The 55,500-nt window shown below is 70.4% G+C and carries 50 protein-coding genes (2 of these 50 cut by a window edge); 17 read left to right on the top strand and 33 right to left on the bottom strand.

What is annotated here, in order from left to right; genetic code table 11:
* On the top strand, positions 1–852 hold the 3' portion of the coding sequence (locus tag AB3X10_RS01245; RefSeq protein WP_369978360.1) for a heme biosynthesis HemY N-terminal domain-containing protein. 420 nt of this gene lie to the left of the window's left edge; the window shows 852 of its 1,272 coding nt (coding positions 421–1,272); the start codon falls outside the window, past its left edge; it ends in the stop codon at positions 850–852.
* 114 nt (positions 853–966) lie between these two features.
* On the opposite strand, the gene AB3X10_RS01240 is transcribed toward AB3X10_RS01245, so the two are convergent.
* Positions 967–1,539: a hypothetical protein gene (locus AB3X10_RS01240; protein ID WP_369978359.1), complete on the bottom strand. Its 573-nt coding sequence runs from the start codon at positions 1,537–1,539 to the stop codon at positions 967–969.
* 180 nt (positions 1,540–1,719) lie between these two features.
* Positions 1,720–3,000: an acetyl-CoA C-acetyltransferase gene (locus tag AB3X10_RS01235; protein WP_369978357.1), complete on the bottom strand. Its 1,281-nt coding sequence runs from the start codon at positions 2,998–3,000 to the stop codon at positions 1,720–1,722.
* Between the two features lie 103 nt (positions 3,001–3,103).
* On the opposite strand from AB3X10_RS01235, the gene AB3X10_RS01230 reads away from it, so the two are divergent.
* Positions 3,104–3,991, top strand: coding sequence for a hypothetical protein (locus tag AB3X10_RS01230; protein WP_369978356.1), 888 nt, complete (start codon positions 3,104–3,106; stop codon positions 3,989–3,991).
* Between the two features lie 600 nt (positions 3,992–4,591).
* Here the strand turns inward: AB3X10_RS01230 and AB3X10_RS01225 are convergent.
* From AB3X10_RS01225 to glnA, 7 genes are all read right to left on the bottom strand, one after another.
* Positions 4,592–5,236, bottom strand: a complete 645-nt coding sequence (locus AB3X10_RS01225) for a superoxide dismutase family protein (RefSeq protein WP_369978354.1) — start codon at positions 5,234–5,236, stop codon at positions 4,592–4,594.
* Between the two features lie 72 nt (positions 5,237–5,308).
* Positions 5,309–5,887: a superoxide dismutase family protein gene (locus AB3X10_RS01220; protein ID WP_369978352.1), complete on the bottom strand. Its 579-nt coding sequence runs from the start codon at positions 5,885–5,887 to the stop codon at positions 5,309–5,311.
* Positions 5,888–6,110: 223 nt separating this feature from the next.
* Entirely contained in the window at positions 6,111–7,535 is a 1,425-nt protein-coding gene (gene ntrC / locus AB3X10_RS01215; protein ID WP_369978350.1) for a nitrogen regulation protein NR(I), read from the bottom strand.
* A 10-nt stretch (positions 7,536–7,545) separates the two neighbouring features.
* Positions 7,546–8,583: a two-component system sensor histidine kinase NtrB gene (locus AB3X10_RS01210; protein ID WP_369978348.1), complete on the bottom strand. Its 1,038-nt coding sequence runs from the start codon at positions 8,581–8,583 to the stop codon at positions 7,546–7,548.
* Positions 8,584–8,920: 337 nt separating this feature from the next.
* Positions 8,921–10,360 (bottom strand): ammonium transporter, encoded by a 1,440-nt coding sequence (gene amt / locus AB3X10_RS01205; protein WP_369978347.1) that lies wholly within the window; start codon positions 10,358–10,360, stop codon positions 8,921–8,923.
* Between the two features lie 19 nt (positions 10,361–10,379).
* Positions 10,380–10,718, bottom strand: a complete 339-nt coding sequence (locus AB3X10_RS01200; protein ID WP_003470522.1) for a P-II family nitrogen regulator — start codon at positions 10,716–10,718, stop codon at positions 10,380–10,382.
* A 330-nt stretch (positions 10,719–11,048) separates the two neighbouring features.
* Positions 11,049–12,458 carry a type I glutamate--ammonia ligase gene (glnA, locus tag AB3X10_RS01195; RefSeq protein WP_003480122.1) on the bottom strand — a complete coding sequence of 470 codons (1,410 nt, stop codon included), beginning with the start codon at positions 12,456–12,458 and terminating at the stop codon, positions 11,049–11,051.
* 221 nt (positions 12,459–12,679) lie between these two features.
* Here glnA and AB3X10_RS01190 point away from each other — a divergent pair, with 221 nt between their 5' ends.
* On the top strand, positions 12,680–13,471 hold the full coding sequence (locus AB3X10_RS01190) for an undecaprenyl-diphosphate phosphatase (RefSeq protein WP_369978345.1): 792 nt from the start codon (positions 12,680–12,682) through the stop codon (positions 13,469–13,471).
* A gap of 343 nt (positions 13,472–13,814) precedes the next feature.
* Here AB3X10_RS01190 and AB3X10_RS01185 read toward each other — a convergent pair whose 3' ends face one another.
* From AB3X10_RS01185 to AB3X10_RS01145, 9 genes are all read right to left on the bottom strand, one after another.
* Positions 13,815–14,426: a YbhB/YbcL family Raf kinase inhibitor-like protein gene (locus tag AB3X10_RS01185; RefSeq protein ID WP_369978343.1), complete on the bottom strand. Its 612-nt coding sequence runs from the start codon at positions 14,424–14,426 to the stop codon at positions 13,815–13,817.
* Positions 14,427–14,447: 21 nt separating this feature from the next.
* Positions 14,448–16,520: a tetratricopeptide repeat protein gene (locus AB3X10_RS01180; RefSeq protein ID WP_369978341.1), complete on the bottom strand. Its 2,073-nt coding sequence runs from the start codon at positions 16,518–16,520 to the stop codon at positions 14,448–14,450.
* A gap of 252 nt (positions 16,521–16,772) precedes the next feature.
* Complete coding sequence (locus tag AB3X10_RS01175; RefSeq protein ID WP_369981594.1) at positions 16,773–17,762, bottom strand: YheT family hydrolase; 990 nt, start codon at positions 17,760–17,762, stop codon at positions 16,773–16,775.
* A gap of 71 nt (positions 17,763–17,833) precedes the next feature.
* On the bottom strand, positions 17,834–18,628 hold the full coding sequence (locus AB3X10_RS01170) for a lysophospholipid acyltransferase family protein (protein ID WP_369978339.1): 795 nt from the start codon (positions 18,626–18,628) through the stop codon (positions 17,834–17,836).
* 76 nt (positions 18,629–18,704) lie between these two features.
* Complete coding sequence (locus tag AB3X10_RS01165) at positions 18,705–19,124, bottom strand: hotdog fold thioesterase (protein WP_369978338.1); 420 nt, start codon at positions 19,122–19,124, stop codon at positions 18,705–18,707.
* Between the two features lie 121 nt (positions 19,125–19,245).
* A complete protein-coding gene (locus tag AB3X10_RS01160; RefSeq protein WP_369981592.1) occupies positions 19,246–21,192 on the bottom strand; it encodes a phospholipase D family protein in 1,947 nt (648 codons plus the stop codon).
* Between the two features lie 32 nt (positions 21,193–21,224).
* A complete protein-coding gene (locus AB3X10_RS01155; protein WP_369981590.1) occupies positions 21,225–21,779 on the bottom strand; it encodes a YceI family protein in 555 nt (184 codons plus the stop codon).
* 50 nt (positions 21,780–21,829) lie between these two features.
* Positions 21,830–22,306 carry a SixA phosphatase family protein gene (locus AB3X10_RS01150; RefSeq protein ID WP_145707365.1) on the bottom strand — a complete coding sequence of 159 codons (477 nt, stop codon included), beginning with the start codon at positions 22,304–22,306 and terminating at the stop codon, positions 21,830–21,832.
* Between the two features lie 15 nt (positions 22,307–22,321).
* Entirely contained in the window at positions 22,322–22,954 is a 633-nt protein-coding gene (locus AB3X10_RS01145) for a ParA family protein (RefSeq protein WP_145707239.1), read from the bottom strand.
* 123 nt (positions 22,955–23,077) lie between these two features.
* Between AB3X10_RS01145 and AB3X10_RS01140 the strand changes: the two genes are divergently transcribed.
* A complete protein-coding gene (locus tag AB3X10_RS01140; RefSeq protein ID WP_369978336.1) occupies positions 23,078–24,571 on the top strand; it encodes an AAA family ATPase in 1,494 nt (497 codons plus the stop codon).
* Between the two features lie 91 nt (positions 24,572–24,662).
* Here the strand turns inward: AB3X10_RS01140 and AB3X10_RS01135 are convergent, their stop codons facing one another.
* Both AB3X10_RS01135 and AB3X10_RS01130 read right to left on the bottom strand, forming a co-directional pair.
* Positions 24,663–25,577, bottom strand: coding sequence for an AEC family transporter (locus AB3X10_RS01135; RefSeq protein WP_369978335.1), 915 nt, complete (start codon positions 25,575–25,577; stop codon positions 24,663–24,665).
* A 521-nt stretch (positions 25,578–26,098) separates the two neighbouring features.
* Positions 26,099–26,707, bottom strand: coding sequence for a tetratricopeptide repeat protein (locus AB3X10_RS01130; RefSeq protein WP_369981587.1), 609 nt, complete (start codon positions 26,705–26,707; stop codon positions 26,099–26,101).
* 191 nt (positions 26,708–26,898) lie between these two features.
* On the opposite strand from AB3X10_RS01130, the gene AB3X10_RS01125 reads away from it, so the two are divergent.
* Positions 26,899–30,606: an indolepyruvate ferredoxin oxidoreductase family protein gene (locus tag AB3X10_RS01125; protein ID WP_369978333.1), complete on the top strand. Its 3,708-nt coding sequence runs from the start codon at positions 26,899–26,901 to the stop codon at positions 30,604–30,606.
* Positions 30,607–30,911: 305 nt separating this feature from the next.
* Here the strand turns inward: AB3X10_RS01125 and AB3X10_RS01120 are convergent, their stop codons facing one another.
* Positions 30,912–31,694 carry a hypothetical protein gene (locus tag AB3X10_RS01120; protein ID WP_369978331.1) on the bottom strand — a complete coding sequence of 261 codons (783 nt, stop codon included), beginning with the start codon at positions 31,692–31,694 and terminating at the stop codon, positions 30,912–30,914.
* Between the two features lie 378 nt (positions 31,695–32,072).
* Between AB3X10_RS01120 and AB3X10_RS01115 the strand changes: the two genes are divergently transcribed.
* On the top strand, positions 32,073–32,417 hold the full coding sequence (locus AB3X10_RS01115) for a hypothetical protein (RefSeq protein ID WP_369978329.1): 345 nt from the start codon (positions 32,073–32,075) through the stop codon (positions 32,415–32,417).
* A 206-nt stretch (positions 32,418–32,623) separates the two neighbouring features.
* Here AB3X10_RS01115 and AB3X10_RS01110 read toward each other — a convergent pair whose 3' ends face one another.
* From AB3X10_RS01110 to AB3X10_RS01095, 4 genes are all read right to left on the bottom strand, one after another.
* Positions 32,624–33,226, bottom strand: a complete 603-nt coding sequence (locus AB3X10_RS01110) for a DUF938 domain-containing protein (protein WP_369978327.1) — start codon at positions 33,224–33,226, stop codon at positions 32,624–32,626.
* A gap of 82 nt (positions 33,227–33,308) precedes the next feature.
* Positions 33,309–34,166 carry an NYN domain-containing protein gene (locus AB3X10_RS01105; protein ID WP_369978326.1) on the bottom strand — a complete coding sequence of 286 codons (858 nt, stop codon included), beginning with the start codon at positions 34,164–34,166 and terminating at the stop codon, positions 33,309–33,311.
* Positions 34,167–34,446: 280 nt separating this feature from the next.
* On the bottom strand, positions 34,447–35,541 hold the full coding sequence (locus tag AB3X10_RS01100; protein ID WP_369978324.1) for an alpha/beta hydrolase fold domain-containing protein: 1,095 nt from the start codon (positions 35,539–35,541) through the stop codon (positions 34,447–34,449).
* A gap of 170 nt (positions 35,542–35,711) precedes the next feature.
* Positions 35,712–36,542, bottom strand: a complete 831-nt coding sequence (locus tag AB3X10_RS01095; RefSeq protein WP_369978322.1) for an SDR family oxidoreductase — start codon at positions 36,540–36,542, stop codon at positions 35,712–35,714.
* 110 nt (positions 36,543–36,652) lie between these two features.
* On the opposite strand from AB3X10_RS01095, the gene AB3X10_RS01090 reads away from it, so the two are divergent.
* On the top strand, positions 36,653–37,546 hold the full coding sequence (locus AB3X10_RS01090) for a LysR family transcriptional regulator (protein WP_369978321.1): 894 nt from the start codon (positions 36,653–36,655) through the stop codon (positions 37,544–37,546).
* Positions 37,547–37,600: 54 nt separating this feature from the next.
* Here AB3X10_RS01090 and AB3X10_RS01085 read toward each other — a convergent pair whose 3' ends face one another.
* From AB3X10_RS01085 to AB3X10_RS01075, 3 genes are all read right to left on the bottom strand, one after another.
* Positions 37,601–38,389: an EcsC family protein gene (locus tag AB3X10_RS01085; RefSeq protein WP_369978319.1), complete on the bottom strand. Its 789-nt coding sequence runs from the start codon at positions 38,387–38,389 to the stop codon at positions 37,601–37,603.
* A gap of 129 nt (positions 38,390–38,518) precedes the next feature.
* On the bottom strand, positions 38,519–39,925 hold the full coding sequence (locus AB3X10_RS01080; protein ID WP_369978318.1) for an MFS transporter: 1,407 nt from the start codon (positions 39,923–39,925) through the stop codon (positions 38,519–38,521).
* A 202-nt stretch (positions 39,926–40,127) separates the two neighbouring features.
* Positions 40,128–41,027 carry a DUF4424 family protein gene (locus tag AB3X10_RS01075; protein ID WP_369978317.1) on the bottom strand — a complete coding sequence of 300 codons (900 nt, stop codon included), beginning with the start codon at positions 41,025–41,027 and terminating at the stop codon, positions 40,128–40,130.
* A gap of 144 nt (positions 41,028–41,171) precedes the next feature.
* On the opposite strand from AB3X10_RS01075, the gene AB3X10_RS01070 reads away from it, so the two are divergent.
* Positions 41,172–41,612, top strand: a complete 441-nt coding sequence (locus AB3X10_RS01070; RefSeq protein WP_369978316.1) for a lysozyme inhibitor LprI family protein — start codon at positions 41,172–41,174, stop codon at positions 41,610–41,612.
* Between the two features lie 31 nt (positions 41,613–41,643).
* Positions 41,644–43,500 carry a peptidoglycan-binding protein gene (locus AB3X10_RS01065; protein WP_369978314.1) on the top strand — a complete coding sequence of 619 codons (1,857 nt, stop codon included), beginning with the start codon at positions 41,644–41,646 and terminating at the stop codon, positions 43,498–43,500.
* Between the two features lie 119 nt (positions 43,501–43,619).
* Here the strand turns inward: AB3X10_RS01065 and AB3X10_RS01060 are convergent, their stop codons facing one another.
* Positions 43,620–44,315: a hypothetical protein gene (locus AB3X10_RS01060; protein ID WP_369978312.1), complete on the bottom strand. Its 696-nt coding sequence runs from the start codon at positions 44,313–44,315 to the stop codon at positions 43,620–43,622.
* A 300-nt stretch (positions 44,316–44,615) separates the two neighbouring features.
* On the opposite strand from AB3X10_RS01060, the gene AB3X10_RS01055 reads away from it, so the two are divergent.
* Entirely contained in the window at positions 44,616–45,161 is a 546-nt protein-coding gene (locus tag AB3X10_RS01055) for a lysozyme inhibitor LprI family protein (RefSeq protein WP_369978309.1), read from the top strand.
* Between the two features lie 199 nt (positions 45,162–45,360).
* Positions 45,361–46,272 (top strand): hypothetical protein, encoded by a 912-nt coding sequence (locus AB3X10_RS01050; protein ID WP_369978307.1) that lies wholly within the window; start codon positions 45,361–45,363, stop codon positions 46,270–46,272.
* A 36-nt stretch (positions 46,273–46,308) separates the two neighbouring features.
* Here the strand turns inward: AB3X10_RS01050 and AB3X10_RS01045 are convergent, their stop codons facing one another.
* On the bottom strand, positions 46,309–47,202 hold the full coding sequence (locus tag AB3X10_RS01045) for an SDR family oxidoreductase (RefSeq protein WP_369978305.1): 894 nt from the start codon (positions 47,200–47,202) through the stop codon (positions 46,309–46,311).
* A 106-nt stretch (positions 47,203–47,308) separates the two neighbouring features.
* On the opposite strand from AB3X10_RS01045, the gene AB3X10_RS01040 reads away from it, so the two are divergent.
* The 4 genes from AB3X10_RS01040 to AB3X10_RS01025 all read left to right on the top strand — a co-directional run bounded on the left by AB3X10_RS01040 (position 47,309) and on the right by AB3X10_RS01025 (position 49,768).
* On the top strand, positions 47,309–48,148 hold the full coding sequence (locus AB3X10_RS01040; protein WP_369978303.1) for a helix-turn-helix transcriptional regulator: 840 nt from the start codon (positions 47,309–47,311) through the stop codon (positions 48,146–48,148).
* Positions 48,149–48,414: 266 nt separating this feature from the next.
* Complete coding sequence (locus AB3X10_RS01035; RefSeq protein ID WP_369978301.1) at positions 48,415–48,606, top strand: hypothetical protein; 192 nt, start codon at positions 48,415–48,417, stop codon at positions 48,604–48,606.
* Positions 48,607–48,833: 227 nt separating this feature from the next.
* Positions 48,834–49,127: a DUF2388 domain-containing protein gene (locus tag AB3X10_RS01030; RefSeq protein ID WP_369978299.1), complete on the top strand. Its 294-nt coding sequence runs from the start codon at positions 48,834–48,836 to the stop codon at positions 49,125–49,127.
* 215 nt (positions 49,128–49,342) lie between these two features.
* A complete protein-coding gene (locus AB3X10_RS01025; RefSeq protein ID WP_369978297.1) occupies positions 49,343–49,768 on the top strand; it encodes a BA14K family protein in 426 nt (141 codons plus the stop codon).
* Positions 49,769–49,958: 190 nt separating this feature from the next.
* On the opposite strand, the gene AB3X10_RS01020 is transcribed toward AB3X10_RS01025, so the two are convergent.
* The 3 genes from AB3X10_RS01020 to AB3X10_RS01010 all read right to left on the bottom strand — a co-directional run bounded on the left by AB3X10_RS01020 (position 49,959) and on the right by AB3X10_RS01010 (position 51,638).
* A complete protein-coding gene (locus AB3X10_RS01020) occupies positions 49,959–50,411 on the bottom strand; it encodes a hypothetical protein (RefSeq protein ID WP_369978295.1) in 453 nt (150 codons plus the stop codon).
* 127 nt (positions 50,412–50,538) lie between these two features.
* Positions 50,539–51,201, bottom strand: a complete 663-nt coding sequence (gene trhA, locus AB3X10_RS01015; RefSeq protein ID WP_369978294.1) for a PAQR family membrane homeostasis protein TrhA — start codon at positions 51,199–51,201, stop codon at positions 50,539–50,541.
* A gap of 149 nt (positions 51,202–51,350) precedes the next feature.
* Positions 51,351–51,638 carry a HigA family addiction module antitoxin gene (locus AB3X10_RS01010; protein WP_369978292.1) on the bottom strand — a complete coding sequence of 96 codons (288 nt, stop codon included), beginning with the start codon at positions 51,636–51,638 and terminating at the stop codon, positions 51,351–51,353.
* A gap of 180 nt (positions 51,639–51,818) precedes the next feature.
* On the opposite strand from AB3X10_RS01010, the gene AB3X10_RS01005 reads away from it, so the two are divergent.
* Entirely contained in the window at positions 51,819–54,314 is a 2,496-nt protein-coding gene (locus AB3X10_RS01005; RefSeq protein ID WP_369978290.1) for a DEAD/DEAH box helicase, read from the top strand.
* A gap of 344 nt (positions 54,315–54,658) precedes the next feature.
* Positions 54,659–55,500, top strand: partial view of a ribonuclease H-like domain-containing protein gene (locus tag AB3X10_RS01000; protein ID WP_369978288.1) — the 5' portion only. Its footprint extends 274 nt past the window's final position; only the first 842 of its 1,116 coding nucleotides appear in the window; the start codon lies at positions 54,659–54,661; its stop codon lies beyond the right edge, outside the window.

Genomic DNA, 55,500 nt, shown 5'->3' with positions numbered 1-55,500 from the left:
CTGCAACGCCTCGCCGAGCGCGACGCGGGCGTGCACGCGCTGCTGCAGGGCGAACGCCACCTGGCCCAGCAGCGTCCGGTCGATGCGATCAATGCGCTGGACGTGGCAACGGCGCAGCCGTTGCCGCCACGCGGGCTGCTGTTGCGCACCGAGGCGCTGGCCAGCATCGGCCGCGCCGGCGAAGCCTACGGACAGCTCGGCGCGATCCGCCAGCAGCAGGCGCTGCCGCTGGACGCGATCGGCCCGCTGGAAGCGCGCCTGGCCGCGGCCTCGCTGCAACAGGCGACCGATGCCAACGCGCTGGCCGAGCGCTGGGAAAGCCTGCCCAAGTCGCTGCGCAGCGAACCGGCGGTGGTCGAGGCCTACGCGGTCCGCGCCGCCGCGCTGCACTGGGACGACGCGGCGCTGCGCAGCGTGGAGCAGGCGCTGGAGACGCGCTGGGACGAAGGCCTGGCGGCGCTGTATGGGCGCCTGCCGGTGGAGAAATACGATTCGCGCCGCGCCAGCGCGCAGCGCTGGCTGCAGAGCCATCCGGACAGCCCGGGCCTGCTGCTGACCCTGGCGCGGCTGGCGCGTCAGCAGCAACAGTGGCCGCAGTCGGAGGAGTTCCTGCACCGCGCGCTGGCGCTGGGCGCCGGCGCCGAGGCCTGGGAGGCGTTCGGCGATGGCTACGCCGACGCCGGCGACATGCTGATGGCGCAGCGCTGCTACGCCAACGCATTGCGCGTGCAGCGCGGCGAACCCGCGCAGCCGCTGCCCGAGGCCATCACCGCGCCGGTGGTCCCGCTCGATCCGGAGCCGGGCCTCGCCGAGCGCCGCGACGAACATGGATTCCCGCGCCTGCAGGAATGAGGCCGGCGGCGCCCGGGACGACGCGCCGTCGAGGGAGACAGGCGTCGGCTGCGGCCGGCGCCGGCTTCCCGGTTCGATGATCGCAAGGCCGGCGCCTGGCCGGCCGCACCGACCTCAGCGCCGCAACGCGGGCGGCAGCGTCGGCAGGCGCGCCAGGAACGCAGGCGCCACGCCCCTGTAGCGCGCATAGCGCTCGTCCATGCGCCGCGGCACCAGGATGCGCGCGCCGATCATGCCGGCGATCAGCATGCCCAGGAACACGATCACTCCCAGCCACAGCCCAAGGTCGCCGCCGACGCCGAATCCCAGCAGCGGACCGGCGAGGAATGCGCCGGCGGTGAGCAGCACGAAACGGTTGCGCCGGTGCCGGTGCTCCGCGCACATCCCGAGCACGTGGCTGCTGCGCTTGCGCGCGATCAACGCCGCAATCGCGTAGATCACGATGCTGACCAGGATCAGCACGTACCATCCCGGCGCATGCCAGTAGAACGTGCGCTTCTTCAGTTCGTCGTTGCGCAGCGCCACGCCGCACTTCACGCAATGCGCCGGGAACGGCGTATCGCGCAGGCACAGCAGATCCTTGCCGTCGCGCCACAGCGCCTCGCCGGGCAGCGGCGGCGGCAGCGTCGCGGGCTGGATGACGGCGTCGGGCGCCTGGTACGGATTGAAACTGTCCTGCTGGCTCATGGCATGCGCCCCCTGCGCACCGCGTGCCGCCTGCGTGGCGCAGGCGAATCGGCGCGCATGGTAACGCGGCGGATGCGCGGCGATAAGCGCCGATGGCGAGGACGGCGAATCGGATCGCGCCGCGGCGCGCCGGCACGGCCGGGCGCGCGGGAGACGCGCGCCCGTATCCCGGGTCTGCGTTCAGCGCTCGACGATCGCCACCACGCCCATGCCGCCGGCGGTGCAGATCGAGATCAGCGCGCGGCCGCCGCCGCGTTCCACCAGCTGCTTGGCCACGGTGGCGACGATGCGCGCGCCGGTCGCCGCGAACGGGTGGCCGGTGGCCAGCGAGGACCCCAGCGGGTTGATCTTGGCCGGATCGATCTGCCCCAGCGGCGCGTCCAGGCCCAGCCGGGTGCGGCAGTAGTCCTCGCTCTCCCAGGCGCGCAGCGTGCACAGCACCTGCGCGGCGAAGGCTTCGTGGATCTCGTAGATGTCGAAGTCCTGCAGGCGCAGGCCGTGGCGCTTGAGCATGTCCGGCACGGCGATGGTCGGCGCCATCAGCAGGCCTTCGCCGTGCACGAAGTCCACCGCCGCGACCTGCGCATCGCGCAGGTAGGCCAGCGGCACGTGGCCGTGCGCCTGCGCCCATTCCTCAGAGGCCAGCAGCACCGCCGCGGCGCCGTCGGTCAGCGGGGTGGAATTGGCCGCGGTCAGGGTGCCGCGGCCGCTGATCTTGTCGAACGCCGGCTTCAGCGTGGCGAGCTTCTCCAGCGAGGTGTCGGCGCGCAGGATGTTGTCGCGCTCCACGCCGCGGAACGGCGCGATCAGGTCGGCGAAGAAGCCGCGTTCGTAGGCGGCGGCCAGTTTGTGGTGCGAGGACACCGCCCAGGCGTCCTGCGAGTCGCGCGAGATGTTCCACTGCTTGGCCATGTCCTCGCAGTGGTCGCCCATGCTCTTGCCGGTGCGCGGCTCGGCCACGCCCGGGAACTCCGGCTTGAGTTCGGCGAACTTGAAGCTGCGGGTCAGCGCGCGGATCTTGTCGCCGGTGCTCTTGGCGCGGTTGGCGGCCAGCAGCCGCGCGCGCAGCTTCTTGCCGTACACGATCGGCACCTCGGAGGTGGTGTCCGAGCCGCCGCCGATGCCCGACTCGATCTGCCCCAGCGCGATCTTGTTGGCCACGGTAATGACGCTGTCCAGGCTGGTGCCGCAGGCGCGCTGCAGGGTGATGCCCGGGGTCAGCGGCGACAGCCCCGACGACAGCGCCGCCTCGCGGCCCAGGTTCCAGTCGCTGGAGTGCTTGATCACCGCCCCCATCGCCACCTCGCCCAGCTGCTGGCCGTGCAGGCCGTAGCGCTCGACCAGCGCGCCCAGCGTGCGCACCGACATGCCGAGGTTCCCGACATCCGCATACGCCGTGTTCTGGCGGCAAAACGGAATACGGACGCCGCCGAGAATGGCGACGGGACGGGCTACTGGCATGGGGTTACCTCGCGCGAGGGGGTCGGGGACATGGCCTGCACGTTAGCGCAGGCATAATGAAGCGAGTGTAGCTTTGCGCCCGCGACGGGCCAACCGCCAAGCCATGAGCCAAGCCATTGCCAGCATGAATGCCCACGGCGTGATCGCCCTGGAACTGTCCGCCGGGCTCGCCCCGGCCCACGCGGCGCTGCCGCATGCCCTGGCCGGGGAACTGGCCGAGAAGGTCGGCCGCGACCTGGCGCAACTGGTGCCGGCGGTGCGCGAGCTGGAGCTGAGCCTGGCCGGGGCGCATTTCGACCCGGCCGAGGTGCTGCGCCCCGGCTGGCCGATGCACCGGCGCCTGGACGAGCTGCGCGCGCGCGCGCCCGGCCGCGACGCCGGCCCGCGCCTGCTGGCGTTCGGCGCCGATGCCGATGGCGCCGTGCCGCTGCCGTTCCAGGCCGATGCCGCGCTGCTCGGCGGCGCGCTGCGGGTGGTGCCGTTCCTGCTCAGCGGGCCGGCCGACACGCTGCAGCCGGTCGCCGAGGCGCTGGAAGAGGTGCTGCTGGCGCAGGGCATGGCGCAGCCGGACACCGCGCTGCTGGCGCAGCAGGCGTTCGGCGCGCAGATCGAACACGCGCGCTACCTGACCGCGAACGACCTGGCCGCGATGATGTCGATGCAGTACGACAACCAGGGCCTGGCGCCGCTGTGGCCGCTGATCGAGACCGCGCTGCTGGCGCCGGAGCAGGAAGAGTGGCTGGCCAGCCCGCCCGAGCCGCTGCTGCGCTACCGCGGCGGCGAGGTGCGCATGGCCCTGTTCGACCCGGCCAGCTGGTGCGCGCACTACGCCCACGACCGGCAGGATTGCGAGCGCCTGCAGCGGGTCTACGAACAATACCTGGCGCGGCAGCGGCAACTGGCCGCGGTGCTGGAAGCGCACGGCATGCCGGTGCTGTACGTGCATTGCGAGGCCGGGCAGGACGCGAGGCAGGCGTTGCTGGCGGCGTGAATCGCGTTTGATCGCAGGGCGGCACGGGTGACTGAGGCGCGCAAGCGAACTTGCGGCGCTCTAGCCGCGTGGTCCTGCGATTAGCGCGTCGGCGCCGATGCTGTCCAACGCCACCGTCTATCGCGTCGTGCGTCGCGACCGAAGTCGCTCCCACAGGCGTTGCGGCTCGGCGCTGAGCGTTCTGTAGATGGGGTTTCGACCCGACCTGTGCCGAAGCAGGCAGCCTCCCCTGCAGATGCCGCCTCGAACCATCGACACAGATGGGCACCGAAGCCGGCCGACTTCCCGGCTTCGCTCGTCGCGACTGAAGTCGCTTCCACACGGGAGTTCGTCGCGCTGGCTGGGTGCACTGTGGGAGGGACTTCAGTCCCGACTGCTGCCGAAGCCGGCCAACGTCCCGACTCCGCTCGTCGCGGCTGAAGCCGCTCCTACACAAGCGGACGCATTTCCTTCTGGCGCCCTGCACAGGGGCCGTAGAAGCGGTTTCAATCCCGACCGGCGGCTCCGAAGCCGGCGGATTTGCCGACGTCAGACCCCGTCGCCGCCGATGGCCCGAAGCCACCGGCGTCGCGCTTGCACAGGCGTGCGACGACCTGCCGCTTACTGCGCGGAAGGGGCCGCCGCGCTCGCGTTGCCCTTGATCACGCCGCAGGCCAGGCGGCCGCCGGCGTTGCCGGTGGGCTGGGTCTTGTAGTCGTCCGGGTCGGCATGGACGATCACCGCGTGGTTGAGGATGTCGAAGCCGTCGCCCTTGCCGATGTTGACGTTGTTGGACACCGCCGCGTCGATCGTGGCCTTGCCCTCGGTGTCGGCCTTCAGGTTCGGCATGTCGCCGCCGTGGTGCGGATCGGCGCTGACCTGGCCGTGCTCGGACTTGGCCGGGTTGAAATGGCCGCCGGCGCTGCTGCCGTCCGGCGCGCTGCAGTCGCCGAATTCGTGGATATGGAAGCCGTGCTCGCTGTTGGGCTTGAGCCCGGTGATGGTGCCGGTGACGTGCACGACGCCATCGACCGTATTGAACTTGACCTCGCCGGCGACCTGGTTGCCCTGGGTCGGGCTCAGCGCGGCGTTGGCGGCGGCCTGGGTGTCCGCGGCGGCGGCAGGTGCCGGCTCGGCCGCCGGTGCCGGGGTGGCGGCCGGCGTCGTTGCCGCGGCGGGCGCATCGGCAGCCGGCGCTTCTTCGCGCTTGCAGGCGCCGAGCGCTAGGGTGGTGGCCAGGAACAGGACGGTGGGAAGCGTACGCATGGTGGTTCTCCTTGAAGGGGCCGCGGAATGCGGACGTTCGCCGCGGGGCAGGCCCCGGGGCGGATGAAGGGGTCAGCGCAGCACGCGGATCACGCCGCAGGCCACGCGCGCGCCGGCGTTGCCGGCCGGCTGGCTGCGGTAGTCGTCGGCGTCGGCATGCGCGACCAGCGCACGGCCGGCGATGTCGTTGGCCGCGCCGCCGCCGAGCACCACGCCGTGCAGCAGCACGTCGACCTGGGCGACGCCGTCGGCGTTGGCGCTGAGGTTGTCCATGTCGCCGGCATGGTGCGGGCCGCTGCCGGCGCGGCCGTGCGGCGCGCCGAGCGGGTTGAAGTGGCCGCCGGCGCTGCTGGCGTCGGCCGCGCTGCAATCGCCGCGCTCGTGCACGTGGAACGCGAAGCCGCGGTTCGGCTGCAGGCCGCCGAGGGTGCCGGTGATGCGCACGCCGCCGGGCGCCGTCACCAGGGACAGCTTGCCGCTGACCAGGCTGCCCGAGGCCGGGGCGAGCACCGCCTGCGCCTGCTGCGCGGTGCCGCTCACCGGCAACGGCGGCGCCTTTGGCGGCGGCGGCGGCGCGGCGGGCGGCGCACTGCTGCAGCCGGCCAGTATCAGCAACGCGCTTCCCACGATGGCATGCAACCCGTAACGCATCGGCATTGGCTCCTTGTGCAGCGAAAACTAGAGGGAGGGCCGTTCACAGCTCATGAAGGCGGCGCCGGCGCGCAAGTCTAACCGGCGCTGCGCGCCGGTTCGGGGTTCGGGGTTCGGGGTTCGGCAGAGCGTCGCAGCTGTTGGCTTACGGAGTCTGCGGAGCGATCAGAGCAAGCAAGCGTGCTTTCCGAGTCCCCGGTCCCGAGTCCCGAGTCCCGGCAACTCAGCGGCGGCGCCGTCCCGGACCCAGCTTGCGGGTGACCGTGTTGCGGCCCACGCCCAGGCGCGCGGCGGCTTCGGCGCGGCGGCCCTGGGTGAAGCGCAGCGCCACTTCCAGCAGCGCCTTGTCGAAGCGGTCGCGCGCTTCGGCGTGCAGGCCCTCGGCGCCGTCGGTCAGGCGCTGCTGCGCCCATGCCGACAGCTGCGCGTCCCATTCGCCGCCCTCGCCGCTGCGCTCGCGGCGGCTGCCGCGCAGCAGCGCGCCGTCCACGTCGTGCGCGTCGATGACCTCCGCCGGCGCCAGTGCGGCCAGCCGCCAGCACACGTTCTCCAGCTCGCGCACGTTGCCCGGCCAGGCGTAGCCGCGCAGCGCGTCCAGCGCCGCCGGCGACAGCCGCTTGGGCGGCGTGTCGAGCTTGCGCGCGGCCATCGCCAGGAAGTTCTCGGCCAGTTGCGGCACGTCGGCGCGGCGTTCGCGCAGCGGCGGCAGCTGCAGCCGCACCACGTCCAGCCGGTGCAGCAGGTCGGCGCGGAAGCGGCCCTGCTCGACCAGCGCTTCCAGGTCCTGGTGGGTGGCGGCGATCACCCGCACGTCGACCCGGATCAGTTCGCGGCCGCCGACGCGGAAGAATTCGTTCTCGGCCAGCACGCGCAGCAGCCGGGTCTGCAGCGGCAGCGGCATGTCGCCGATCTCGTCGAGGAACAGGGTGCCGCCGTCGGCCTGTTCGAAGCGGCCGATGTGGCGCCGCTGCGCGCCGGTGAAGGCGCCGGCCTCGTGGCCGAACAGTTCGCTTTCCAGCAGTTCGGCCGGGATCGCCGCGGTGTTGAGCGCGACGAACGGCTTGCGCGCGCGCGGCGACTCGGTGTGCAGCGCGTGCGCGACCAGTTCCTTGCCGGTGCCGGTCTCGCCGTTGATCAGCACCGACAGCGGCGCCTGCGCCAGGCGGCCGATGGCGCGGAACAGCGCGCGCATCGCCGGGGTGTCGCCGATCAGTTCGGCGCTGCCGTGGCTGGAGACCGGCAACGCGGCCTCGACGGCGGCGCCGGCCTCGGGCAGCGCGCGCGCGGCCAGCGCCACCGCGTCGTCCAGGTCGAACGGCTTGGACAGGAATTCGTGCGCGCCGCCGCGGAACGCGCCGGCGGTGCTAGCCACGTCGGTGTAGGCGGACATCACGATCACCGGCAGCTGCGGATGCGCGGCCTTGAGCTTGTCCAGCAGCACCAGTCCATCGTCGCCGGGCATGCGCACGTCGGTGAACAGCAGGTCCGGCAACGGCCGCTGCGCCAGCGCCTGCAGCGCCGCGGCGGCGCTGTCGAAGCCGTCCACGCTGTAGCCGGCGTCGCGCAAGGCGGTGGACAGCACGAAGCGGACCGAGCGGTCGTCGTCGACCACCCAGATGCGTTGCGATCCTTCCAGGGATTCGGTCATCGGAATGCTCCTATTCGGGGTCCGCTGCGGCCTGCGGCAGCAGCAGGGTGAAGACGGTATGCCCGGGGCGGGAGCGGAAGGTCAGCGAACCGGCGTGCTCGCGCGCCACCTGCTGCGCCAGCGCCAGGCCCAGGCCGCTGCCTTCGGCGCGGCCGCTGACCAGCGGCAGGAACAGGTGCTCGGCCAGCTCTTCCGGCACGCCGCGGCCGTCGTCGACGATCTCCAGGCGCACGCCGCGCGCATGCACGCGGTCGCGGATGCGCTGGGCGTGCTCGACGCGGGTGCGCAGGGTCACCTGCGCGGCGCCGGCCTGGATCGCGTTGCGGACCAGGTTCCACACCGCCTGGGTCAGGCGGTCGGCATCGCCGAGGAACTCGGGAATGCTCGGGTCGTAGTCGCGCTGCAGGCGCACCGACCAGCCGCCTTCGTTCTCGGCCAGGCGCAGCACCCGCTCCAGCACCGCGTGGATGTTGAGCATGGCGTGCGGCCGCGCCGGCGCCGGCGACAGCAACTGGTCGAGCAGGCTGTTGAGGCGTTCGATCTCCGCGCCGATCAGGTCGATCAGCTCGCGCTCGTCCTCGTCGCGGTGCTGCGCGCGCCGCGCCAGCAGCTGCGCGGCGCCCTTCAGCCCGGCCAGCGGGTTGCGCAGTTCGTGGGCCAGCCCCTTCAGCGCCGCGCCGAGCGCATTGGGCAGCGCCTGGGTCGGGTCCAGGGTGGGGAATTCGTCGACCGGATGCGCTTCGAGCAGCCAGCCGCCGGCGTCCAGCCGCGACAGCCAGCCCTCGGCGAAGCGCGGGGTCTCGCCGGGAATGGCCAGGGCCATGCGGTGCAGGCGCAGCACGTCGCGTTCGTCGTTGAGCAGGAACCGCGCCAGCGCGTCGCCCTGCACTTCCAGCGAGGCCAGCGGCTGGTCGAGCAGGCGCCGCACGCTGACCCCGAGCCAGCGCGCGAAGGCGGGATTGGCGCCGAGCAGGCGGCCATCGGCATCGGCCCAGACCACCGGGGTGCCGAGGGCGTCGAGCGGCGGCGGCGGCGAAGTCACGGGCATTGCACCAATGTAGTGCAAAGGCGGATGGAGAGCGCTGAACGCCCGGCAGCGCGGGACGCACGCCGGAACGTGCCGGCCACGCGGGCCGGCGCCGAGGCGCGGCCTGTCGCAGCCACCGCCGCCGTCGCGCACGAGGCGCCGCGGGCAACGGAGAAGAAAGGAATTGGGGGTCGGGCGAGGCTAGCGGCCACGCGGGAATACCTCGATCGCTGGGAAACTGCCGTCGTTCCGCCCCATGGAGCGCCGGCGATGGCCTCTGACCGCCAGGACCGGGCAGGCCGGTCGCAGGCGGGATTGCCGCAACGGCCCGCGACGCGCGGTCGCGGGCCGGTCTTGCTCAGGACTCGTACGCGGCTTCGCCGTGCGAGGTGATGTCCAGGCCCTCGCGCTCGGCTTCTTCCGACACCCGCAGGCCGAACACCAGCTTGGCGACCAGGAAGCCGACCACCGAGACCACGCCGATCCAGACCACGGTCACGCCCACGCCGGTGGCCTGCACCAGCACCTGGTGGCCCATGGTCACGCCTTCGGCATAGCCTTGACCGCCCAGCCCCTTGTCGGTGAACACGCCGGTCAGGATCGCGCCGACGATGCCGCCGACGCCGTGCACGCCGAACACGTCCAGGGTGTCGTCGGCATTGAGCAGCTTCTTCAGCCCGGTCACGCCCCACACGCAGATCGCGCCGGCGGCCACGCCGATGGCGATCGCGCCGAACGGGCCGACGGTGCCGGCGGCCGGGGTGATGCCGACCAGGCCGGCGACCATGCCCGAGGCCACGCCCAGCGCCGAGGACTTGCCCTTGACCAGCTTCTCGACCAGCGACCAGGCCAGCACCGCGGCGGCGGTGGCCAGCAGCGTGTTGAGGAAGGCCAGCGCCGCGGTGGCGTTGGCTTCCAGCGCCGAACCGGCGTTGAAGCCGAACCAGCCCACCCACAGCAGCGAGGCGCCGACGAAGGTCAGGGTCACGTTGTGCGGCTTGAGCGCGGTCTGGCCGAAGCCCAGGCGCTTGCCGACGAAGTAGGACCCGACCAGGCCGGCGATACCGGCGTTGATGTGCACCACGGTGCCGCCGGCGAAGTCCAGCGCGCCCTTGGTGAACAGGAAGCCCGGGGCCGCCCACACCATGTGCGCCAGCGGCAGGTAGCCGAAGGTGAACCAGATGACGATGAACAGCAGCACCGCGGCGAACTTCACGCGCTCGGCGAAGGCGCCGACGATCAGCGCGCCGGTGATGCCGGCGAAGGTCAGCTGGAAGGCGACGAACACGTACTCCGGCAGCTTGAAGCCCTTGGAGAAGGTGTCGGCCAGCGTGGTGGTGTCGACCCCGTGCAGCAGCGCCTTGTTGAGCGTGCCGATGTACGGGCCGCCGTCGGCGAAGGCCAGGCTGTAGCCGTACAGCACCCACAGGATCGCGATCAGCGAGAACACAACGCCGACCTGGATCAGCACCGACAGCACGTTCTTGGAGCGCACCATGCCGCCGTAGAACAGCGCCAGGCCCGGCACCACCATCAGCAGCACCAGCAGCGTGGAGGTCAGCATCCAGGCCACGTCGCCCTTGTCCACCACCGGCGCGGCGGCGGCGGGCGCGGCCGCGGCGGCCGGCGGTGCCGGCGGGGTCAGTTGTTCGGTGACCACGTCCGGCGTCGGCGCCGGGGTCACTTCGGCCTGGGCGAAGGCCGTGCCGGGCACGCCCGCCGCCATCGCGCTGACCAGCATCAGCATGCATACCGCGTAGAACCGGGCCTTCCACCCGGAGAAAAGACGTGTCTTCATGAAGGGCTCCAAGGTGGGGTTAGAGCGCATCTGCGCCGATCTCGCCGGTGCGGATCCGGATGACCTGTTCGATCGCGGTGACGAAGATCTTGCCGTCGCCGATCTTGCCGGTCCCGGCCGCGGTCTGGATCGCCTCGACCACGGCGTCCAGGCGTTCGTCGGTCACCACGGTCTCGATCTTGATCTTGGGCAGGAAGTCGACGACGTACTCGGCACCGCGGTACAGCTCGGTGTGTCCCTTCTGCCGGCCGAAGCCCTTGACCTCGGTGACGGTGATGCCGGACACGCCTGCCTGCGACAAGGCCTCGCGGACCTCGTCGAGCTTGAATGGCCGGATGATGGCGGTGATCAGTTTCATGCGCATACCCCGTTGGTGGAAGGAGCCGGCCGCCGAACGCCGGCCGGCGGTTTGCATGTCATCGGCGCCGCGAATGGCGCCGTCCTGCTGCGCGGTGCGTCCCGCGGATCACGCCGTGGCGCGGCGCACGCGAGGCGCGACGGCAACGGCGACGTGGGAGGGAGCGTGGCCCACGGCACGCAAGCGCTGTCTTTCGTGGTGCATCCCCTGGAAACAACCGGCTGTTGCGACTGATTCGGGCGCGGACCACCTGCACGGCTCCCCAGCCGAGTAAGTGGCGGCGATGACGAAGGAGGGAGGGGGAACCTTCGCCATCGCCGCGCGTGGAACTCAGTTGGCGTAGTACAGCTGGTATTCCAGCGGGTGCGTTGCGGCGCGGAACTTGGTCACTTCCTGCATCTTCAGCGCGATGTAGCCGTCGATGAAGTCGTCGCTGAACACGCCGCCGGCCTTGAGGAACTCGCGGTCGGCATCGAGCGCTTCCAGCGCCTGGTCGAGGCTGGAGCACACCTGCGGGATCTTCTTCTCTTCTTCCGGCGGCAGGTCGTACAGATCCTTGTCGCTGGGCGCGCCCGGGTCGATCTGGTTCTTGATGCCGTCCAGGCCGGCCATCATCAGCGCGGCGAAGGTCAGGTAGCCGGACTGCAGCGGATCCGGGAAACGGATCTCGATGCGGCGCGCCTTCGGGTTGGACACCCACGGAATGCGGCACGAGGCCGAGCGGTTGCGCGCCGAGTAGGCCAGCATCACCGGCGCCTCGAAGCCCGGGACCAGGCGCTTGTAGCTGTTGGTGCCGGAGTTGGTGAAGGCGTTGATCGCCTTGGCATGCTTGAAGATGCCGCCGATGTACCACAGCGCCATCTGCGACAGGCCGCCGTAGCCGTCGCCGGAGAACAGGTTGGTGCCGCCCTTGGCCAGCGACTGGTGCACGTGCATGCCCGAGCCGTTGTCGCCGACGATCGGCTTGGGCATGAAGGTCGCGGTCTTGCCGTTGCGGTAGGCGACGTTCTTGATGATGTACTTCATCATCATCAGCTCGTCGGCCTTCTTCACCAGCGAGTTGAACTTGGTGCCGATCTCGCACTGGCCGGCGGTGGCCACTTCGTGGTGGTGCACCTCGACCTCGATGCCGACCTGCTCCAGGGTCTTGCACATTTCCGCGCGCAGGTCCTGCAGCGAGTCGGTCGGCGGCACCGGGAAGTAGCCGCCCTTGACCGCCGGACGGTAGCCGCTGTTGCCGCCTTCGATCTTGCTGCCGCTGCTCCAGGCCGCTTCTTCCGAATCGATCTTGAAGAAGGTGTGGCCCATCTCGTTGCCGAAGCGCACGCCGTCGAAGATGAAGAATTCCGGCTCCGGGCCGAAGAACGCCTGGTCGGCGATGCCGCTGGACTTCAGGTAGGCCTCGGCGCGCTTGGCCACGCCGCGCGGGTCGCGGTCGTAGCTCTGCATGGTGGCCGGGTCGAGGATGTCGCAGGTCAGGACCAGGGTCGGGTCGGCCATGAACGGATCGATGAACGCGGTGTCGGCGTCGGGCAGCAGGACCATGTCCGACTCGTTGATGCCCTTCCAGCCCGAGATCGAGCTGCCGTCGAACATCTTGCCCTCTTCGAACAGCGCCGGCTCGATGATGCTCACGGGGAAGGTCACGTGCTGCTGCACGCCGCGCATATCGACGAACCGCAGGTCGACGAACTCGACCTTGTTGTCCTTGACGAGCTTCTCAATATTTTCCGCAGACATCGATGAAACCTCGGGTTGGTGAATGACTTGCCCAGTAACAGCAATCGCCGTGCCAACTGTGATGGATTCACAAGTCCTTGATTTTGGTGAAGGGAGCACGCCAACGGGGCGAAATCCGCGCACCAAATTGGTTCGATGGTTACTTGAAGCACCAAAGTGGTGCTCGAGGCAATGTTCTATCCTTGCCCGGTTTTTCCTCCCCCACGAGCCGACCCCTCCCCATGAGCGACATGTTCTCCGCCCTGCTGCTGGGCATCCTCGAAGGCCTGACCGAATTCCTGCCGGTCTCCAGCACCGGCCACCTGCTGATCGCCGAGCAATGGCTCGGGCGCCGGTCGGATTTCTTCAACATCGTGATCCAGGCCGGTGCGATCCTGGCCACCACCCTGGTGTTCCGGCAGAAGCTGTGGTCGCTGGCCACCGGGCTCGGCGACCGCGCCAACCGCGACTACGTGTTCAAGCTGGGCACCGCGTTCCTGGTCACCGCGGTGGTCGGCCTGGCGGTGCGCAAGGCCGGCTGGCAGCTGCCGGAGACGGTGCAGCCGGTGGCCTGGGCGCTGGTGATCGGCGGCGTGTGGATGCTGGTGGCCGAGCATTTCGCCGCGCGCATGCCCGAGCGCGACGTGGTGACCTGGAAGGTGGCCATCGCGGTGGGCCTGGCGCAGGTGGTGGCCGGCGTGTTCCCCGGCACCTCGCGCTCGGCGGCGACGATCTTCCTGGCCATGCTGCTGGGCCTGAGCAAGCGCTCGGCCGCGGCCGACTTCGCGTTCCTGGTCGGCATCCCGACCATGTTCGCGGCCAGCGGCTATTCGTTCCTGGAGCTGTACAAGGACGGCGCGGTGGGCAGCGAGGACTGGGGCGACGTGGCCATCGCCTTCGCCGCCGCGGTGGTGACCGGCTTCATCGTGGTGAAGTGGCTGCTGGGCTACATCAAGTCGCACCGCTTCACCGCGTTCGCGGTGTACCGCATCGTGCTGGGTGCGGCGCTGTTGCTGTGGTTGCCGGGGGCTTGAGGGCTGGCTGGCTGGCGGTCGTACCCTCACCCCAACCCCTCTCCCGAGGGGAGAGGGGCTAGCGGCTTTTCCTTCTCCCCTCGGGAGAAGGTGGCCCGCAGGGCCGGATGAGGGTACGGGCGCAGCCTCGCGCACCCAACTCCGCGAGTGCTTTCGCGCCGGACCCTCACCCCAACCCCTCTCCCGACGGGAGAGGGGCTAGCGGCTGTTCCCTTCTCCCGTCGGGAGAAGGTGGCCCGAAGGGCCGGATGAGGGTACGAGCGAAGCCTCGCGCACCCCAACTCCGCGAGACGCTTCGCGCCGGACCCTCACCCCCACCCCCTCTCCCGGGGGGGAGAGGGACTTAGGCGATGGCGGGATTCAGGGTGTAGGTGCCGTGCAGGCTGGCTTCGCCCAGCACGTGGCCCTGCATCGCGCGCAGCGCGTCGGCGGCGGTGAAGCGCGCCGGCAGGTCCAGCGTGGGCACATCCAGCGCGAACAGGCGGAAGAAGTAGCGGTGCACGCGCAGGTCGTTGGCCGGCGGGTACGGGCCGTCGTAGCCGTAGTAGTCGCCGCCCATCTGGGCATCGCCGGCGAACCAGTCGGTATAGCTGTTCAGGCCCTGCCGCGCGCCGGGCAGGCCGGGCGGTTGCCGCTTGCCGCCGGCGACGACGCCGTCGCTGGCGCTGCCTTCGGCGATCTCGCGCACGTCGGCCGGAATCTCAACGGCAGCCCAATGCACGAAATTGGTGCGTGGCTGTTCGACCGGGATCTGCACGTCGTCGCGGCCGACCATCTCGGCCACGGTCGGCACGTCCGGATCGATGCACAGCAGCACGAACGCCGCGGTGCCGGCCGGGACGTCGCCCCAGGCCAGGTGCGGATTGCGGTTGCCGGCGAAGCCGTCGGCCTGGCCCATCGCGTAGGTCGCCGCGATCGGCTGGCCGGGCTGGATACTGTCACTGCGAAGTCGCATGCGGAACCTCCTGTGGGGGAATCAGGTTTCGGTGTAGCCCAGGCGCACGGCCACCGGCGTGAGCAGCGCGAACGCGTCCGCCAGCGGCGCGGCGTAGGCGCGCCAGTGGCCGGAGGCCAGGCGCGGCGGCCCGAGCGTGGGCACGTTCGGGAACGGGATGCCGAAGGCCTGCTCCAGCGCCGCGGCCACGCCGGCCGGATCGGTCTCGATGCCGTCCAGGCGCAGCAACCGGTGCGGATACAGCTCCTGTTCGTGCAGGTCGGCGACCTGGCCCAGCACCGCCGCCAGCCAGCGCGCGCCGGCCTCCGGGCTGGCCATGCCCAGCGGCGCCGGGGCGCCGTTGGCCAGCCAGTCCAGCAGCATGTCGCGCGGATCGCGCAGCGCGATCAGCAGCCGCCCTTCCGGCAGCAGCGGGCGCAGCGCGCGCAGCAAGGTGTTGTCCCACCACAGCAGCCAGTCGACGATGTTGCCGTCGTCGATGCCGCGCGCCGGCAGCTGCGCGCGCCATTCGGCGAGCAGCGCGGCGCCGTCGAGTTCGCCGCTGTCGAGCTGGGGAATGGTGCGGTAGCGCTGGAAACCGTCGGTCGGCGGCTGCGCGCCGAAGCGGTCGCTGCGCAGCACCTGGCTGGCCGCGTCCATCACCGCGATCACTCGCTCCACTCCGCTGCCCGGCGCGCCCCAGACGAACAGCGGCCGCGCGCGCGCCTGCGGGTCGATCTCGGCCAGCGCCGGCCACGGCGCCGCGGCCGTGCCCAGCGGCGGCAGCGGCAGGCGCTGCGGCAGCTGTTCCTGCTGGAATGCCAGCCAGCTCGCCAGCGCCTCGGCCGGGCGCCCGGCGCCGTCCTGCACCGCCGCCAGCCACGGCCGCAGCGCGGTGCGCTCGTGCTCGGGCATGCGCTGCATCAAATGCTGCACGTGGGCGATGGCGGCGTCGTGCTCGCCGCGCTCCTGCAGCGCTTCGACCAGGCGTTCCTCGCCGCTGATGCGGCCCGGTTCCAGCGCCACGATGCGCTGCGCCACGGCCTCGCCCTGGTCGCGTTCGCCGGCCATGTCGTGCACCCGCAGCTGCGCCTCCAGCGCCGGCACGTGGCCCGGCATCGCCGCCTGCCAGCGCGCGATCAGCGCACGCGCCTCGGCGCCGCCGACCGGCTCCAGCGCCAGCCGCGCCAGCCACAGGTCGTGCGCATCGGTCGTGGTGGCCAGCGCCGCTTCCAACGTGGCGCGGGCATCGTCGACCGCCCCCAGCCGCTGCCAGGCGATCAGCGCGGCATGCAGGGTGCGGCGATCGGCCGGGGCGGCGCCCAGCGCGCGCCGCAGGTGCTCCAGCGCGTCGGCCGGGCGCCCGGCCTGCAGGGCGTATTCGCCGGCCAGCCGGCGCATGCCGGCGGTGTCGCTGACCGGATCGGCCAGCACCGCGTCCAGTGCGGCGATCGCGTCGTCCAGGCGGCCCTGGCGGTGCGCCAGCTGCGCCACCAGCGCCATCAGCGCGCTGGTGCCGCGGGTCAGCGCTGCGACGCGGCGGAACGCGGTCTCGGCGAAGGCCAGGTGCTGCTTGTCCAGGTAGGCGAAGCCGAGCGCGTACAGCAGGCGCGGATCGTCGGGCAGCGCGTTGCTGGCGCGCGACAGCAGCGCCAGCGCGCGATCGGCGTCGCCGCGGCGCAGCGCCAGCATGCCGTCCAGGCCCAGCAGCTGCGGGTGCTCCGGATCCAGCCGCGCGGCGGTGCGGCTGAGCCGCTCCACTTCGTCCAGGTCGCCGCGGGCCAGCGCCAGGTGGGCGCGCATCACGTAGGCCAGGAACTGGTTGGGATCCAGCGCGGCGGTGCGCGCCAGCGCGTCCTCGGCCTGGGCGATGTCGTTGGCGCTGAGCAGCATGCCGGCGCGCAGCAGGTGCAGGCCGGCGTCTTCCGGCGCCAGCGCGATGGCCTGGTCGATGCTGGCCAGCGCGGCGGCGGTGTCGCCGTTCTGCTGCTGCGCCAGCGCCAGCCAGCGGTGCGCCTGCGCGTCGGCGGCGGCGTCGGCCACCCAGGCCTGGGCGATGCGCAGCGCGTCGGCATTGGCCTGGCGGCGCAGGGCGTCGAGAATTTGCTCTTGCATGAGGGTCCGGCTCGGGGCAAACCGGCATTGTAACGGGACGACCCGGCCCGGCCGCGCCGGCATCGGCCGGGGCACGTCGCCAATCCCGGAATGGGCCGCGTGGGTCTGCACGCCCGTCGGTTGGCGCTGCGTGGCGCAGCGCCCGACGTGTGCCGCTCAGGTCGAGCTACGCGGTGCCGGCTGGCGGCCTGCCAGGCGCGACCCACAGGCCCCAGGCTCGGCGCGACCTGCCCAGGGCGGCACGCCCCAGGCTCAGGCCGGCAGACCCTCGGTCAGGCGCTCGGCCACCCAGCGCTCGGCGAAGCCGTCGCCGCGCGCGTTCTCGATGAAGCCGCAATGCCCGCCCCAGCGCGCGATCTCCAGCCGCGCCGGCGGCGGCAGGCGCAGGTTGCGGAAATCGTCCAGCGGGATCACCGGGTCGTCCTCGGCCATCAGGATGTCGGCCGGCACGCGCAGGCCCTGCAGGCGTTCGCCGGCGATCGAATAGCTGTCGAAATAGGCTTCCAGGCTGGCGAAGCCGGCGTGGCGCTGCGCCAGCCAGCCCATCAGCTCGCGCATGTCCAGCGCCAGCGTGGCGTCGTCGTAGCCGTGCCGATCGGGAAACAGCTCGCGCTTGCGCAGCAGCGATTCGCGCCACTTGCGGCGGAAATACCAGTCGTAGAACTGCGGGCCGTTCTCGATCCGCTGCATGGTGGTGGCCGGGTCCAGCAGCGGGCATACCGCGGCCACGTGCTGCAGCGGCAGGCCGGCGGCAGGCGCGCGCAGCGCCAGGCGCAGCGCGAAGTTGCCGCCCAGCGAATAGCCGGCGGCCAGCAGCGCCGGCGCCGGGAAGCGCCGCCACAGGTCGGCGGCGGCGTTGACCACTTCGTCCAGGCGCTCGGAATGGAACAGGTCCACGTTGAGGTGGTGGGTGCCGCCGTGGTCGCGGAAATTGAGCCGGAACACCTGGTAGCCGCGCGCCAGCAGCTGCGCGGCGGTCAGGCGCATGTAGCTGGAGTCGGCGCTGCCTTCCCAGCCGTGCAGCAGCAGCACGGTGCCGCGCGGCGCGGTGTCGGCCGGCACGCTGAGCCAGCCCTGCAGGCGCACCCCGTCGCCGCCGTCGAGGATGTGCGAGGTGGTGGTCGCGCCGCTGGCGGCGAGCAGCTGTTCGCCGCGGCGCACGCGCAGCGCGCTGGAGCCCAGCACCGATTGCAGATGCGGGTTGCGCAGCCAACGCGGGGGGAGGTAGTCGGCGGCATTCATCATCGGCAGCGAGCTTGCGCCGGGCGATTGGAGCAATACGTCAAATCGCCCGGGCCGCAGTGTTCCATGGTTCAGCGTTGCGCCATCGCCGCGACGATGCGCGCGCGCGAGATCTCGGCGATGCGCCGGCGCCCTTCCACGTCCTGCAGCCGGATCGGCTCCAGGAAATGCACCTCGGCCACGCGGCCCGGCTCGCCGAGCAGGCGCAGGAAATTGGCGAAGAAGCTCTCGTGCGGGCCGAACGCGATCACCGTCTGCGCCGAACCGCCGGCGCCGTAGCGCACCGCCACCGGCTGCACCGCCACCTCGGCTTCCACCGCGGCCTGGAAGATGCGCGCATGGAACGGGCCGACGTCGTGGCCGCCGCGGGTGCGCCCTTCCGGGAACACGCCGACCGAGCGCCCGGAGCGCAGCCGCTCCAGCATCGCCTGCAGCACCCCGCCCAGCGACTCGGTGTTGCCGCGCTGGTGGTAGATGGTCTGCCCGCGCGTGGCCAGCCAGCCGACCAGCGGCCAGCCGGCGATCTCGCGCTTGGCGACGAAGCCCATCATGCGCTGGCTGTGCAACATGACGATGTCGATCCAGCTGACGTGGTTGGCCACGAACAGCACCGGATTGGACAGCGGCGTGCCGACCCGGCGCACGCGCAGGCCGAAGATGCGCAGCAGCCAGGTCGACCACCAGCACACCACGCGGTCGCCGAAGGATTCGGTGCCGGCGCGGCCGGGCGACAGCGCCATGCACACCAGCAGGAACGGCAAGGACAGGAACACGTGCAGCGCCAGCAGCGGAATGCGGTAGCCGTAACGGACCCAGCGCAGCGCCCCACCGTGGTGGTGCGTGGCGGTTGAGGAGATCTCGCTCATTCTAGTCAGGGTACCGCAAGCCGGGAGGGAAGCACCCTATTGTGTCAGCATGAAGACGGTTACGGCTGAGTGCGCGCTAATCGCGTGCGATCACCGCCAGGGTCAGCCGCGACACGCACACCGGCTTGCCGGCCGCGTCCTCGATGCGGATCTCCCAGACCTGGGTGGCGCGGCCCAGGTGCAGCGGCCGCGCGGTGCCGGTGACCGTGCCGGCGCGGGCCGCGCGCAGGTGGTTGGCGTTGATCTCCAGGCCCACGCAGATCCGGTCCGGCGCCGCGCACAGGTTGCCGGCGCTGCTGCCCAGGGTCTCGGCCAGCACCACCGAGGCGCCGCCGTGCAGCAGCCCGTACGGCTGCACGGTGCGCGCATCGACCGGCATCGTCGCGCGCAGCCAGTCCGGCCCGGCCTCGGTGAAGACGATGCCCAGGTGCGCGATCAGGGTGTCGCGGGCGGCGGCGTTGAGGGCATCGAGATCGACGGGGTCGCGGAAGGTCATTTTGGGCCCGGGATTAGGGATTAGGGATTAGGGATTCGGGATTCGGGATTGGCAAAAGCGATTGTCGGCGCGAGGGGCGCCGCTTGGCGAATCCCCAATCCCGAATCCCCAATCCCGGCCGTCAGAGTATCGGCACCAGCCCAGAGCCGAACGCCGTCAGCATCCGCACCAGCAGCCATTTCGGGCCGACGTTGACCTCGGGGAAGTCGCCGACCGCGCTGTAGCAGCGGTGGAAGCCGGGATCGCGCCGGGTCAGCGGCGCCGGGCAGTCCGGACCGGGCTGGAATTCGTAGTTGGTGGCGTAGCGCCACGGCCAGAAATCCAGCACCGGCAACGCTTCGGAGGCCTTGCCCATGCTGTAGTTCAGGCCCGACAGCACCGGCGGCTTGATCCGCGGCGCCACCGTCCACGAGTTCTCCGGCTCGATGTCGCGGCCGATGCTGGCGGCCAGCGCCTGGGCGAAGGCCGGATCGTCGATGATCACCGCGCCCTCGGTGTTGTAGGTCTCGCTGCGCGGATCGAAGTTGTGGGTGCCGATCACGCCGATGCGCCGGTCCACCACCAGCGACTTGGCATGCAGGCCCATGCGCGCGCCCTCGCGGGTCACCGGCAGCGGCCGGTTGGCGGCACGGCGGCTGAGGAAGGACGGGCGGGTTTCGGTGCGCAGCACGCGGCGATCGACCTGGCTGCCGTCGGCGCGACGGCGGCTGCCGGAGGGTCCACCGCTGCCGCTGCCGAGCACCGAACTGCGGCCGGCGGCACTGCCGCCGATCAGCGCATTGCGGCCGCCGGCCTCGCCGGCGTCCGGCAGCTGCAGCGGCGACGGCAGCAGGTTGGCGTAGTCCACCGGCGCGTCCAGCGGGAACGGCTTGTACTCGTAGATGTCGAAGCCCATCTCGCGCAGGTTGCGGCGCTTGTACTTGTACGACAGCGCATACACCACCGGGTTGTCGGTGCTGGCCAGGCTGTTGGTGGCCACGACCACCTTGGGTGGCTGCGCGCGCTTGCGCAGGTCGCGGAAGATCTCCTGCGCCGGATCCGACAGCACCAGGTACGGCGTCTGCAGGATGATCTCCTGCCTGGCCTCGGCGATCAGCTTGTCCAGCCTGGGCGCGGTCGAGATGGCCTTGGGGCCGTGCTCGCGGCGATGTTTCTGCGGCAGGTCGGCGACGTAGTCCACGTGCCTGACCGGCAGCGCCGGCAGCACGAAGGCGTCTTCGACGAAGGCCGCATCGGCCGCCTCCTCGCTGACGCGCTGCACCCGCTCCGGGCGCAGGAACTGCGCCGGCGGCATCGGCGGCACGCCGTCGCGCAGCAGCAGCTTGCCGACATCGTTGAGCCGCGCCACCGGCACGCTGCGCCGCGCCGCCCAGTAGGCGTCGAAGTTGGCGGCCATGGTCCGCGCCACCGGCCCGGCCACCAGCACGTCGCGGTCGCGGAAGTTGTACTCGCTGTCCCAGTCGTAATAGTCGTCCTGGTAGTTGCGCCCGCCGACCACGCCGATCGCGTCGTCCACCACCAGCAGCTTGTTGTGCATGCGCTGGTTGAAGCGGCGGAAGCAGCACAGCACGCTGGCGGCGTAGTGCATGTAGTTGGGCTTGGCCAGGCCGAAGGTGGGGTTGTAGATGCGCAGCGAGAAGTTCTGGTGCGCGCCGGCCAGCGCGCCGAGGATCTGCAGGTCGGAGATCGCCGAGAGCTGGTCGATCAGCACCCGCACCTGCACGCCGCGCCGCGCCGCGGCCAGCAGTTCGTCCATCACCAGCCGCGCGCTGTCGTCCTTGTCGAAGATGTAGGTCTGCAGGTCGATGCTGCGGCTGGCGCTGCGGATCAGGTTGACCCGCGCCACCAGCGCTTCCTCGCCGTGGTCCAGGATGGTGGCGTAGTGGCGCGGGGCGGCGTCGGCGGACGCGGCGAAGGCCTTGCCGGCCAGCGCGCGCAGCGGCGAGGCCAGCGCGCAGTGGTCGCCCTGCGTGCAGTCGACGCGGCTGTCGCGCGCCGCCTCGGCGATCGCCACCGCGCGGCCGTGCTGGGCCTGCGACAGGCTCGCGCAGCCGCTGCCGAGCAGCATCGCCGCCAGCACCAGGACCCTCAGCCAGGCTGTCACCGAGCGTCCGCTCCGGTCAGCCGCGCGCGCAGCACGAAGGTGACCCGATCGCTCAAGGCCAGATCCCACTTGTCCATTCCATAACGTCCACGCAAAACCGTACCGCGGCTGATCACGTCGCAATCATAGCCCGGGCGGCTGCATCCCGCCGGCATCATGGTCAGCGTCTCGGTATGGCCGACCCCGCGAATGCTCAGCGTACCGACCAGCGCGCCGCCGGTGGTCAGCAGCTCCGGCGAGAACGGCTGCGAGTCGAAGGACACGGTCGGAAAGCGCGCCGCGTCGAAGAAGTCCTCGCCGCGCATCCAGCCGGTGTAGCGCGGCTTGCCGGGGATCTGCACGTAGGCGGTGAACAGGCGCAGGCGCACCTGGTGGCGGCCGTCGGGCAGCATTTCCACGGTGCCCTCGAAGCGCGGGAAGAAGCCCTCGATGCGCTGCCCGAAGCGGGTGCGGATCTCGAAGCCGAAACGCGACTGGGCCGGATCGAAGGCATGCTCCCCCGGCGACAGCTGCGGCGCCTGCGCCAGGCCCCAGCCCGGCAGCAGGCACAGCGACAGCAGCGCGGCGCGCAGCGCCGGGCACAGGCGCCGGCGCGGTGCGTTCAGGGCCACCAGAAGGCGGTCAAGCGGGCCACGCCCGGCTCGATCGCCGCGTCCTGCGGCACCGTCAGCACCACCACGCTGGCGGTGGGCATGCCGCGGTAGTCGCCGGACTGGCCGCTGTGCATCAGCGCCGCCAGCTGCTCCAGGCCCGGGTTGTGGCCGACCAGCAGCAGGCGCTCGACGTCGCGATGCTCGTCCATCAGCGCGGCCAGGGTGCCGGAGGTGGCCTCGTAGACCCGCGGCTCCAGGCGCTGCTCGACATAGCCGGTCAGGCCCAGCACCGCCTCCAGGGTCTCGCGCGCGCGCCGCGCCGGCGAACACAGCACGCGGTCGGGCACCAGCCGCTGCTCCAGCAGCCAGCGCCCGGCGGCCTCGGCCTCGGCCAGGCCGTGCGGCGACAGCGGCCGGTCGAAATCGGCCTGGCCGGTATCGGCCGGTTCGGCATGGGCATGGCGCAGCAGGATCACTTCACGCAGGACGATGGTCATCGGTCAGGCCTTCTTGAGCCACTTGAGCAAGGGTTCCCAGTCCTGCTGGTGATCGCGCACCTGAGCGGAACGGTAGTCGAACAGGCTGCGGCCGAGGCCGACCAGCACCACGTAGGCCTGGCTGTCGCGCAGCTGCGCCAGCACCGGATACGGCCAGCCGCCGAGCATCTCCAGCGCCTGCTGCGCGGCGTGGGTCCACGGCTTGCTGCGGTTGATCACCAGCCCCACCGGCAACTTGCGCTGGTGCACCCGCGGCACCTTGGCCAGGGTGTTGAGGAAGCCGACGGTGGCCTCGATGTCCAGCGCCGACGGCATCACCGGCACCACCACCGCATCGGCCTCGTCCAGGAACTGGGCCAGGTCCTCGGCCATGGCGCCGGCCGCGCCGTCGATGATCACCCGCTGCGTGTCGTCCGGCAGCGCCGCGCGCCAGGCGCGTTTGCGGCTGGCGTCGATCGGCAGCACGGCGCTGTCCAGGCCGGCGCGGCGCTCGGCCCAGCGGGTCGAGGAGCCCTGCGGATCGGCATCGGCCAGCACCGTACGCTTGCCGGCCAGCGCGTAGTACGCGGCCAGGTGCGTGGCAATCGTGGTCTTGCCCACGCCGCCCTTGGAGCCGGCCACCAGGATCGTCTTCATGCGCGCCTCGCTTCCGGAAGAAGAGGCCGCAGCGTACACCGGCCCCATGTTGGCCGGTAGTCAACGCGTAGCGGGCGGGCCGGCGCGTTGCTATCGTGGCGGCCCCACGGCAACGGATCGCCCATGAGCGAGCTGCAGGACCTGACCGCGCTGATCCGCGCCAACACCCCCCTGATCGTCATCGAGACCCAGGAGGAGGCGCGCATCGTGGCGCTGTTCCGGCAGGCGCTGATGCAGGTCTGGCGCGCGCTGCACCGCTGGTCGATCACCGAGGGCCTGCGCCGCATCGACCTGGACCGCGAGGACGAGCCGAGCGGCCCGCCCGACGCCAGCGCGGTGCTGCAGGCGATCAAGCAGGCCGACCAGCGCGGCATCTACCTGTTGCTGGACGTGGTGCCGTACCTGGGCTACGCCAGCCACCAGCGCCTGCTGCGCGACATCGTCGAGCGCCGCCACTGCCAGCCGCACGTGCTGGTGCTGATCGGCGCCAGGATCGAGCTGCCGGCCGAACTGGAAGCGCTGGCCACTCGCTTCAACCCGCGCCTGCCCGACGCCAATGCGCTGCTGAAGATGGTGCAGGAGGAGGCCGCCGGCTACGCGCGCGAGTTCGGCGGGCGCCGGGTCGAGGTGGACGGCGAGGCGATCAAGCAGATCCTGCGCAACCTGCAGGGGCTGAGCCTGATCGACGCGCGCCGCATCGCCCGCCAGCTGATCTACGCCGACGGCGCGCTCAACGCCGCCGACCTGCCGCAGCTGGCCCGGCTCAAGTTCGAGCTGCTCAACCGCAGCGGCCACCTGCACTACGAATACGACGCCACCCGCTTCGCCGACGTGGCCGGCGCGCGCCGGCTCAAGCGCTGGATCGAGCAGCGCCGCGCGGTGTTCGCCGGCACCGCCCCGCCCGGGCTGGACCCGCCCAAGGGCGTGCTGCTGCTGGGCGTGCAGGGCTGCGGCAAGTCGATGCTGGCCAAGGCCACCGCCGCCGGCTTCGGCGTGCCGCTGCTGCGCCTGGACTTCGGCTCGCTGTACGACAAGTACCACGGCGAGACCGAGAAGAACCTGCGCGGCGCATTGGCCGCGGCCGAGCAGCTGGCGCCGTGCGTGCTGTGGATCGACGAGATCGAGAAGGGCCTGGCCAGCGGCGGCGAGGACGGCGGCGTGTCGCGGCGCGTGCTCGGCTACCTGCTGACCTGGATGGCCGAGCGCGGCACCCAGGCCGGCGCCGGCGGCGTGTTCATCGTCGCCACCGCCAACCAGGTGCACGAACTGCCGGCGGAACTGCTGCGCAAGGGCCGCTTCGACGAGATCTTCTTCGTCGACCTGCCCGATGCGGACACGCGGGTGGAACTGCTGCGCCTGCACCTGGCGCGGCGCAAGCTGCGCGAGGAGGACTTCGCCCTGCCGGCGCTGGCGGCCGCGGCGAACGGCTTTTCCGGCGCCGAGATCGAGCAGGCCATCGTCTCCGGCCTGTACGCCGCGCATGCCGAGAGCCGGCCGCTGGACACCGAGCTGCTGATGCAGGAAATCCGCGGCACGCGACCGCTGTCGGTGGTGATGGCCGAGCAGGTGCAGGCGCTGCGCGAGTGGGCGCGCGAGCGCACGGTGCCGGCGGACTGAGCGGGGTGCTTTCCTGCAGGAGGCCTGCAGGAGAGGGTTCAAGCCCGAGCGGGCATTGCCGGTAACGCCCCGGTCGGGGCCGAAGCCCCTCCTACAGAAGCGTCCGCAGCAGCCATGCCCAGGCCGGCAGCGTGGCCAGCGACAGCACGATGCCGTAGCCGACCAGTGCCGCCGCCAGCCGCGGCGCCAGCCGGTGCGAGATCGCCAGCATCGCCGCGGTGATCATCGTCGGCATCGCCGATTCGAGCACGTTGGCCTGCAGCGCCTGGCCGCGCAGGCCCAGCGCCCACGACAGCGGCCAGGCCAGCGCCGGCAACAGCAGCAGCTTCAGCAGCAGGCCGGCGGCGAGCGGTTGCAGTTCCTCGCGCGGCAGCCGCAGCTGGATCGAGAGGCCCACCGCCAGCATCACCAGCGGCAGCATCGCATCGGCCAGGTGCTGCAGGCCCGAGGCGATCCACGCCGGCGGCTGCACCGGCATCAGCGTCAGTGCGAACGCCAGCGCCCACAGCGGCGGGAAGCGGAGCATGCGCAGCAGCGTCTGCCGCGGCGACGGCGGGGTTTCGCCACTGTAGCGGGCCAGCACGTACAGGCCGAAGCTGGACAGCAACAGGAAGGTGCCGAACTGGTCGTAGACCACCGCATACGGCAGCGCCGCCTCGCCGAGCAGCGCGCGCACCATCGGATAGCCGATGAAGCTGGAATTGCTCAGCGCCACGCACAGCAGCAGCACCGCGTACTGGTCGCGGCGCAGGCGCAGCGGCCGGCGCAAGGCCAGCGCCGCGAGCACGGTCGCGCCGGCCAGCAGCCAAGGGGTCAGCATCACGCCGAGCAGGGACAGGTCCAACTGCAGGCGCGGCACGTAGATCAGCACCGAGGCCGGCAGGCACAGGTACAGCACCACGCCGTTGAGCACTTCTGGGGTGGTGGGCGGCAGCGCGCGCAACTGCGCGAACAGCTTGCCGAGCACCAACATGGCCAGCATCAGGGCGAACGCGTCGAAAGCCATCGGCACAACACTAAAGTCCAGCGGGACGCGGCATCATCGCATGGGTGCGCGGGCCGCGATTTGGTGGCCGGATGCGCCGGTGCGCTGCATAACTGCGCTGGCGCATGCAACTTCAATGCGTCGCGACTGAAGTCGCTCCCACAATGCACCCGGCATGCCTGCCACAGGCCCTGTAGGAGCAACTCCGAGTAGTCTCGGGCCATCAGCCGCCATCGGCGAAGCGATGGTCTTTCTGACGCATTGCGCGGCGCATCTGGAGCCCCTCACAGTGCGTCAGGGACGCTCGCTGCAGCCTCTGTGGGAGCGACTTCAGTCGCGACAAACGAAGCGACGGACCCAACGGTTGCGGATGGCGGCGGCGCCGAAGCCCCCGCAGTTGCGCTCTACAGCGCGCCCGGCCGATCGGCGTGCGCAGCCCATGCGGCGGCTCCAGCCATGACTGGCACGATGACACGATGTCCAGCGCCCCACATGATCGTCACCGATCGCGCGAACCTCACCGTACCTCCAAGCCCGGCAGCTCAGGGCCAGGCAGGCGGCTTGGCCTGCCAGGCGGCCTGCACCTCGGCCAGGGTGGCGCGTTCGTCGTCGCGCCAGGCCGGCAGCAGCTTGGCGAAATCGGCGCCGGGGCCCCACTGGTCCGGCCAGGTGCGCACGGCGGCGGCGTACCACTTCACCGCCTCGTCCTTGCGGTCCAGCCGCCACAGCACCAGCGCCAGCGTCGGCGGCACCCAGTCCGGCGCCGCCGGGCGGCCGTTGACCAGGCCGCTCCATTGCGCCAGCGCACGCGCCGGATCGCCGGCGCGCAACAGGTCCCAGCCGTAGTTCCACTCGATCTGGCGGCGCTGCGCGCCGGCGCTCAGCGTGCGCAGCGCGGCCTGGTACAGCTCTTCGCCCAGTTCGCGGCGGCCGCCGGCCATGGCGATCGCCGCCAGCTGCGCGCGCGCCTCGGCCGCGTTCGGATCGCGCTGCACGATGCTGGCGAGACGATCGACCAGCGCATCGCCGCTGCCGGCGACCGCGGTGATCGGACGCGCGGTGCTGCGGTCCTGGTCGAAGTAGAACTCCTTCGGCGCCGGCAAGGCCTGCGCGCGCGCATCGACCGCGGCCATGCCCACCCAGGCCAGCATCGCGGCCAGTGCGTATTTATGTGCATTCACTGCTGACAACCCCTTGGAGGTGGTCCCCTCCCCCATCCGCATCCTAACCGCGTCCGCCGCCCGGGGCGAGGGGCAGGCCCACAAAAATGGCGCTGATACAATCGGGGGATCGTGCCTGGCCTGCGCCGCGCACGCGCCAGCCTTCCATCTCCAGGCAAGCCATGAACCGCATCGCCGATCCGCGTCCGCCGTCTTCCCTCGCCGTACCGGCCGCCGACAGCGTGGACACCGGCTACACCCTGGAGCACAAGTACACCCGCACCGACGGCCGCATCTACCTGTCCGGGGTGCAGGCGCTGGTGCGCCTGCCGCTGATGCAGCAGCTGCGCGACCGCGCCGCCGGGCTGAACACCGGCGGCTTCGTCAGCGGCTACCGCGGCAGCCCGCTGGGCGGCTTCGACCTGGAGCTGTGGCGCGCGCGCAAGCACCTGGACGCGGCCAACGTGAAGTTCCAGCCCGGCCTCAACGAGGACCTGGGCGCGACCATGGTGTGGGGCACGCAGCAGACCAACCTGTTCCCCGGCGCGCGCGTGGATGGCGTGTACGCGATGTGGTACGGCAAGGGCCCCGGCGTGGACCGCTGCGGCGACGTGTTCAAGCACGGCAACGCCGCCGGCACCTCGCGCCACGGCGGCGTGCTGGCGCTGGCCGCCGACGACCACGCCTGCCGCAGTTCGACCCTGCCGCACGGCTCGGAAGAGGAATTCGTCAGCGCGATGATGCCGGTGCTCAATCCGGCCGGAGTGCAGGACATCCTCGACCTGGGCCTGGTCGGCTGGGCGATGAGCCGCTACACCGGGCGCTGGATCGGCTTCAAGACCATCGCCGAGACGGTGGAATCCTCGGCCTCGGTGGAGGTGGACCCGTTCGCGCGGCAGATCGTGCTGCCGGAGGATTTCGAACTGCCGCCGGGCGGGCTCAACATCCGCTGGCCGGACCCGCCGCTGGACCAGGAGATGCGCCTGCACCGCTATGCGGTGCGCGCCGCGCAGGCCTTCGCCCGCGCCAACGGCGTGGACCGCACGGTGCTGGATTCGCCGCATGCGCGGCTGGGCATCGTCACCACCGGCAAGAGCTACCTGGACGTGCTGCAGGCGCTGGAATACCTGGGCCTGGACGAGCGCGCCTGCCGCGACATCGGCATCCGCGTGTACAAGGTCGGCATGACTTGGCCGCTGGAGCCGATCGGCATCGCCGCGTTCGCGCAGGGCCTGGACGACATCGTGGTGGTGGAGGAGAAGAAGGCCTTCATCGAGCGGCAGATGAAGGAGCAGTTCTACAACTGGCCGGCCAGCGCCGGGCCGCGCCCGAGCATCGTCGGCAAGTACGACGAGGCCGGCGAATGGATCCTGCCGTCCACCGGCGAACTGACCCCGGCGACCATCGCCGCGGTGATCGGCAAGCGCATCCAACGGTTCTTCAACACCGAGTCGATCGAGCAGCGGCTGCGCTGGATGGAAGCCAAGGAAGCGGAAATGGCCTTGCCGCGCGCCAATTTCCCGCGCGTGCCGCACTACTGCTCCGGCTGCCCGCACAACACCTCCACCGTGGTGCCGGAAGGCTCGCGCGCGCTGGGCGGGATCGGCTGCCACTACATGGTGACGTGGATGGACCGCTCCACCGACACCTTCACCCACATGGGCGGCGAAGGCGTCACCTGGGCCGGGCAGGCGCCGTTCACCGACACCCCGCACGTGTTCCAGAACCTCGGCGACGGCACCTACTTCCACAGCGGCTCGCTGGCGATCCGCCAGTCGATCGCCGCCGGCGTCAACATCACCTACAAGATCCTCTACAACGACGCGGTGGCGATGACCGGCGGGCAGCCGGTGGACGGCAGCCTGAGCGTGCCCGACATCGCCCGGCAGATGCGCGCCGAAGGCGTGCACACCATCGCCCTGGTCAGCGACGACATCGGCAAGTGGACGCGGCGCCGCGAGCAGTTCCCCAGCGAGGTGGAGTTCCACGACCGCAGCGAGCTGGACGCGGTGCAGAAGCGCCTGCGCGAGGTCAAGGGCACCAGCATCCTGATCTACGACCAGACCTGCGCCACCGAGAAGCGGCGCCGGCGCAAGCGCGGCAAGCTGCCCGACCCGGCCAAGCGCGTGCTGGTCAATTCGCTGGTCTGCGAGGGCTGCGGCGACTGCGGCGAGAAGAGCTTCTGCGTGTCGGTGCTGCCGAAGGAGACCGAGTTCGGGCGCAAGCGCCAGATCGACCAGTCCGGCTGCAACAAGGACTACTCCTGCGTCTCGGGCTTCTGCCCCAGCTTCGTCACCGTGCACGGCGGGCAGCTGCGCAAGGGCGGCAAGGCCGACGCGGCCACGCTGCTGCAGGACCTGCCGCTCCCCAGCTTCCGCAGCGACCTGAGCCAGCCCTGGAACATCCTCATCACCGGCGTCGGCGGCACCGGCGTGGTCACCATCGGCGCGCTGCTGGGCATGGCCGGGCACCTGGAAGGCAAGGGCGCCAGCGTGCTCGACCAGACCGGCCTGGCGCAGAAGGGCGGCGCGGTCACCACCCATATCCGCCTGGCGCGCCAGCCCGAGGACCTGCACGCGGTGCGCATCGCCGCCGGCGAGGCCGACCTGGTGCTGGGCTGCGACATGGTCGTGGTCAACGACTACTGGGCGCTGTCCAAGGTGCGCGGCGACCGCTCGCAGGTGGTGCTCAACACCTACGAAGCGATGCCCGGCACCTTCACCACGCATCCGGACATGCAGTTCCCCGCCGCCGACATCGTCGCCGGCGTGCGCCTGGCCCTGGGCGGGCGCGAGCCGCTGCTGCTCGACGCCACGCAACTGGCCACCGCGCTGCTCGGCGATGCCATCGCCAGCAACCTGTTCATGCTCGGCTATGCCTGGCAGCAGGGGCTGGTGCCGCTGTCGCATGCCGCGCTGATGCGTGCGATCGAGCTCAACGGCGCGGCGGTGGCGATGAACCAGCAGGCCTTCGCCTGGGGCCGCCTGGCGGCGCTGGACCTGGCCGCGGTGCGGCAGGCGGCGGGCACGGCCGGCAGCGTCGTGGCCGAGGCCGACCCCGGCGCGCAGCGGCTGCAGCAATTGCCGCCGGGCGAATGGGAAGGACACGAGGCCGGCGCCAGCGCCGCGCCGCGCAACCCGCACAACGCGCGCCAGGCGCGCGACCTGCCCGCGGCCGGCGATGCCGCCGACAGCGGCCATGCGCCGCTGGACGACACCCGCCTGTCGCGCTCGCTGCACGAACTGGTCGCGCGCCGCCGCGCGTTCCTGGTCGATTACCAGGACTCCGCGTACGCCGCGCGCTACGCCACGCTGGTGGAGCGCGTGCGCGAGGCCGAGCAGCGCGTCGCCGCCGGTTCCACCGCACTGACCGAGGCGGTGGCGCGCTACGCGTTCAAGCTGATGGCCTACAAGGACGAATACGAAGTGGCGCGGCTGTACACCAGCAGCGATTTCCAGCGCCAGCTGCAGCAGCAGTTCGACGGCGCCTATTCGCTGCGCTTCCACCTGGCGCCGCCGCTGCTGGCCAGGAAGGATGCGCAGGGCCGCGCGCTCAAGCGCGAGTACGGGCCGTGGATGTTCACCGCGTTCAAGTGGCTGGCCAAGCTGCGCGTGCTGCGCGGCGGCAGGTTCGACCTCTTCGGCTACAGCGCCGAACGCCGCGGCGAGCGGCAGCTGATCGCCGACTACGAACGCACCGTGGGCGAACTGCTGGAGCGCCTGGCGGCGGACAACCTGGCGCTGGCGGTGGAGATCGCCAGCGTGCCGGAGCACATCCGCGGCTACGGCCACGTCAAGGAAGCGCACCTGCACGAAGCCAAGCAGCGCGAGGCGCGGCTGCTGGCGACCTGGCGCAATCCGAAGGCGCTGCATATCGTGCAGGCGGCTTGAATGGCTGCGTCGTTCACGCGACGCGTCAAAAACGCGCCCGGCCAGCACGCCCCTGCAGGAGCGGTTTCAACCGCGACAGGCAGTGTGGGAGCTGATCGGCAACGTCGCAGCCAGGACAGAACGGTCGCGGCTGAAGCCGCTCCTACAGGGCATTAGGCCAACGATCCGCTTCGCCCACGAAAAACGCCGCCGGCATGCGTGCCGGCGGCGTTGTGGAGAACGGAGCGAGGATCGTCGATCGAAGCGAGCGCGCGATTCTGGCTGCGCCCGCTCGAGTGGGATGCTCGGCTCGACTCACCGCGCTGTCAGACCCGCGGATCCGGCTTCGTGCCGCGGCCCGAGGCGTCGTAGCGATCCGAGTGGAACGCCTCGCGCACCGCCGCCTTGGCCTGCGCCCAGGTCAGCCGCGAGCGGTCCTTGGCGCGCTCCCAACCGCTTTCCAGATCCGTTTCCAGGCGGTCGTCCCAATCGCGGTCCTGGTAGCGGCTGCGCGCCTGCACGCCGTAGCGGTAGGCCGGGCGGTAATCGTCGTAGCCGGCATCGGCATCGCGGTAGTCCACGCTGTCGAAGCGCTCGGCGTAATAGCGGTCGGTGTCTTCGTAGGTGCGGTAGGTGGTGTCGGCACGCTGCCAGGAGTCGCGCGCCGCCAGGCGGGCATCATCCCACTCCAGGCGCGATTCGCCGCGGCGTGTGCCCCAGTCGCGCGACAGCTCGGTCTCGGTTTCGTCCCAGCTCCGGTTCGGATGCGCTTCGCGCGCCTGCAGGCCGAGGCCGTAGGCGGCCGCGTAGTCGCGCTCGTAGTCGTAGTCGGACTTCACGTAGTCGCGGTTGCGGTATTCCTCGCGCCAGTATTCGCTTTCGCCGGTGGGGTCGATGCGTTCGGCCACGCCCTTGCCCGCGGCGGCGCCGGCGACCACGCCGACCGCGGCGCCGATCAGGGTGCCGAGCGGACCGAACACGGTACCGGCCAGCGCGCCGGCGGCCACGCCGCCCGCCGTGCCGCCGAGGCCGACGCCGACCGGATGCGAACCCGGCGTGCCGGAGATGGGATCGCGATTGAGATCGCGTGCTTCGTTGCTGCTGCTCATGGGAACGCTCCGCAGTGATTGGGATCACCGGCCATGTGCATCGGCCCGTGGTGATCGCACAGTGGCGAACGTTCGGTTAATCCCCCGTGCCATCGGGGTGAGCGCGCGATGAGGCTGAGCGCCGTTGTCCTCACGTGCCCGCAACGTCGCTGTGGCCGGCGGCGACACGGCGCCGCATGCCGCGACGCGCAGGTTGTCGGCCCGCGCCATGCTGGCCTGGCCTTCGAGGTATCGCTGCGCCGAGAAATCAGTCCCAGATGCGGCACGTCCCGGCATGGCCACCTTCTGCGTTTTTGTGGACGGTGATGGACATCGCGTCTTCGCCGGGGCGATCTGGCAGCATCCCGGACGCAGGGGATCATCCACCAGGACATGTCCATGAACAAGGTCGTTTCGACCCTCGCCGCATTGCTGTTCGTTTCCGCCGCATCGCTGGGCGTCGCGCCATCGGCACGCGCGCAGAGCGTCACCCTCGACTGCACCGGCAGCAATCTCTGCTACGCGGACGTGACGCCGGCCGGCGCCTACAACTATGCCTGGTCGTTCAATTCCAACGGGCTCAGCGTCATCTATCCGGCGAATTGCACCAATCAGGTCTATTGCAGCTTCTACTGTCCCAGGACCAGCGGCTACATCACCGCCAATGTGCTGGTCACCGATGCCAACCGGCAGACCGTGGGCTCGGCCAGCATGCGCGCGTTGTGCACGGCGGAACCCCTGTAGGCGGCGCCTGCGGGGCGGCCCCGGTACTTGCATCGGCGCGTTGCATGCCTGCCACGCGCCGCACGGCATGCCTCGCGCCGATCATGCCGCGGGAGCGCGGCTGACCTCGCGTAGCGCCGTACCGTAGCCGCGATACGAATTGGCTGCAGGCAACTGCCCGTACGCAGGGCCCCAGCGCGCCACTGCCGCGAGGCGCGGCGCCGGGCTCAGCCGCGCCGCCAGACCAGGCAGCGGTTGTTCGCCGGCATCGCCACGTCCTCCTGCAGCAGCAGTCCTTGCGCCTGCGCCAGCGCGTCGACCGCCTCGAAGTCGCGGATACCGCTCGCTGCATCGCGCACCTTCAGCCAGGCATCGAACTCCCGGTTGCTGTCGCTGCTGAACGCGCCGCCATCGTTGAACGGCCCATACACTGCGAGCGTGCCGTCGGCGCGGTCGGCCAGCAGCGCGCCGACGCCGGCGAAGAACGCCTGCACCGCGGGCCAGCCCATGATGTGCAGCGTATTGGCGCTGAACACCGCGTCGTAGCCGGCGGCCGGCCACGGCCCTGCCTGCACGTCCAGCGCCAGGGCCGGCGGCGTGTTCGGCAAGGCGGCCGCGTCCAGCCATTGCGCGATGCCGGGCAGGTGCTCGGCGCGCTCGCTGCATTGCCAGGTCAGCTGCGGCAAGGCGGCGGCGAAATGCACCGCATGCTGGCCGGTGCCGCTGCCGATCTCCAGCACATGGCGGCGGTCGGCGAAATGCCGCCGCAGCACCTGCAGGATCGGGTCGCGATTGCGGTCGCAGGAGGGGGCGTACGGTTTGTCGGTCATCGCCGTTGCTCCGGCATGCGCGCTGCAGCGCCGCGGCGTGCCAGGGCGACACACGATGGCGCGACCGGCAGCAGCATGCCGCTCAACTGCGCGAACGCACGAAGATGCGCTTGCCGCCGCCCTCGTTGCCGCGTTCCTCGATCTCGAACTGCGCCGACAGCCGGCGCAGCAGGTCGCTGAGCTTCTTGTGCCCGTACAGGCGCGGATCGAAATCCGGGCGCACCTTGTTGAGGTAGCTGCCGACGCTGCCGAGCCCGGCCCAGCCCTGGTCGTCGGAGGCTTCCTCGATCGCCTGGCGCAGCAGCTTCAGCGGCGCCGACAGCGGTTGCGCCTTGGCCTCGGCGGCTGCGGGCGGCGCTGGCGTGGCCGCCGCCGCTTCGGGCTTGGCCGCCTGCGCGGGCTGCGGCGTCTTGCTCGCCTTGCGCGCAGGCTTGGCCGCGGCCGTGGACGGCTTGGACGGTTCGGCGCTGGCCGCCTCGCTGCGCAGCACTTCGGTGTAGATGAACTTGTCGCAGGCCTGCACGAACGCGTCCGGGGTCTTGCGCTCGCCGAAGCCGTACACGGTCGGCCCTTCCTCGCGCAGGCGCTGCGCCAGGCGGGTGAAGTCGCTGTCGCTGGAGACCAGGCAGAAGCCGTCGAAGCGGCCGGTGTACAGCAGGTCCATCGCGTCGATGATCAGCGAGCTGTCGGTGGCGTTCTTGCCGCTGGTGTAGGCGAACTGCTGCACCGGGCTGATCGAGTGCTTCAGCAGCGCCTGCTTCCACTGGGTCATGCGCGTGCTGGTGAAGTCGCCGTAGATGCGCTTGACGCTGGCCACGCCGTACTTGGCCACTTCGGCCAGCAGGCCTTCGATCACCGAGGGCTGCGCGTTGTCGGCATCGATCAGCACCGCCAGGCGCGGCTGGTCGTCGTCGGTCTCGGATCTGGAACGGGTTTTCATGGCGGGGACCTGCATGGCAACGTAAGGCGGCGATGGTGCGCGCAGCGGCGTGACGCCGGCATGCCTCGGCGCCGGGCACCACTTTGCCACTCCGGCGCAGCGGCGGCCAGTCTCGCCGCATCACCGCGATCGCTTCGCCGGCTGCAGCGGGGCGCGATCGACCGCGCATTCGCGCCATCGATCGCCGCATGCCATGCAACTCATCGCGACGCGATCGCGCCGGATGGCGACGCAGCGGCCGTCTCGGCCGTAGCGTGCCTGCCGCCGCGCCCGCAACGGCTCAAGGCGTTGCGGCAGGGAGTTCCGGCAACCCCAGGTGCTTGCGGAAGAAGCGCGCGATCACCCGCAAGGCCTGCTGGCTTTCGGGCAGCGCATCGTTGAGATGGAACGCATGGCCCATGCCGTCCCACACGTGCAGGTCCGCGTCGCGGCCCAGGTCGACCAGGCGCGAATGGGTGTAGACGACATTGCTCAGTTCGGCCGCGCGCGTGCCGGTGACGAACAGCAGCGGCGGAAACTGCGCCAGCAGCGCATCGGAGAACACCGGCGACACCAGCGGGTCGTGGAAATCCACGCCGTCGCCGTAGTACAGGTCCTCCATGATCGGCAGCGCGCCCTGCGCATCGGGCAGCGGCGCATCGTTCACCGCCGCCACCACGTAGCGCGAATCGCCGCGGTAGCGCGCGTCGCCGCCGGCGCAGAACATGCCCGCCGCCGCCGGCATCGGCAGCTTTTCCTTGGCGAACCAGGCCAGCGACTCGCCGGTCAGCACGCCGCCGGCCGAGCAACCGAACAGGCCGATGTGCTGCGGCGCGTAGCGCTTGAGCGCTTCGCGGTACACCGTGGCCACGTCCTCGCTGGTGGCGGGGAACTTGTGCTCCGGCCCCATCCGGTAATCGACGCTGACCACGGTGACGCCGGTCAGCGCCGCGACCGGAATGGCTTCCATCATGCCGAACGAGGCCGCGCTGCCCATCACGAAGGAGCCGCCATGCAGCTCGATCAGCAGCCGCTGCCGTTGCGCCGGCGACGCATCGCGCGGCTGCACCAGCGTCACCGGCACGCCGTTCCAGGTCGCGGTCGTGATCTTCACGCCGTAGCGTTCGCGCAGCGGTTCCACCACGCCTTTGGCCCACGCTTCGGTCTCGGCGCGGATGCGCGGCAGCTCGCGCGCCAGCGTGGCGTTGTCCATCTTCGCCAGGGGGTCGCCATGGGCCATGCCGTCGCGCGCCGCCGCCCGCGCCTGCGGGCTGAGGAACGGCGACAGCGGCAGGTCGAAGGCGGGCATGTGGCGGATGCCGTCGTGCGCCGCATCGGCCGCGATCGCCACCGGCGCCGCCAGGCATACGGCCAGCCCGAGCAATCCCGCTTTCATCCGCTGCAAGTGTCCGGTCACGTCCCTGTTCTCCCGCGTGGCGATCTGGACGCAGAGGATACCGGCGCTGCGCGGAGCCGGCTTTGCACGATTCCGCCACTCGAGCGAAGCCGCATCGGGCCGCGGCACGATCGCAAGGCTGCGCATCGCCCGTCGGCGCAGGCCGCGCCTCAGCCCGCCTCCATCTCCGTGGACAGCGCGATCGCCTGCTGCGCCTCCAGCTCGGCCAGCCGTTGCTGCAGCGCCGTGCGCACATGCACATACGCCTGCGCGCCGAGCAGCAGGCGCCGCGGGGCCGGCGACACCTCCAGCGCGGCGAGCATCTCGCGCACCATCTTGCGCGCATCGCCGAACACGAAACGGCCTTGCTCCAGCGCCTGGCGCAGCGCATCCACCGGCGTGTCCGCATAGGCCGGGGCGGGCGCGGTGCGGTCCAGGCCGCGGCCGAAGTCGGTCGCCGCCGGGCCGGGCTCGACCAGGGTGAAGTCGATGCCGAACGGCGCCACTTCCTGCGCCACCGCCTCGACGAAGCCTTCGATGCCCCACTTGCTGGCGTGGTACAGGCTGAAGCCCGGGTAGGCCATCTGTCCGCCTTCCGACGACACCTGCACGATGCGTCCGCCGCCCTGCGCGCGCAGATGCGGCAGCACCGCACGGATCAGCTGGATCGAGCCGACCAGGTTGGTGTCCAGCTGTCGGCGCAGTTGCGCGTCGCTGGCTTCCTCGGCGGCGCCGAACACCGCATAGCCGGCATTGCTGACCACCACGTCGATGCGCCCCAGCTCGGCGAAGGCGCGGCCGACCACGGCGCGCAGCGCGTCGGCGTCGGTCACGTCCAGCGCCGCAACCCACAGGCGCTGGCCGTATTCGGCCTTCAGGTCGTCCAGCGCCCCGGGCCGGCGCAGCGTGGCGGCGACGCGGTCGCCGCGCGCCAGCAGTTGCTCGGTCAGCAGGCGGCCGAAGCCGGACGAGGTCCCGGTAATGAAATGCGTGCGGTTCATGGGCTTGTCTTCTCGCAAAGCCACGGAAACGTGGCGGTCGGGATCAGGCTAGCCCTCGCGTACCGCTGTTACTATCCGTCCAATCTCGCATGCGTCAGTGAAAATCGCCCATGAATCAGCGACCCGCCCTGACCGACCTCAGCGCCTTCGCCGCGATCGTGGCGCATCGCAGCTTCCGCAAGGCCGCCGACGAACTGGGGCTGTCGCCGTCCACGCTCAGCCACATGATGCGCACGCTGGAGACGCGCATGGGCGTGCGCCTGCTGCACCGGACCACGCGCAGCGTCGCCCCCACCGAGGCCGGCGAGCGGCTGGTCGCGCGGCTGCAGCCGCTGCTGCGCGAACTGGACCAGGCGCTGGACGACGTCGGCAGCTTCGCGCACGGCCCCAGCGGCACGCTGCGCATCAACGCCAACGAGACCGCCGTGCGCCTGCTGCTGCAGCGCGTGGTGCCGCGCTTCCTGCAGCGCTACCCGGCGATGGCGCTGGACCTGGTCAGCGAAGGCCGGCTGGTCGACATCGTCGCCGCCGGCTTCGACGCCGGCATGCGCCTGGGCGAAACGCTGCCGCAGGACATGATCGCGGTCCCGTTCGGCGGCCCGCAGCGCTTCATCGCCGCGGCATCGCCCGCCTACCTCGCGCAGCACCCGCCGCCACGCACGCCGGACGAACTCGCCCAGCACACCTGCATCGGTTTCCGCCTGCCCAGCGGCAAACCCTATCGCTGGGAATTCGCGCGCCACGGCCAGGAGCTGGCGGTGGAGGTCGGCGGCCCGCTCACGCTCGATCATCTCGGCCTGATGGCCGACGCCGCGGTGGCCGGCATGGGCATCGCCTACCTATCCGAAGTGGCGGTGCAGGCGCAGCTGGACAGCGGCGCGCTGGTCCGCGTGCTCGACGACTGGTGCCCGCCGCTGCCGGGACTGTTCCTGTACTACTCCGGCCACCGCCATGTGCCGGCGGGGCTGCAGGCGTTCATCGAGGTGATGCGCGAACCGGGCTAGGCACGGGCGCGATGCGGACCATGGCGGGTCCGCATCGAACCGCACGGCCATGCGTCAGCGCGACGCCGGCAACGCCTCGTAGGCCTGCCGCACCGCCGCCTCGCCGTAGCGCCGCTCCAGCCGGCGCACGATGAAATGGCCGCGCGCCATCGCCTGGAAGTGGGCGATGAACACGGTGTTGAGCAGCGCGCCGCTGGCCGCGCCGACCAAGGGCACCGCCTGCGCCGCCAGTTTCTCGCTGACCGTGATCGAGAATTTCGCCGCGATCCGCGACATCAGCGACACCAGCGCCGGCGCGCCCTTGCTGCCCAGCCCGTGCGCGGCGATGTACTGCGCGGCGGCGCTGAGCTGCTGCGCCATCGCCGTCCGCACCGCGAAATAGCCCGACTCGCTGCCGTCGTCGCGCGCGCTGCGCCCGCCATGCGCCAACACTTCCAGGCACGCCAGGGTGGTGGCCGGATCGTCCAGGCGCTCGCCCTCGGCGCGGGCGATGTCGGCGATCGAGCGCAGCATCAGCGTGGTGGTCAGCGGCAGTTCCACCAGCAGGCCGGGCAGGCCGAAGAAACCGCCGGCCGCGCCGGTCGCGGCCACCGCCATGCCGTGCAGGCGCGGCCGCGCCGTGCCCGGCGCCTGCGTACGCAAGGTCAGCAGCGCCGAGCGCAGGGCGATGCGCAGCGCTCGGTGGCTGATCGTGTCGATGCGCGAGGACAGCGCCTTCGGCAGCCGCTTGCTGAGCAGGTCCTCGATCGGCGCGCCGACCGTGTTGGCGATCTTCGCGGCCAGGCCGGGATGCTCGAGCAACGCATGCGCCTGGGCCAGGTCGCGGTGATCGGCGGCATCCATGGCGGGAACGGGGAGATTGGAGGTCATGGCCGAAGGAGTGGCGTGGGAAGGCACAGCATGCACCGGCTGGCGGGGCGATGCTGTCGAGGGCAGATGACGAACGCGGGTAAGCGGCGGGCCGCCGGCGCCCTAGCCTGCGATCTGCTCCAGCGTGCGGTTGCGGGTGCGCGGGCCGAACACGCCGATGATGGCAGCCACCGCCAGCAGGCTGGCGACGATGAAGGCCAGCACGCCGCGGTTGCCGGCGCGCTCCAGCAGCAAACCGATCAGCAGGCTGCTGCCGGCGGTGGACAGGCGGCTGAAGGAATAGCAGAAGCCCACCGCGCGGGCGCGCAGCGCGGTCGGGAACAGTTCGGCCTGGTAGCCGTGGTAGGCGAAGCTCATCCAGGCATTGCAGAAGGTGATCGCCGCACCGCAGGCGATGATCGCCAGCGGCTGGGTCTGCCAGGCGAACAGCGTGCCGAACAGCACCGCACCCAGCGCCGACCACACCACCTGCCACTTGTTCTCCCAGCGCTGGGCGACGCGCAGCAACAGCAGCGGCGCCAGCGGATAGGCCAGCGAGATCGCGAACGCATAGCCCAGCCCATGTACGCTGTCTGCGCCCTGCGCCGACAGCAGCGCCGGCAACCAGTTGCCGAAGCCGAAGAAGCCGATCGCCTGGAACACGTGGAACGCCACCAGCATCGCCACGCGGCGCCGGTACGGTGCCTTCCACAGCGCGGCGAACCGCGCCCGGGTCGCGGCGGTGGCGAGCTGCGGCTCGATCCGCGGCGCCTCCAACGCGCGCCCCAGGTCGGCCGTGCAACGCGCTTCCAGATCGCGCAGCACCGCATCGGCCTCGGCGTGCCGGCCCTGCGCCGCCAGCCAGCGCGCCGATTCGGGCAAGCGCCGGCGCAGCCACCAGATCGCCACCGCGAACGTGCCGCTGAGCAGCACCACCCAGCGCCAGCCGCTGACCCCGAACGGCGCGTGCGGCACCAGCGCCCAGGCGCTGACCGCCACCGCCGGCACCGCCAGGAACTGCACGAAGAACGCGAACGCGAAGGCCGCCCCGCGCATGTGCCTGGGCATCAGCTCGGACAGGTAGGTATCGATGGTGACCAGCTCGATGCCCAGGCCGATGCCGACCACGAAGCGCAGCGCGATCACCCCCAGCGCCGTGCTCTGCAGGCCCATCGCCACGGTCGCGGCGGTGTACCAGAGCAGGGCGAAGGTGAACACCGGACGGCGCCCGAAGCGATCGGCGAACGGACTGAGCAGGCTGGCGCCGAGGAACAGCCCCAGGAAGGTGGCCGAGGCGAACGCGGCCTGGTCGGCGATGCCGAACACGCCCGCCGCGCCGCTGGCGAAGATGCCGTCGTGCAGCAGGCCCGGGCTGATGTAGGCGGTCTGGAACAGGTCGTACAGCTCGAAGAACCCGCCCAGCGCGAGCAAGGCGACCAGCCGCCACAGCGTGGCCGTCGCCGGCAGGCGATCGATGCGCGCCGCCACCAGCGCGGCGGGATCGGAAGGAGCGGCGGCGGGATCGAGCATGGGCATGCACCAGCGAAGAGGATCGCCGACGGCTGCAACCGCCGGCGCTGGCGCATGCTGACCGATTGCCCTGCGCAGCCGCTACCTTCGTTGTCGAAATTGCAGCGGCATTCCGGTTCGCGTTCAGCGGGACGTCGGCTTGCAGGCGGCTCGCACCGATACGTAGCGCCGCATGCGGCGACCGCCGATGGCCGCCCCTGCGCTAGCGCAGGAACAGCACGTTCACATCCTGCTTCGGCACGAAGTCCTTCTGCGCGAATTCGAAGGTCAGCGGATCGGTGCGCTTCAGCTCGCCGTCGAAGCACAGGCTGAGCATGTCGGTCGGCGCACGCTTCTTCAGGGTCAGGTGAAAGTCCTGGATCGGCCCCTTCCAGTTGTTGCCGGTCAACAGGATGTAGCGCAGGTTGCTCCATTGCAGGCCGTATTCGCCCTCACGGCGGCGTACGCTGCGCTGCGCGCCGTCATCCAGGCAGGTGTCCTTGGCGTAGTCGCGGATCAGCTCGCTGGCCGGCTGCGGCACGCCGGTCGCCAGGCTCGGCACATAGCTGTGGCGGATCGACACCGACTTGCCCGCGGCAAACCGCTGCTGCCAGGTGAAGTACTCGCTGAGCGTGAACAGCGGCTGCCCGTCCGGGTCGAACCAGTCCTTGGGCAGTGGCTTGCGGCCCTTGGGCGTCTTGCCGGATTCGATGTAGCTGGCCAGGTCGTCGGTGCTCCAGCCGCTGGCCGCCCACGCGCGCGACACGTCGGCGCCGTCCAGCTGCGCCACCAGCTTGCGCTCGGTGCGCACCGGCTTGCCGTCCACCCACAGCTTGAACTCGGTCAATGCGCTGTGGTCGGCCATGCCGAAGTACATCGGCGGCATCGGGAAGGCGATCGGCACCAGCAGATCGCGCGTGCTGGTGTTGGTGAACACGTAGTCCACCCGCACCAGCTCCTCGCTGATGAACAAGGCCTCCTTGCTCATGCGGATATCCGGCTGCTGGGTCAGCTGGATGCTGCCGTTGGCATCGCCGAAGCTGCTGTCGTTGGCATGGGCGGTGGCCGCGAACAGCGGCGCGAGGGCGAACAGGGTGCGGACCAGAAAGCCGTTGAGGGGCATGAGCGAGCGCTGTTGGGAGAGAAGAGGCAAACACACCAGCCAGACAGTCGTATGGCCACATCTGTATCCGTCAACAACATATTAACCGAGGCTTTGCGAATCTTCCTGCCTGGTTCCACCAGTCCAGTTCATAAGGAGAGACACGTGGCAAGCAAGGGAATCAAGAGCCGCCTGCTGGTGCTAGGGGTGTTGTCCGTCGGTTTCTCCACGTGGGCCTGTGCCACCGATCAGACGCATAGCGGCTCCTCTTCTCCAAAAGGCTTGTCCGCCGCCTACCTTACTTGTCAACAGCAAGCACGTGGCGCAGTCGAGCAAGCGACCTGCATCTCGCAGGAACAGAGCGTGCAAGACAAGCGATTGAACAAGATCTACAAACAACTGATCGCGGCTCTCAATGCCGATGGCAAGGCCAAGTTGGTCGATGCCCAGCGCGCCTGGCTGCAATCCAGGACCAAGGATGGCAACCTCGAAGCCGCGATCTACCGCAATACCCAAGCGGAAAACCTGGACGGCGGCGAAGCTGCGTTGTTCCGGCTCTGTGCGCGTGCCGATCAGCTCGAGAAGTATCTTCGCCTGATCAATTGAATCGACGTTCCATATAAGAAAAGGACATCTTATGGCTGACAACATCGATACCCGAAACCTCGACACTGTCTCGGGCGCTGTGTACTTTTCCGTCGGGCGAGGCACCGAAGGTGGTGCAGCGTCCTACCATCTCGCGATCGCCGGCGTTACCGTCGGCACATCCGAACCGAACTGGGGACAGGTCGGAAAGGTCGCGCAAAACAGCGGCTATAGCCTTGGCGCCATCCAGGTCGATTTCGGACAGCGCGGCACCTGGCCGCTGGGTTCGATAGAAAACCGAACCTTGCAACCTGGCGAGCAGACGTATGTGGATGCCGTTGTCCAACAGGCATCCGCTTATGCAAAGGCACACAATCTTCCCTTCACCGAGGATCAGTCCGCGCTGCGCAACGATTTGCTGAGCCATGGCAACGGCCTCAACGGGCGGACATCGCTGAATTTCATTGACACAGGAACCCGCGACAGCATCAATGCGTGGGCCGGCTCTGCCGAAGGCAAGCAGTGGATCCATAGCAATATCGACTATCCCCAGGTCAGAAACGCGACGCAGACCGCGATATCGATCGTGGATGCGAGCGGCAGCAACATAAGCGAGGACCGCCGCTTCGAAGCGATCAGCCTGTTGGCCAAGACCGCGAATCAGCTACCGAGCCAGTTACCAAAACTTGAGAAGGTGTTGAAGGACGGTGGCGACTACGACGCCTTGCGTGCCAAGGCAGACGAAATACGCGAAACCTACCGCTATTACGATGGCCCTAAAGCAGCCAATGTGGCTGAAAAATACGAGAACGGGTACGCAAACAATCAAGAGGCGCTGGACCGGGCGCATGCCAAGGTCAGCGGCAAGGATTTTGACCCTTCCTCCGAACGTAACGACCCAGATTTTCAAAAGGCTCTGGAGTTGGTAAACGCATCGCCAAGCCGACAAACCTCGGGCCTACTCAAGGAGGGTTCAAGCGGCAAAGAGGTGCGCAAGCTGGAATCCAACTTGAGCGTGCTTGGATATACCGACGCCAATGGCAATGCCTTGCAGGTAGATCAGCAGTTTGACGCATCGACCAAGCATGCAGTGGAGACGTTCCAACAGTCCAATGGCCTGACGTCAGTGGACGGCAAGGCCGGACCGGCGACGTTAGGTGCCATCGACCAGCAAGCGCGCGACTTGCAAACGCACTTGGCCAAGCTCGGTTTCACCGATGCTGCCGGCAAGTCCTTGAGCGTTGATGGCTATCTTGGCGACGGCACAAGGCACGCAGTCAAGTCGTTTCAGGAAGCCAACCAGCTGACGCCAACGGGGATCGCCGATTCCAGTACGTTGCAAACTATTGCGCAGAAGGCGCAGCTGGCTCAGACGAATACGCCAACCCTTGCGACCGATGCGGCAGCATCGCAATTGCAGCATTCTGGAATAGTACCCAGCACGAACTCCACCCAAAGCCAGCGCACTCCGACCGAGACTGCACCCGGGCCGGCACACGATGCTCCGCTGCTGTCTGATCCGAACCACAGCCGCCATTCCCTATTCCGGCAAATGCTGGAGAAGGTGCACGGTGTTGAAGCCGAGCGTGGCATCCAGCCCGGGATCCATAGCGAACGTCTGGCTGGCGCGCTCTCGGCGCAGGCAATTCACAATGGCCTGAACGGTGTCGACCGCGTCGAGTTGAACGGCGATGGCTCCATGGCCCGCGCAGTGCAGGTGAGCGGCGTACGCGACGAGACATCGCTGAATCGCATGACCGACCCCGTGAGTACCGCTCAAGCGGTGAATCAAACGCTGCAAGACAGCAGCGAGCGGGCACGGGAGGCGCTGTCCGCCGAACACGCTCGCGAACTGGAGCGCTCGCAGGAGCAAACCCAGGCCAGTGGCGCACGCACCATGGTGGCCTGAGCCGATACGCAGTTCGACTCCGTGCAAGTCGGCGCTGCTTGCGCGGAGTTCTTGCGATGCAACGCCTTGTAGCGCGGCTACACGCAGGCAATCCAGGAGATGTCGCGAAACCGTGGATGCTACTGGGAGCACTGCGCCAGGGTGACGTGGGCGCCGCCGCGCCTGAATTCGAAATCGGTGTAGCCCGGCCCGTTCTTGCCGCCGTCGACCGTCGACGCGGTGACCGCCAGCGGCCGCTCGGCGCCCTCCAGCGCCACCCAATACTCCATCGCCGCCGGGGCAGGCGATGGCGGGCTGTCGTCGCAGACGCCATCGCGGCGCACCACCCGGTCGCCGGCGCGCAACTGCGTGCGCAACACCTTGGCGTAGTCGGTGCCCGGATAGAACTTGCGCACCACCACCAGCAAGGCCGTCGCCGCATCGCCGGCGAAGGTCACGCTGGCCTCGCCCGCATTGCCCGTGCGCGTTCCGGCATCCGCTCCCACCTTGCCGTCCGGCAGCGGCGCCTCGCCGAATCCGGCCAGGGTGGTCTTGCCGCGTACGGCCACCGGATAGATTCGCACCCCGTCTGCCGGCGCCAGATCGCCCAGACCGGGAATCGCCTTCACCTGCGCCCAGGAAGGCGGCTGCGCGGCAGCCAGGACGGTCAGCGCGGCGCGCAGCGAGGATGCCGCGGCAGGCGTGACAGCAACCGACGCAGGCGCCGACGCGGCGATCGCCGGCGTTGCCGGCACGGGATCGGCGGTCGCTGCGGCAGGCGCCGATGCGGAGCCTTGTTCGGACTGGCAAGCGGCCAGCAGCGCGGTGGCCAGCACGACTGGCAAGAGCCTGGACGTCATAGCACTCCGGGTACGCGTCCGGTGAGAGCGCGCGAACCGATCCATGGTCCTGGGCAGATCGATGTCGCGAGACGAAGAAGCGGTCGGAGTATGGCCCCGACATGCCGTGCGACCCGTGCTGCCGATCTCTGCAGCCGTGCCATTTCAGGTTTCCGGGCATCGCATTGCGGGTGGACACTGCCAGGATCGCTACGCGCCGCGTATTCTTAGCAAAACATTAACCGCAGGCTTGTAAAGCTGTCTTCGCACATGGAAACGATGCAAGGGGAAGGACGCATGGGAACCAGGGAACACAAGCACCGCTGGCTGTTGTGGGTCGTGTTGCTGGGCGCTGCGGCCGCCAGTGCCCAGGCCGGTGCGCAACAGCAGGGACAACAGCAGCAGCTGCAGCAACAGCAGATGCAACAGCAGCAGCTGATGCAGCAGCAACTGCAACAACTTCAGCAGTTGCAGCAGCAGCAACCTCCGCCGCAGGAAAACTCGGGCGCGCCCAGGGGCTTGTCGGCCACCTACCTGAGCTGCCGCAAGCAGGCGCGCGGCGGGGTCGATCAGGAGCGCTGCATCGAGCGCGAGCAGACCTTGCAGGAGGATCGCCTGGCGCGGGTCTACGACCGGCTGCGCTACGAACTGGACGGCAATGCGCGCGCGCGGTTGATGGACGCGCAGTACGCCTGGGAGCAATCCAATGCCCAGGCCAAAGATCTGGACAATTCGCTCTACGGCGGCACCCAGGCGGAGAGCCTGCAGCGCGCCGAAGCGGCGCTGTGGCGGCTGTGCGCGCGCGCCGACGAGTTGGAGAAGTATCTGGGCGCGGCCCGCTGAACTGGTCCACGCGTGGCGGCAGGTCGAGCACCGCGGACGTGCCGCCGAATCCTGTAGGAGCGGCTTCAGCCGCGACAGGATCCGACCTCATGTGCTTCGCCGTGTTTCCTGTCGCGGCTGAAGCCGCTCCTACAGGCGCCCTTCCACCGTCCAGGCGGCAGCGGCGCATCCCATCGATCCGCGGACCGGGAACGACCGCATGCAGGCATACGACATCGCCTTGGACGATTGGTGCAACGGTCCACCGGCACGCCACAGCGACGGCTGGTGCTTCGGCTTGCCGCCCGGGATCCGCCCGGCGCAATGGCCGCTGGATCCGCACAGCGGCTACCCGATGCCGCACGGCTTCACGCTGAGGCTGCCGCCGGACTATCGCGTGCACGGCCCGGAGGTGGTGGCCCTGTCGTTCTTCGCCACCGCGCTGGATCACAACGATGGCGGCCCGATCGAAAGTCCGGACGGCATGGAGGGCGTGGTCGATACGCCAGCGCCGCTGCCGCCGGACGACACGGCGCTGCAGCCCTTCTGGGAACGCGCGCGGCAGGCGCATCCGCGGCTGTCGCGGATGCGCGACATCCTGGGCTGCGCCTACGCGGTGATCCTGCTCAGCCAGGACGAAGCCGATGGCCCGCCCTGCCCGCCGCCACCGCTGGTGGACAGCCCGCTGCAGCAGGTGCTGGCCGTGCCGCAGTGGTTCGTCGCCGGCGCCGCCGCCGGCTTCGCCGCATGGGAACGCAAGCCGGCGCCGCTGCCGGACGCTGCCGATCCGCACCACGTCCACCGCCCATTCCGCCTGAGCGCACGCGCCAGCGACCCCAATGCCGGCAAGCCGCCGCGCGAGTACTTCCGCGACACGCCCGGCGACGGCGACTACCAGCCCTTCCACTACTGGCTGGGCGGCGAGATCGCGACCGAGAACTACCGCGAGCACGACTGGGCCGCCGGCCACGCCGCCAACCACCTCGGCGGCACCATGCGCCCGGTGCAGAACGTGCCGGAATTCAGCCCGTACTACATCGAGTTCGAGGAAGAGTTCGGCGGCTACAACTTCGGCGGCGGCAACGCGCAGCTGGATTTCAAGGACATGCGGTTCGACTGGGCCTGCGGCTGACGTCGGCGAGGCGCGGCGGCGGCGCCTGCGGCCGGCTCAGCCCGCGAAATAGCCAGCATCGTCCAACTCTTGCAGCAGGCCAGGCCCGCTCGGTTGCCAACCCAGCTGTTCGCGCGTCCACGCGCTGGAGGTGGGCATGTCCCGGCCGGCGAAGCGCGCCATCCAGCCGAACTGCGCCGGCGCCGCCTCGGCCGGCAGCGACCGCACCGGCAACTGCAGGTGCCGCCCGATGACCGCGGCGATCTCGCGGAAGGCGATGCCTTCCTCGGCATTGCCGTGATAGCACGTCCCCGCTTCGCCGTGCTCCAGCGCAAGCCGGAACAGCCGCGCCGCATCCGCGCGGTGCACCGCCGGCCAGCGGTTGCTGCCGTCGCCCAGATAGGCCGCCACGCCCGTGTCGCGGGCGATGCCGATCAGCGCGGGCACGAAGCCGTGGTCGCCCGCGCCATGCACCGACGGCGGCAACCGCAGCACCATCGCCCGCACCCGCTGCGGCAGCAACGCCAGCGCCGCGGTCTCGGAGATCGCGCGTGGTGGCGCGCTCGCCGGATCGGCGCGATCGGCCTCAATACCGAGACGGCCCTGCGGCAGCACCGCCGTGCCCGAGGTCACCAGCAGCGGACGCTCGCTGCCGGCCAGGCCTTCCCCCAGCGCGGCGATCGCGCGTGCATCGACCTGGCAATTCTCCGCATGCCGGGAGAAATCATGGATGAAGGCGGTATGGATCACGCCATCGGCGGCGGCCGCGCCACGGCGCAGGCTGTCGGGGTCGTCCAGCGCGCCGCGATGCACCTGCGCGCCGGCCGCTCGCAGCGCCTCGGCCGACGCGTCGGAACGGGCCAGGCCGGTGACCCGATGGCCGGCGTCCAGCAGTTCGCGTACCACGGCCGAGCCGACGAAACCGGTAGCGCCAGTGACGAACACACGCATGGGAATGCTCCTTGGAGAGGGAATGCGGTGCATCCTGTCGCAGACCGCCGCGGCGCAGCAGCCGGGGCGCGATACCGGTATGGCGACTAACAGGCAGGGCATCGGCGTGAGCGCACACAATCCACTGGGCAACTACCTGCGCGAGCGACGCGCGCGCCTGGACCCGGCCGCGTTCGGCCTGCCGGTCGCGCGCCGGCGCACGCCCGGCCTGCGCCGCGAGGAAGTGGCGCAGCGCGCCCACGTCAGCGCCACCTGGTACACCTGGCTGGAACAGGGCCGCGGCGGCGCGCCTTCGGCCGACGCGCTGCAACGCATCGCCGCCGCACTGGACCTCAACGAAGACGAGCGCGAACACCTGTTCCTGCTGGCGCAGCAGCGCCCGCCGCGCACGCACGGGCCGGTGCCGGCGCAGGTCACCCCGCGGCTGCGGCGCGTACTCGATGCCCTTCCGTTGAGCCCGGCCTACATCAAGACCGCCGCCTGGGACGTGCTGGCCTGGAACCGCGCCGCCAGCGCGGTGCTCACCGACTACGGCCAGCTGCCGCCGGCCGAGCGCAACATCCTGCGCCTGGTGTTCTGCCGGCCCGGCCCGGCGCAGACCATGCCCGACTGGGAACGGGTCGCACGCTTCGCCGTGGCCACCTTCCGTGCCGAGACCGCGCGCGCCGGCGCCGCCGTCGCCCAGCGCGCCGAGCAGGTGGTCGCCGAACTCGGCCAGGCCAGCGCGCGCTTCCGCGACCTCTGGAACGACTGCGACGTCCGCAGCCATGGCGAAGGCAGCAAGACCATCCACAAGCCCGGCCGGGAACGGATCTGCCTGGAATATTCCGCCTTCGCCGTCGATGGCCAGCCCGACCTGGGGCTGGTGGTGTACACCGCGTCCACGCCGCAGGATGCCGCGCGCATCGCCGCGTTGCTGGAAGGCACGGCCGAGACCGGCGACTGAGATCGTCCTGGGCGGGCGCGCGGCGTGCGTCGGCCGGAACGGCTGGCCGCGAGATGAACTGTTTCCTGCGTCCGTGTTGACAAGCGCAGCCGCCCGGCCAAATAATAGAACCGTACAGTTTGGTTTATTTATGTCATGCCCAGCGGAAAGGTCCGCGCGGGCGTGGCGGCAACGAGACCGCGTCGTCGTCGTGGCGCAACGTCGTTGCAGCGTGGCCGTGTCATGCGTCTCCCCGTGCTTTGCCCTCTCACCACCAGGCCTCCCCCATGAAGCCGCACCGTTCCACCACTTCCGCGTCCTCGCCCGCCTTGCGTCCAGGCGAGCAGGCACTGTTCGATCTTCCTGAAATCCCGCCCCCGCGCTCCCATTCGGCAGCCGGCTGGATGAGCCGGCGCCTGCACACGATCGCAGCGATGCTGTCGCGCAGCCGCGCGGGCCGCTGCGGCCGGCGCGATTGAACGTGCCGGCATCGCCGTGCAACGAACGCCTGCAGCGCCGCACGCAATGCCGCCGGAACATGTCGGCGCGGGCCGGCACCCGTAGCGTTGCACGCGCGGCGGAGGGATACCGCGCGCGGCGCCATTCGACGCGATGATGCATTCGCCGCGGCGGTGTGCCGCGGCGATGTCGGAACGTCCGGCGCCGGCCGCCGGGAACCCGTTGCAATCCACCCTGGAGCGATTCGATGAACAAGATCACCTTGGCCGGCGCGTTGCTGGCGAGCCTGTCCCTGCCGATGCTGGCCCAGGCCTCCAGCTTCGCCGGCACGTCTGCCGGCGCGTCCTCGGCCGGCAGCAGCAGCTCCGGCGACGACAAAATCGTCCTGCAGGCGCGCGACGATGCCGCGAGCTTCGTCGCCAGCGAGGGCCGCATCCGCGGTGCGCAGCTGGAGTCGGCGCTGCGGTTGCTGCGCGAGCGCGATCCGAACGCGCGGCAGGCCAGCGACCTGCAACTGGCCCAGGCCATCCTGACCCAGTGACGCCGGGCCGGCGGCTGTCGCCCCACGGCGGCGGCCCGATCCGGCATCCCGGCCGCCATTGACGCAGGCGACCCACCAACCGCGCTGCATCCGCGGGTCGCCCAGATTCGGCCGGCCGCGCGCGCGGGTAGCCGACATCACGGCTTCACCCCATCGGGGCGCGTAGCGTCAGCGCCGGATCGCACGCAGTGCGTTACCCGCCCATGGAGAATCGAATGAACAAGATGCTCGGAGTTTTCGTCGCCTGTGCCCTGGCCGCCGGCCTTCCCGCGGTGGCAGCCGCGGACCAGGTCCCGCCCCAGCCCCAGAACCGTTACGACGATGGCCAGCGCCACGACGACCCGCCGCGGCCGGGCCAGCTCGGCACCGATCGCCACGACCAGGCCCGGCACGACGACCGGCATGACGATCGGCCCGGCGACCGCCGCGACGATCGCCGCAGGGACGAGCGCCATGACGACAAGCGCTACGGCCGCTGGGATCCGAAATGGGGTCCGCGTCCGGGCAACCCTCCTGCGCACCGGTCCCGGCACGACGATTGGTATCGTCACGTGCGCGCGTGCCAGCAGCGCTATCGCAGCTACGACGCACGCACCGACACCTTCGTCACCCGCGGCCGCCGTCTGCGCTGCTCGCTGTAAGCGCGAGACCGCCCTCTGCGCGGTCCGCGCAGAGGGCGATGCAGGTTTGATGCCTGGATGAGTGCAACGCGTGCCGGCACAAGCCGAACGCCGCGCTGTTGATCTCAGATAGCGCAGCGGCGGAATCGTCTACGGGATGGCCGCCGCCGCGCCATGGCGCGATTCACATCGGCGGCAACGCCACTTCGACTCACTGCTGCGGAACACAGTCCGCGTTCTGCGCGTCGCACAGACTCGCCGCGCGGCGGATCTGCGCGTCGCTCAGCGGCGGCGGGCGGGCGATGGCCGGCTGCACCTGGTCCGGCGCGCCGGTGAGGGTGTGCAGGCCCTTGGCGGCCTTGCCGGCCACGTAGTAGATGCCGAGCGCGAGGTAGCCGCCGCCCTGGCTGACCTGCTCCACCGAGGGCGGTGGCCGCCAGTCCTTGTCGAAGCGGTTGGGCTGGGCGCTGACCGGATTCTTGAAGCGGTACAGGTCCAGCGGCTGCTCCACATCCGGCGGCAGCGCGCGCACTTCCTCGAGGGTCTGGATGTCCTGCTGCGGCGGGGAGCTGGCGACGGGCGCGGGCTCGGCCTGTTGGGCATACGCCTGCGCGACTGCGCCAAGCAGCGCTGCAGCAACGACGAAACGCGCGGCATTGCCCATCGAGATCGGTCCTTTCCCATGCATGGCCATGGCAGGTGCCGAGCTTACGGTCGGCGGCTGAACGTCACCATCGCCGCGGCTGCCGTATCGGTGCACGACGCAGGCAGGGCGCGCCTGCGCACGCCGCTCACGCCGCCGGCAGCGGCCGCAGGCACAGCCAGATGGCGCACCAGTGCGACAGCGCGCCGCCCAGCACGTGCGCGTGCCAGATGGCGCGGTTGTAGACCATCGACTTGCGCACGTAGAAGCCCACGCCGACGGTGTAGAACATGCCGCCGGCGGCGATGAACCACAGCACGGCGCTGTCCAGGCCGGCCATGATCGGCTTGATCGCGACGATGCCGGCCCAGCCCAGCAGCAGGTAGATCGCGACCCAGAAGCCCTTGCTGATGCCCGGCAGGAACAGCTTGGCGAAGGCGCCGAACAGCGCCACGCCCCACACCGCCAGGGTCATCGACCAGACCCAGGCGCCGGACAGGGTCAGCACGAACAGCGGCGTGTAGGAGCCGGCGATCATCACGAAGATGCCGGCGTGGTCGAGCTTGCGCAGGATCGGCTGGCGCTGCGGCGGGGCGAAGTTGTAGGCCGCCGAGCAGGCGAACATCGCCAGCATGCCCAGCGCGTAGACGCAGGTGGCCAGGATCAGGGCTTCGTTGGCGTGGGCGCGCCAGACCAGCAGCGCGCCGCCGACGATGGCCAGCAGCAACCCGGCGGCATGCACGATCAGGTCGGCGCGACGGGCGCGGGCGGTTTTGTAGTGCGGGGCGATGGCGGGAGCAGGCACGGACAAGGCGGGTCTTCGACGCGTCGGGGGACGGCGCCGCTGCGCGAGGGGGGACGACAGGATACGCGCTGGTCGCGACGATCAGGTCGGCTTTCTCGGCCGGCCACTGCCGGCGTCGCCCGGCATTGCGACGGCAGGCACGCGCCTGCCTGCGTCTACGCCGCGATGCGCACGATCTTCCGCGCCTGCGCGCCCAGCGCGCGCCGCGCCTGTTCCAGGTCGTAGTCCGCCTGCAGCCCGAGCCAACAGCGCTCGCTGGTGCCCAGTGCGGCGGCCAGCCGGACGGTGTCGGCGGTGACGCTGCGCTTGTCCAGCACGATTTCGTTGATGCGGCGCGGCGGCACGCCGGCGGCACGCGCCAGTGCGTTCTGGCTAAGGCCCAGCGGGATCAGGAATTCCTCCAGCAGGACTTCGCCGGGGTGGATGTTGGGCAGGGTCTTCATGGCGGTTGGCTCGATCGGCGCGCTTCGGCGCATGCTATGCCCGATGCGGTGGCTTGCACGCATGATGCCAGCCCGGGTGTCTTCTGAACGCGGTCAGTCGTTCCATTCGCATCCGCCGTGTCGCGTCTCATACCCTGAGACGCGTTTCCGCTTCCCTGTCCCGCTTTGAGAGCCGTGCCGATGCCCGCCCACGCCCTAGCCCGCCGCACCGAGGACGCCGAGCGCGCCCTGTCCACCACCGGCGGCGAGCCTTCGCGCGACGGCGCGCTGCTGACCGAACGGCTGGAGCGGCGCTACCACGACCGCATCACCGGCAGCTTCATGATTCCCGGGCGCGCAGGCCGCTACGCGCCGATCCCGGCCGACGTGCCGGCGGCGCTGGCCGCGGCGCTGAAGGCGCGCGGCATCGAACAGCTGTACAGCCACCAGGCCGAGGCCTGGGACGCGGCGCAGCACGGCGAGCACGTGGCCATCGTCACCCCGACCGCGTCGGGCAAGTCGCTGTGCTACACGCTGCCGGTGGTGGCCGCGGCGATGACCGCGCAGGCCAAGGCGCTGTACCTGTTCCCGACCAAGGCGCTGGCGCAGGACCAGGTGGCCGAGCTGCTGGAGCTCAACCGCGCCGGCGAGCTGGGAGTGAAGGCCTTCACCTTCGACGGCGACACGCCGGGCGACGCGCGCCAGGCGATCCGCCTGCACGGCGACATCGTGGTCAGCAACCCGGACATGCTGCACCAGGCGATCCTGCCGCACCACACCAAGTGGGCGCAGTTCTTCGAGAACCTGCGCTACGTGGTGATCGACGAGATCCACACCTACCGCGGCGTGTTCGGCAGCCACGTCACCAACGTGCTGCGCCGGCTCAAGCGCATCTGCGCGTTCTACGGGGTCAACCCGCAGTTCATCCTGTGCTCGGCCACCATCGGCAATCCGCGCGCGCACGCCGAGGCGCTGATCGAGCAGCGCGTGCATGCGATCACCGAGTCCGGCGCGCCGTCCGGCGACAAGCACGTGCTGCTGTGGAACCCGCCTGTGGTCAATGCCGACCTGGGCCTGCGCGCGTCGGCGCGCTCGCAGAGCAACCGCATCGCGCGCATCGCGATCAAGTCCGGACTGAAGACGCTGGTGTTCGCGCAGACCCGGCTGATGGTGGAAGTGCTGACCAAGTACCTGAAGGACATCTTCGACCACGACCCGCGCAAGCCGCCGCGCATCCGCGCCTACCGCGGCGGGTATCTACCGACCGAGCGCCGCGAGGCCGAGCGCGCGATGCGTGCCGGCAGCATCGACGGCATCGTCTCCACCTCGGCGCTGGAACTGGGCGTGGACATCGGCTCGCTGGACGTGGTGGTGCTCAACGGCTACCCCGGCAGCGTGGCCGCGACCTGGCAGCGCTTCGGCCGCGCCGGGCGCCGCCAGCAGCCCTCGCTCGGCGTATTGGTTGCCAGTTCGCAACCGCTGGACCAGTACGTGGTGCGGCATCCGGACTTCTTCGCCGACGCCTCGCCCGAGCACGCGCGCATCGCCCCGGACCAGCCGCTGATCCTGTTCGACCACATCCGCTGCGCCGCGTTCGAGCTGACCTTCGTCGCCGGCGAGGCATTCGGGCCGGTGGATCCGGCGGTGTTCCTGGAAGCGCTGGCCGAGAGCGAGGTGGTGCACCAGGAAGGCGACCGCTGGGAGTGGATCGCCGACAGCTACCCGGCCAACGCGGTGAGCCTGCGCTCGGTGGCCGACGGCAATTTCGTGGTCGTCGACAAGACCGACGGCAAGCAGCAGATCATCGCCGAAGTGGACTATTCCGCCGCCGCGCTCACGCTGTACGAAGGCGCGATCCACATGGTGCAGAGCACCCCGTACCAGGTGGAGAAGCTGGACTGGGAAGGGCGCAAGGCCTACGTCACCCGCACCCACGTGGACTACTACACCGACAGCATCGACTTCACCAAGCTCAAGGTGCTGGACCGTTTCGACGGCGGCGCGGCCGGGCGCGGCGACAGCCACCACGGCGAGGTGCACGTGGTGCGGCGCGTGGCCGGCTACAAGAAGATCCGCTACTACACCCACGAGAACATCGGCTACGGCCCGGTCACCCTGCCCGACCAGGAGCTGCACACCACCGCGGTGTGGTGGCAGCTGCCGCAGGCCACGCTGCTGAAGGCGTTCGCGGCCAAGCAGGACGCGCTGGACGGTTTCCTCGGCGCGGCCTACGCGCTGCACGTGGTGGCGACGGTGGCGGTGATGGCCGACGCGCGCGACCTGCAGAAGGCGGTGGGCGACGGCGACGGTGCCTGGTTCGCGATGGCCGACGCCAAGGGCCGCGGCCAGCTGCGCGGCGGCGACAACGGCGAGCCGGTCGGCGTGGAGCTGCAGCAGTTCGTGCCCACCGTGTACCTGTACGACAACTTCCCCGGCGGCGTGGGCCTGAGCGAGCCGCTGTGGCAGCGCCAGGCCGAGCTGGTGCAGCGCGCGCGCGAACTGGTGCAGCGCTGCGACTGCGTGGCCGGCTGCCCGGCCTGCGTCGGTCCGGTGCTGGCCGCGCAGGAAGAGAGCGCGACCACGCCGAAGGCGCTGGCGCTGCACGTGCTGCGCCTGTTGCGGGAAGGTGCGGTGCTGGACGAGGAAACGACCGCGATCGACAGCGAGCTCGATGCGCTGCCGGAGTGGAGTGCATGAGGATCGGCCCCGAACATCCATGGGCGTTGCGCCTGCTGCCGCGGTGCGTGGTGCCGGATTGTTCGCAAAACGCCAGCGACGTCGATCCCGACATGCTGGCGGAGCGAAGCGCATGAGCGTCGGCCTTGGGCCTCTGTGTGCGTTGCGCTTGCTTGCGGAAGGCGCGGTGCCGGACAAGGCACCGAGTGCAACCGACACCGCCCCTGACACCTTGCCGGAGTGGCGTGCATGAGCCTGGGTCTCGAGCGCTTGCGTGTGCGGTGCCTGCCGTCGAAGGACGCGATGCCGGATGTCGAATCGACCATGTTCGATAGCGATCCCGGCGCACTGCTGGAGCGGAACGCATGAGCATCAGCCTCGAACGCCTGCGTGCGCTGCGCAAACAGGCCGGCGATGCGAGCGTGGACGCGCCGCGTCCGTCGGCGCCGGGCGTGCGGCCAGCCGGCACCGCCGGCACCATCGGCGCCAAAGCATCGACACCTGCGCCGGCGAGGGCCGCCACGCCCGCAAGCGGGTCCACGCTGCTGCGCAAGCCGCCGCGCGACACCGATGCGGCGCCCATCGCGCCCGCGCCGCGTGCGTCGGCACCCGCGCGCGCGGGCGACACCGCCGTCGCCGTGGCGCCGCCGATCGCGATCGAGCCGTTCGACCGGCGCGGCGCCGACGTCGCTTCGCTGCGGCGCCTGCTCGGCATGCGCGAACGCGCGGTGGCGCCGGCCGCGGCGCCGCGCAAGCCGCAGGCCGCCGACCGCCACCTGCCCGGCGTGGAGATCGCGCCCGGCCTGCACCTGATCGAGGCGTTCCTGGCGCAGCCGATCCCCGCCGCCGCGCTGTCGCTGGCCTTCGCCCGGCGCGAGGACGCGGTGCAGCCGTCGGACCTGCTGTTCTTCGACACCGAGACCACCGGCCTGGCCGGCGGCACCGGCACCCGCGCCTTCATGATCGGCGCGGCCGACTGGTTCCTGCATCCGCTCGAGGGCCCGGGCCTGCGCATCCGCCAGCTGATGATGGCCACGATGGGCGCGGAGAAGGCCATGCTCGAAGCGTTCCGCGCGTGGCTGGCGCCGACCACGGTGCTGTCCAGCTACAACGGCCGCAGCTACGACGCGCCGCTGCTGAAGACCCGCTACCGGCTGGCGCGCTGCGCCGACCCGATATCGGCGCTGGACCATGTGGACCTGCTGCA

The organism is Xanthomonas sp. DAR 80977, from assembly GCF_041240605.1.
Taxonomy (GTDB): Bacteria; Pseudomonadota; Gammaproteobacteria; order Xanthomonadales; family Xanthomonadaceae; genus Xanthomonas_A; species Xanthomonas_A bundabergensis.
Note: the sequence above shows the minus strand (reverse complement) of the source record. Positions and strands in the feature narration are given on the sequence as shown.

What these genes read in the sequence shown, in the direction of transcription:
- AB3X10_RS01225 (WP_369978354.1), bottom strand. Translation starts at nt 5,236, where the DNA reads ATGCGTACGCTTCCCACCGTCCTGTTCCTGGCCACCACCCTAGCGCTC.
- AB3X10_RS01220 (WP_369978352.1), bottom strand. Translation starts at nt 5,887, where the DNA reads ATGCGTTACGGGTTGCATGCCATCGTGGGAAGCGCGTTGCTGATACTG.
- amt (WP_369978347.1), bottom strand. Translation starts at nt 10,360, where the DNA reads ATGAAGACACGTCTTTTCTCCGGGTGGAAGGCCCGGTTCTACGCGGTA.
- AB3X10_RS01135 (WP_369978335.1), bottom strand. Translation starts at nt 25,577, where the DNA reads ATGGCTTTCGACGCGTTCGCCCTGATGCTGGCCATGTTGGTGCTCGGC.
- AB3X10_RS01095 (WP_369978322.1), bottom strand. Translation starts at nt 36,542, where the DNA reads ATGAACCGCACGCATTTCATTACCGGGACCTCGTCCGGCTTCGGCCGC.
- AB3X10_RS01055 (WP_369978309.1), top strand. Translation starts at nt 44,616, where the DNA reads ATGGGAACCAGGGAACACAAGCACCGCTGGCTGTTGTGGGTCGTGTTG.
- glnA (WP_003480122.1), bottom strand. Translation starts at nt 12,458, where the DNA reads ATGTCTGCGGAAAATATTGAGAAGCTCGTCAAGGACAACAAGGTCGAG.
- AB3X10_RS01115 (WP_369978329.1), top strand. Translation starts at nt 32,073, where the DNA reads ATGAACAAGGTCGTTTCGACCCTCGCCGCATTGCTGTTCGTTTCCGCC.
- AB3X10_RS01180 (WP_369978341.1), bottom strand. Translation starts at nt 16,520, where the DNA reads ATGCAAGAGCAAATTCTCGACGCCCTGCGCCGCCAGGCCAATGCCGAC.
- AB3X10_RS01240 (WP_369978359.1), bottom strand. Translation starts at nt 1,539, where the DNA reads ATGAGCCAGCAGGACAGTTTCAATCCGTACCAGGCGCCCGACGCCGTC.
- AB3X10_RS01190 (WP_369978345.1), top strand. Translation starts at nt 12,680, where the DNA reads ATGAGCGACATGTTCTCCGCCCTGCTGCTGGGCATCCTCGAAGGCCTG.
- ntrC (WP_369978350.1), bottom strand. Translation starts at nt 7,535, where the DNA reads ATGACCGAATCCCTGGAAGGATCGCAACGCATCTGGGTGGTCGACGAC.
- AB3X10_RS01085 (WP_369978319.1), bottom strand. Translation starts at nt 38,389, where the DNA reads ATGGATGCCGCCGATCACCGCGACCTGGCCCAGGCGCATGCGTTGCTC.
- AB3X10_RS01045 (WP_369978305.1), bottom strand. Translation starts at nt 47,202, where the DNA reads ATGCGTGTGTTCGTCACTGGCGCTACCGGTTTCGTCGGCTCGGCCGTG.
- AB3X10_RS01050 (WP_369978307.1), top strand. Translation starts at nt 45,361, where the DNA reads ATGCAGGCATACGACATCGCCTTGGACGATTGGTGCAACGGTCCACCG.
- AB3X10_RS01145 (WP_145707239.1), bottom strand. Translation starts at nt 22,954, where the DNA reads ATGAAGACGATCCTGGTGGCCGGCTCCAAGGGCGGCGTGGGCAAGACC.
- AB3X10_RS01160 (WP_369981592.1), bottom strand. Translation starts at nt 21,192, where the DNA reads ATGCTGCTCGGCAGCGGCTGCGCGAGCCTGTCGCAGGCCCAGCACGGC.
- AB3X10_RS01005 (WP_369978290.1), top strand. Translation starts at nt 51,819, where the DNA reads ATGCCCGCCCACGCCCTAGCCCGCCGCACCGAGGACGCCGAGCGCGCC.
- AB3X10_RS01175 (WP_369981594.1), bottom strand. Translation starts at nt 17,762, where the DNA reads ATGAATGCCGCCGACTACCTCCCCCCGCGTTGGCTGCGCAACCCGCAT.
- AB3X10_RS01140 (WP_369978336.1), top strand. Translation starts at nt 23,078, where the DNA reads ATGAGCGAGCTGCAGGACCTGACCGCGCTGATCCGCGCCAACACCCCC.
- AB3X10_RS01025 (WP_369978297.1), top strand. Translation starts at nt 49,343, where the DNA reads ATGAACAAGATGCTCGGAGTTTTCGTCGCCTGTGCCCTGGCCGCCGGC.
- AB3X10_RS01125 (WP_369978333.1), top strand. Translation starts at nt 26,899, where the DNA reads ATGAACCGCATCGCCGATCCGCGTCCGCCGTCTTCCCTCGCCGTACCG.
- AB3X10_RS01065 (WP_369978314.1), top strand. Translation starts at nt 41,644, where the DNA reads ATGGCTGACAACATCGATACCCGAAACCTCGACACTGTCTCGGGCGCT.
- AB3X10_RS01120 (WP_369978331.1), bottom strand. Translation starts at nt 31,694, where the DNA reads ATGAGCAGCAGCAACGAAGCACGCGATCTCAATCGCGATCCCATCTCC.
- AB3X10_RS01110 (WP_369978327.1), bottom strand. Translation starts at nt 33,226, where the DNA reads ATGACCGACAAACCGTACGCCCCCTCCTGCGACCGCAATCGCGACCCG.
- AB3X10_RS01030 (WP_369978299.1), top strand. Translation starts at nt 48,834, where the DNA reads ATGAACAAGATCACCTTGGCCGGCGCGTTGCTGGCGAGCCTGTCCCTG.
- AB3X10_RS01230 (WP_369978356.1), top strand. Translation starts at nt 3,104, where the DNA reads ATGAGCCAAGCCATTGCCAGCATGAATGCCCACGGCGTGATCGCCCTG.
- AB3X10_RS01105 (WP_369978326.1), bottom strand. Translation starts at nt 34,166, where the DNA reads ATGAAAACCCGTTCCAGATCCGAGACCGACGACGACCAGCCGCGCCTG.
- AB3X10_RS01100 (WP_369978324.1), bottom strand. Translation starts at nt 35,541, where the DNA reads ATGAAAGCGGGATTGCTCGGGCTGGCCGTATGCCTGGCGGCGCCGGTG.
- AB3X10_RS01090 (WP_369978321.1), top strand. Translation starts at nt 36,653, where the DNA reads ATGAATCAGCGACCCGCCCTGACCGACCTCAGCGCCTTCGCCGCGATC.
- AB3X10_RS01010 (WP_369978292.1), bottom strand. Translation starts at nt 51,638, where the DNA reads ATGAAGACCCTGCCCAACATCCACCCCGGCGAAGTCCTGCTGGAGGAA.
- AB3X10_RS01170 (WP_369978339.1), bottom strand. Translation starts at nt 18,628, where the DNA reads ATGAGCGAGATCTCCTCAACCGCCACGCACCACCACGGTGGGGCGCTG.
- AB3X10_RS01080 (WP_369978318.1), bottom strand. Translation starts at nt 39,925, where the DNA reads ATGCTCGATCCCGCCGCCGCTCCTTCCGATCCCGCCGCGCTGGTGGCG.
- AB3X10_RS01165 (WP_369978338.1), bottom strand. Translation starts at nt 19,124, where the DNA reads ATGACCTTCCGCGACCCCGTCGATCTCGATGCCCTCAACGCCGCCGCC.
- AB3X10_RS01235 (WP_369978357.1), bottom strand. Translation starts at nt 3,000, where the DNA reads ATGCCAGTAGCCCGTCCCGTCGCCATTCTCGGCGGCGTCCGTATTCCG.
- AB3X10_RS01200 (WP_003470522.1), bottom strand. Translation starts at nt 10,718, where the DNA reads ATGAAACTGATCACCGCCATCATCCGGCCATTCAAGCTCGACGAGGTC.
- AB3X10_RS01130 (WP_369981587.1), bottom strand. Translation starts at nt 26,707, where the DNA reads ATGCTGGCCTGGGTGGGCATGGCCGCGGTCGATGCGCGCGCGCAGGCC.
- AB3X10_RS01185 (WP_369978343.1), bottom strand. Translation starts at nt 14,426, where the DNA reads ATGCGACTTCGCAGTGACAGTATCCAGCCCGGCCAGCCGATCGCGGCG.
- AB3X10_RS01035 (WP_369978301.1), top strand. Translation starts at nt 48,415, where the DNA reads ATGAAGCCGCACCGTTCCACCACTTCCGCGTCCTCGCCCGCCTTGCGT.
- AB3X10_RS01210 (WP_369978348.1), bottom strand. Translation starts at nt 8,583, where the DNA reads ATGCCCGTGACTTCGCCGCCGCCGCCGCTCGACGCCCTCGGCACCCCG.
- AB3X10_RS01075 (WP_369978317.1), bottom strand. Translation starts at nt 41,027, where the DNA reads ATGCCCCTCAACGGCTTTCTGGTCCGCACCCTGTTCGCCCTCGCGCCG.
- AB3X10_RS01020 (WP_369978295.1), bottom strand. Translation starts at nt 50,411, where the DNA reads ATGGGCAATGCCGCGCGTTTCGTCGTTGCTGCAGCGCTGCTTGGCGCA.